Annotated in this window: 39 protein-coding genes; 15 read left to right on the top strand and 24 right to left on the bottom strand. The window is 55.6% G+C overall.

The window, feature by feature from the left end:
• Both Q669_RS05520 and Q669_RS05515 read left to right on the top strand, forming a co-directional pair.
• A partial coding sequence (locus Q669_RS05520; RefSeq protein WP_022991529.1) for a pyruvate kinase occupies positions 1-1,621 on the top strand: 1,621 nt, incomplete at its 5' end.
• A 3-nt stretch (positions 1,622-1,624) separates the two neighbouring features.
• Complete coding sequence (locus tag Q669_RS05515; protein WP_022991528.1) at positions 1,625-2,950, top strand: acetyl-CoA hydrolase/transferase family protein; 1,326 nt, start codon at positions 1,625-1,627, stop codon at positions 2,948-2,950.
• Between the two features lie 47 nt (positions 2,951-2,997).
• Here the strand turns inward: Q669_RS05515 and Q669_RS05510 are convergent, their stop codons facing one another.
• Together Q669_RS05510 and Q669_RS05505 are read right to left on the bottom strand one after the other, a co-directional pair.
• Entirely contained in the window at positions 2,998-3,879 is an 882-nt protein-coding gene (locus tag Q669_RS05510) for a phosphate/phosphite/phosphonate ABC transporter substrate-binding protein (protein WP_022991527.1), read from the bottom strand.
• Positions 3,876-6,200: a putative bifunctional diguanylate cyclase/phosphodiesterase gene (locus tag Q669_RS05505; RefSeq protein WP_036148874.1), complete on the bottom strand. Its 2,325-nt coding sequence runs from the start codon at positions 6,198-6,200 to the stop codon at positions 3,876-3,878. Before Q669_RS05505 ends, Q669_RS05510 begins: the two co-directional genes overlap by 4 nt.
• Before the next feature lie 235 nt (positions 6,201-6,435).
• Here Q669_RS05505 and Q669_RS05500 point away from each other — a divergent pair, with 235 nt between their 5' ends.
• Positions 6,436-8,016, top strand: coding sequence for a hypothetical protein (locus Q669_RS05500; protein WP_022991525.1), 1,581 nt, complete (start codon positions 6,436-6,438; stop codon positions 8,014-8,016).
• 381 nt (positions 8,017-8,397) lie between these two features.
• On the opposite strand, the gene Q669_RS20000 is transcribed toward Q669_RS05500, so the two are convergent.
• From Q669_RS20000 to Q669_RS05475, 6 genes are all read right to left on the bottom strand, one after another.
• Positions 8,398-8,523, bottom strand: a complete 126-nt coding sequence (locus Q669_RS20000; protein WP_022991524.1) for a hypothetical protein — start codon at positions 8,521-8,523, stop codon at positions 8,398-8,400.
• 37 nt (positions 8,524-8,560) lie between these two features.
• Positions 8,561-8,761 (bottom strand): hypothetical protein, encoded by a 201-nt coding sequence (locus Q669_RS05495; protein ID WP_011786676.1) that lies wholly within the window; start codon positions 8,759-8,761, stop codon positions 8,561-8,563.
• An 81-nt stretch (positions 8,762-8,842) separates the two neighbouring features.
• Positions 8,843-9,085 (bottom strand): hypothetical protein, encoded by a 243-nt coding sequence (locus tag Q669_RS05490; RefSeq protein ID WP_011786677.1) that lies wholly within the window; start codon positions 9,083-9,085, stop codon positions 8,843-8,845.
• Between the two features lie 508 nt (positions 9,086-9,593).
• Positions 9,594-9,908 (bottom strand): hypothetical protein, encoded by a 315-nt coding sequence (locus Q669_RS05485; protein WP_141067130.1) that lies wholly within the window; start codon positions 9,906-9,908, stop codon positions 9,594-9,596.
• A gap of 321 nt (positions 9,909-10,229) precedes the next feature.
• Entirely contained in the window at positions 10,230-10,487 is a 258-nt protein-coding gene (locus tag Q669_RS05480) for a hypothetical protein (protein ID WP_022991522.1), read from the bottom strand.
• A gap of 136 nt (positions 10,488-10,623) precedes the next feature.
• Complete coding sequence (locus tag Q669_RS05475) at positions 10,624-11,406, bottom strand: transporter substrate-binding domain-containing protein (protein WP_081698940.1); 783 nt, start codon at positions 11,404-11,406, stop codon at positions 10,624-10,626.
• Positions 11,407-12,227: 821 nt separating this feature from the next.
• On the opposite strand from Q669_RS05475, the gene Q669_RS05465 reads away from it, so the two are divergent.
• Positions 12,228-13,124, top strand: coding sequence for a hypothetical protein (locus Q669_RS05465; protein WP_022991518.1), 897 nt, complete (start codon positions 12,228-12,230; stop codon positions 13,122-13,124).
• Between the two features lie 189 nt (positions 13,125-13,313).
• On the opposite strand, the gene Q669_RS05460 is transcribed toward Q669_RS05465, so the two are convergent.
• The gene (locus tag Q669_RS05460; protein ID WP_022991517.1) at positions 13,314-13,892 is read right to left on the bottom strand and encodes a sterol desaturase family protein; all 579 of its coding nucleotides are present in this window, start codon (positions 13,890-13,892) and stop codon (positions 13,314-13,316) included.
• Between the two features lie 321 nt (positions 13,893-14,213).
• Here Q669_RS05460 and Q669_RS05455 point away from each other — a divergent pair, with 321 nt between their 5' ends.
• Positions 14,214-15,770 (top strand): BCCT family transporter, encoded by a 1,557-nt coding sequence (locus tag Q669_RS05455; RefSeq protein ID WP_022991516.1) that lies wholly within the window; start codon positions 14,214-14,216, stop codon positions 15,768-15,770.
• Here Q669_RS05455 and arfB read toward each other — a convergent pair.
• On the bottom strand, positions 15,767-16,180 hold the full coding sequence (gene arfB / locus Q669_RS05450; RefSeq protein ID WP_022991515.1) for an alternative ribosome rescue aminoacyl-tRNA hydrolase ArfB: 414 nt from the start codon (positions 16,178-16,180) through the stop codon (positions 15,767-15,769). The genes Q669_RS05455 and arfB overlap by 4 nt on opposite strands.
• Positions 16,181-16,277: 97 nt before the next feature.
• On the opposite strand from arfB, the gene Q669_RS05445 reads away from it, so the two are divergent.
• The 3 genes from Q669_RS05445 (at position 16,278) to Q669_RS05435 (ending at position 20,241) form a co-directional block, all read left to right on the top strand.
• The gene (locus tag Q669_RS05445) at positions 16,278-16,955 is read left to right on the top strand and encodes an NAD(P)H-binding protein (RefSeq protein ID WP_022991514.1); all 678 of its coding nucleotides are present in this window, start codon (positions 16,278-16,280) and stop codon (positions 16,953-16,955) included.
• Between the two features lie 63 nt (positions 16,956-17,018).
• Entirely contained in the window at positions 17,019-17,873 is an 855-nt protein-coding gene (locus tag Q669_RS05440; RefSeq protein ID WP_022991513.1) for a hypothetical protein, read from the top strand.
• A gap of 226 nt (positions 17,874-18,099) precedes the next feature.
• Entirely contained in the window at positions 18,100-20,241 is a 2,142-nt protein-coding gene (locus Q669_RS05435; protein ID WP_022991512.1) for a methyl-accepting chemotaxis protein, read from the top strand.
• A 58-nt stretch (positions 20,242-20,299) separates the two neighbouring features.
• On the opposite strand, the gene Q669_RS05430 is transcribed toward Q669_RS05435, so the two are convergent.
• Both Q669_RS05430 and Q669_RS05425 read right to left on the bottom strand, forming a co-directional pair.
• Positions 20,300-21,043 carry a substrate-binding periplasmic protein gene (locus tag Q669_RS05430; protein ID WP_022991511.1) on the bottom strand — a complete coding sequence of 248 codons (744 nt, stop codon included), beginning with the start codon at positions 21,041-21,043 and terminating at the stop codon, positions 20,300-20,302.
• A gap of 140 nt (positions 21,044-21,183) precedes the next feature.
• Positions 21,184-22,122 (bottom strand): sensor domain-containing diguanylate cyclase, encoded by a 939-nt coding sequence (locus Q669_RS05425; protein WP_022991510.1) that lies wholly within the window; start codon positions 22,120-22,122, stop codon positions 21,184-21,186.
• A 131-nt stretch (positions 22,123-22,253) separates the two neighbouring features.
• On the opposite strand from Q669_RS05425, the gene Q669_RS05420 reads away from it, so the two are divergent.
• Complete coding sequence (locus Q669_RS05420; protein ID WP_022991509.1) at positions 22,254-24,833, top strand: DUF2339 domain-containing protein; 2,580 nt, start codon at positions 22,254-22,256, stop codon at positions 24,831-24,833.
• 96 nt (positions 24,834-24,929) lie between these two features.
• The gene (locus tag Q669_RS05415; RefSeq protein WP_022991508.1) at positions 24,930-25,628 is read left to right on the top strand and encodes a crotonase/enoyl-CoA hydratase family protein; all 699 of its coding nucleotides are present in this window, start codon (positions 24,930-24,932) and stop codon (positions 25,626-25,628) included.
• Between the two features lie 38 nt (positions 25,629-25,666).
• Here Q669_RS05415 and Q669_RS05410 read toward each other — a convergent pair whose 3' ends face one another.
• Positions 25,667-27,532, bottom strand: coding sequence for an alkaline phosphatase D family protein (locus Q669_RS05410; protein WP_022991507.1), 1,866 nt, complete (start codon positions 27,530-27,532; stop codon positions 25,667-25,669).
• A gap of 203 nt (positions 27,533-27,735) precedes the next feature.
• Between Q669_RS05410 and Q669_RS05405 the strand changes: the two genes are divergently transcribed.
• Positions 27,736-28,233, top strand: coding sequence for an acyl-CoA thioesterase (locus Q669_RS05405; RefSeq protein ID WP_022991506.1), 498 nt, complete (start codon positions 27,736-27,738; stop codon positions 28,231-28,233).
• 73 nt (positions 28,234-28,306) lie between these two features.
• Positions 28,307-28,873, top strand: coding sequence for an elongation factor P-like protein YeiP (gene yeiP, locus Q669_RS05400; protein ID WP_011786351.1), 567 nt, complete (start codon positions 28,307-28,309; stop codon positions 28,871-28,873).
• A 15-nt stretch (positions 28,874-28,888) separates the two neighbouring features.
• Here the strand turns inward: yeiP and Q669_RS05395 are convergent, their stop codons facing one another.
• The 5 genes from Q669_RS05395 to Q669_RS05375 form a co-directional block, all read right to left on the bottom strand.
• Entirely contained in the window at positions 28,889-29,581 is a 693-nt protein-coding gene (locus Q669_RS05395) for a pseudouridine synthase (RefSeq protein ID WP_022991505.1), read from the bottom strand.
• Positions 29,582-29,639: 58 nt separating this feature from the next.
• Positions 29,640-31,553 carry a hypothetical protein gene (locus Q669_RS05390; RefSeq protein ID WP_022991504.1) on the bottom strand — a complete coding sequence of 638 codons (1,914 nt, stop codon included), beginning with the start codon at positions 31,551-31,553 and terminating at the stop codon, positions 29,640-29,642.
• A 135-nt stretch (positions 31,554-31,688) separates the two neighbouring features.
• Entirely contained in the window at positions 31,689-32,450 is a 762-nt protein-coding gene (locus Q669_RS05385; RefSeq protein ID WP_022991503.1) for a spermidine synthase, read from the bottom strand.
• A complete protein-coding gene (locus Q669_RS05380) occupies positions 32,450-33,163 on the bottom strand; it encodes a lytic transglycosylase domain-containing protein (RefSeq protein ID WP_022991502.1) in 714 nt (237 codons plus the stop codon). Before Q669_RS05380 ends, Q669_RS05385 begins: the two co-directional genes overlap by 1 nt.
• Before the next feature lie 129 nt (positions 33,164-33,292).
• Positions 33,293-34,648 (bottom strand): dicarboxylate/amino acid:cation symporter, encoded by a 1,356-nt coding sequence (locus tag Q669_RS05375; RefSeq protein ID WP_022991501.1) that lies wholly within the window; start codon positions 34,646-34,648, stop codon positions 33,293-33,295.
• Between the two features lie 181 nt (positions 34,649-34,829).
• Here Q669_RS05375 and Q669_RS05370 point away from each other — a divergent pair, with 181 nt between their 5' ends.
• Together Q669_RS05370 and Q669_RS05365 are read left to right on the top strand one after the other, a co-directional pair.
• Positions 34,830-35,069 (top strand): TIGR02647 family protein, encoded by a 240-nt coding sequence (locus tag Q669_RS05370; protein WP_011786345.1) that lies wholly within the window; start codon positions 34,830-34,832, stop codon positions 35,067-35,069.
• A gap of 95 nt (positions 35,070-35,164) precedes the next feature.
• Positions 35,165-36,061: a DMT family transporter gene (locus Q669_RS05365; protein ID WP_022991500.1), complete on the top strand. Its 897-nt coding sequence runs from the start codon at positions 35,165-35,167 to the stop codon at positions 36,059-36,061.
• Between the two features lie 2 nt (positions 36,062-36,063).
• Here Q669_RS05365 and Q669_RS19235 read toward each other — a convergent pair whose 3' ends face one another.
• The 4 genes from Q669_RS19235 to Q669_RS05345 all read right to left on the bottom strand — a co-directional run bounded on the left by Q669_RS19235 (position 36,064) and on the right by Q669_RS05345 (position 39,311).
• Entirely contained in the window at positions 36,064-36,240 is a 177-nt protein-coding gene (locus Q669_RS19235) for a DUF1328 domain-containing protein (RefSeq protein ID WP_022991499.1), read from the bottom strand.
• Between the two features lie 129 nt (positions 36,241-36,369).
• Positions 36,370-36,825, bottom strand: a complete 456-nt coding sequence (locus tag Q669_RS05355; RefSeq protein WP_022991498.1) for a hypothetical protein — start codon at positions 36,823-36,825, stop codon at positions 36,370-36,372.
• On the bottom strand, positions 36,825-38,483 hold the full coding sequence (locus tag Q669_RS05350; protein WP_022991497.1) for a L,D-transpeptidase family protein: 1,659 nt from the start codon (positions 38,481-38,483) through the stop codon (positions 36,825-36,827). The genes Q669_RS05355 and Q669_RS05350 overlap by 1 nt, the downstream gene beginning before the upstream one ends.
• Positions 38,484-38,645: 162 nt before the next feature.
• Positions 38,646-39,311, bottom strand: coding sequence for a hypothetical protein (locus tag Q669_RS05345; protein ID WP_022991496.1), 666 nt, complete (start codon positions 39,309-39,311; stop codon positions 38,646-38,648).
• 226 nt (positions 39,312-39,537) lie between these two features.
• Between Q669_RS05345 and Q669_RS05340 the strand changes: the two genes are divergently transcribed.
• A complete protein-coding gene (locus Q669_RS05340; RefSeq protein ID WP_022991495.1) occupies positions 39,538-39,717 on the top strand; it encodes a hypothetical protein in 180 nt (59 codons plus the stop codon).
• Between the two features lie 12 nt (positions 39,718-39,729).
• Here Q669_RS05340 and Q669_RS05335 read toward each other — a convergent pair whose 3' ends face one another.
• Both Q669_RS05335 and Q669_RS05330 read right to left on the bottom strand, forming a co-directional pair.
• Positions 39,730-40,530, bottom strand: a complete 801-nt coding sequence (locus tag Q669_RS05335; protein ID WP_022991494.1) for a DUF1338 domain-containing protein — start codon at positions 40,528-40,530, stop codon at positions 39,730-39,732.
• Entirely contained in the window at positions 40,520-41,620 is a 1,101-nt protein-coding gene (locus tag Q669_RS05330) for an arginine N-succinyltransferase (protein WP_011786332.1), read from the bottom strand. Before Q669_RS05330 ends, Q669_RS05335 begins: the two co-directional genes overlap by 11 nt.
• Between the last annotated feature and the right edge of the window lie 48 nt (positions 41,621-41,668).

Genomic DNA, 41,668 nt, shown 5'->3' with positions numbered 1-41,668 from the left:
TCTGCCGCGCAGACTCCTAGACATCATCATCCGCACACTTTCCTTACTACTCGGACAGCCACTAAAAGCAGATTGCGGCGAAACCTCCACGATCACGATTCAGGATGGTCCCCTGTTACTGCTGCAGCATTCGAAAGAACTACTTGGGGCCACGCCCGAAGCTAGAAATGTACGGATCATGGTCACCATGCCAACGGAATCGGCACAAGATCCCTCAATCATTCGCGATTTGCTGAAAGCCGGGATGAATTGCATGCGCATAAATTGCGCCCATGATGACCCAGAAACCTGGCTGGAGATGATCAATAATCTGCAAACTGCAAAAGAGGAGTTCGGACAGAGTTGTCAGGTTTTTATGGATTTGGGTGGGCCGAAGATACGCACGGGTGAGATCGAACCCGGACCGCACGTTGTGCATGTACACCCCAAACGTAATGAATACGGAATCACCGTTTTCCCCGCGCGCATACTGCTGGTACCGGAGGGAAGTTCAGCACCGGAAATTAGCGATAACCAGACTGTTTTCGGTGTTCCCAAGAGTTTTCTACAGAAGCTCAAGAGATTTGATGAGATCCGGCTCCTTGATGCACGCCACAAGTCCCGAAAATGGACCGTTGTTGAAGTTAGCGACTTTGGATGCCAGGTTGAGAGCATCAAAACATGTTACGTAGTGCCCGGAACGCCCCTTCAGCTGAAAGAAAAACAACGCCCAAAAATCACAGCCAAGATTACCAGTGTCCCCAAGCAACCCGGGGTTATAGTCCTCCGCCAAGGCGATTGTCTTGTAGTTACGGCCGACTCGACTGCCGGACATTCCAAGCATTTAGACACCCAGGGAAATCTTGTTACTCCCGCTACGATAAGCTGCACGATGCCCGAGGTCGTTTCTCAAGTTCATCCGGGCGAGAGCGTCTGGTTTGACGACGGGAAAATTGGTGGTGTCATTGAAAAAGTAGAGACAGACCGATTCTGGGTAAAAATCCAACACGCTCTTCCAGAAGGCAGCAAACTTAGAGCCGGTAAAGGCATGAACCTTCCGGATAGCCAGCTTAACGTCAGCTCTCTGACGCCGACCGACATCAGCCACCTGACATTCATCGCGAAGCATGCAGATGCCGTCCAGATGTCATTTGTAAACTCCGCACATGACGTCACATTGCTTGACGAAGCACTGTCCCGGGTAAAGGGGGATCACTTAGGCATCGTCCTCAAGATCGAAACCCGAAGAGGATTTGAGAATTTGCCCTCTATGCTGCTGACCGCTATGCGCCGACCCAAGGTGGGCGTCATGATTGCAAGGGGCGATCTTGCTGTTGAGTGTGGATATGAGCGACTGGCAGAAGTCCAGGAAGAGATATTATCAGTGTGTGAAGCCGCCCATGTACCCGTTATCTGGGCGACTCAAGTACTAGAAAACCTGGCTCAGAAAGGCATGCCCTCTCGCGCAGAGATTTCAGATGCAGTCATGGCGCACCGTGCAGAGTGCGTCATGCTGAACAAAGGGCCGCACGTTATCGAAGCGCTTGGTGTGCTCGACAACATTCTCAAGCGCATGGAACAGCATCAAACCAAAAAACGGGCACTACTCAGGGCACTGAGATTGGCCCAGAACGGACGGTAACAAGTGGATACCGATGAAGGATTGCTAGCCAGCTATCTAAAACGGAAGTTGTCTGCCCATGAAGCGGTCGAGACCATCTCAGCCTGCAGAAACCTGATTCTCGGAATGAGCGCCGCGCAACCGCCGGCATTGATGGCAGCCACTGCAGATGCCCTCAGAGATCGATTGATTGGTCCGTTAAACGTCTATTATCTGCATGGTACGGAACATCTTCAGCAAACTCTTTTAGCTCCAGATCTCATTGATCTCGTAACACCCCGTCCACTCTTTCTAAGCCATTCAGACCGGGCTGCCATTGCACAATCCAACTCTACAAATTGGATTGAATTCGTACCCGCAATGCTTCACCAGGCCGGCCGCCTGCTGACAGAGCACATAGATCCGGAATGTTTTTTTGTGACCGTATCGCCGATGGATCGCCATGGATATTTCAGCCTCGGCACCAACGCTGATTACGGAGCGTCTGTGATCCGAAAAGCAAGGAAAGTCATTGTCGAGGTCAACCGGTATATGCCTCGAACCTTTGGTGAATGTTCCGTCCATATTTCAGAAATAGACCACATCGTTGAGCACGATCAACCGCTGGTAGAGGCAATCCCCAAGGCGCCCACAGAGGTCGATAGAAAGATTGCGCAACAGATCATCGAACGGATTGACGATGGGGACACCTTACAGATCGGAGTGGGCGGAGTACCAAATGCCGTGCTCTCGGGGTTGAAGCAGCACAAAGATCTGGGGCTACACAGCGAACTGTTCTCCCCGGCAATGGTTCCCCTGATTCAGGCCGGGATCTTGAATGGTCGACGCAAGACATGGATGCAACACAAGCACATTTTCACCTTCGCTCTCGGAGACCGTGCGCTCTACGAGTTCCTTGACGATAACCCTGCTATCGTTGGATACCCCGCTTCCTGGGTAAACAATCCAGACATCATTCGGCTTAACGACAACATGGTGTCTGTAAATTCAGCACTCGAAATAGATCTGACTGGCCAGATCAATTCTGAACAAATTGGCGATCGCCCCTTTTCAGGCACCGGTGGCCAACTCGATTTTGTTCGTGGTGCTTACGCTGCAAGAAACGGCCGCTCTTTCATTGCATTAAGGTCAACCGCTCAATCGGGCTCTGTCAGCCGTATCGTCCCGCGTCTACTCAGCGGTGCCGTCACAGACCCCCGGAATGATGTGCAATTCGTAGTGACGGAATATGGCTGTGTTAACCTCAAAGGCCTTTCTATTCCTCAAAGAGCCAAGGCTCTCATACAACTTGCATGCCCCGAATTTCGCGAGCAACTTGAGCGAGAGGCAACATCACTTGGATGGATATAGGCACTATAGATCGGACCACTGAAATCAGAGCGCTGGATAATACCAAGCTAGTTGTTTAGAACGGCCTCAATCGCCCGGTAATCATCGTAGGTCACGAGGTTTATTCCCACCGCTCGCTGAGTATTCAGGTATTCCGAGAGCATTGGCGAAGGCATTGTCAGTAGATTAATTACCCGGCTCCGAACGTCCTCGCAAATTCCACTGCGGAATACAAAAGGGTCATAGTGTAACGGTACCGAACGCCAAAGAACCGTTAGGGTGTCGTCCGCAATCATGCCGCGCCTGAGCGCTTCATCTGCTCTTGAGCTGGAGACAAAGGCAGCCTCCGCCTTGTTGTCCAGCAACGCCATCAATGCCTTGTCATGGCTACCCGCGTATATGTTGGCTCCAAAGAAATCGGAGAATGGCTCGCCGATCGTGGTTGCAAACTCGTTTTTGGGAATGAGAGCCCCTGATGTACTGGAAGGATCTGTCAGCAGTATCCTGGCATTTCTCAGGCCCTCAATGCTGTTTATCCCCGCTGCCGTTGGAACTACCAGTAACGAATAATAGAAACTCCCCTCGGGTGTAAAGAGCCCGGCCTCGGTGGTTAAAGAAGCGAAGGCATCCAGCCCCGGGTCTGTTCGATGGGCGATAACATAGGATGCCGGCCCCATAACGGCCAGGTCGACACCGCCCGAGAGTACACCGTCCATCACGCTCTCGTAAGAGGTGGCTCTAACCAGTTCTACCGGCATCCCAAGCCCCTGCTCTAGCAGCGTAATCAACGGCTGATATTCAGAGGTCTGCTGGTCGATATCTTTTTTTGGGATCATCGTGAAGGTCAATCTGTTCATGTTGCAGTTTTTGACCTCTCGGACGGCTCCCGAACTATAAAACGATGCAAAGGCGAGCGATGCGAACGCGAGAATTAACGTCAGCAACCTCATGCTCTGGCTTCCTCTTCTGCGAAGGTTCTCAGGAACTCAGGAATCTTCTCCGCTGGCATGGGGCGCCCCAGGTGATAGCCCTGTGCAATGTCACAGCCGGCGACTTTCAGGTGAACCAGCTGCTCACGGGTTTCCACGCCCTCGGCCACCACTTTGAGCGCCATGCGCTTGGCCAGAATAATGGTAGAGGACACGATCGGACTGTCATCGTGGCTGTTTGAGATGCGGTTAATCAGGCTTCGGTCAATCTTGAGCTTGTCTACCGGTACCGCCTCCAGGTGGGCAAACCCCGCGTAACCGGTACCAAAATCGTCAAGACTGAGGCGGATACCTGCCGCCTTGAGGCAATGCAGGCTCTCAACTGCCCGGCCTTCCAGCATAGCAGTTTCCGTGATTTCCAGTTCCAGCAAGTCGGTGGTCAAACCGTAGTCCGCCAACGTCGCCAGAACGTCTTTGCAGAAACCCGGCTGAGCAAGCTGTATCGGAGAAACATTGACTGCGACTGGCTTCGAAATCCCATGTTTCTGTTGCCAGTCGGATATCTGGGCACAGGCCAGTCGAACCACTTCCATGCCCAGGGACACGACAAAGCCGGTTTTCTCGGCCACCGGAATAAATCGGTCTGGATACAGCAGGCCGAAGCCCGGATGTTGCCATCGCACCAGAGCCTCGTAGCCAATAATTTCCATAGCCTCCAGGCAAACCTGGGGTTGGTAATGCAGAACAAACTCCCGGTTTTTGAGGGCCTCTACAAAGGCTTGTTCCAGGTGAAATTCTTCCACATCACTCACATTCAGTGACTGGTCGAAAAACCGGTACTGGCCACGGCCAGCTTTCTTGGCCGAATACATCGCGGCATCAGCACATTTGGTCAGTTCATCAATACTCTGGCCGTCCCGAGGGCTGATGGCGATACCAATGCTAGGACTGGTATTCAGCTCTGTTCCTTCCAACATGTAGGGGGCGGACAAATGCGCGGTTAAAGCTGCGGCCCACTGCTCGATGTCGGCCTCACTGCGATCACCCACCAACAGCACCACAAATTCATCACCGCCGAAACGAGCGGCAATATCACCTTTACCCAGCATGCGTTGAATGCGACCGGCTACGGCCTGCAGTAGCAGGTCACCGATGTGGTGGCCAAGAGAATCATTAATGGATTTAAAGCGATCCAGATCGACAAACAGCATGGTTGACAGCTTCCGCTGTCGACGCTGTTCCAGTACCAGCGAATCTGCCACATCGAGAAACTGGCGACGGTTGAACAGACCACTGAGATGATCAATCGAAGCGGCACGGCTACTGCGGGCATGTTCGGTTTCAAGGCGCTCAATCAATTGCTGGTTGTTCCGCTCGGATAACCGCAATGCCTCCAACACTCTTTGCTGTCCGGTCAGGCTCCGGATCAGCCAGAACACGATACCGAAAACCAGTAAGGTCATTACGCTGTTGGCAATCAGTTGCTTATTCTGGCCAGGCGTCAGCGGTGCAAAGATCTCGTAGTAAGGCTGGGCCACACTGACTGTAAAACCATTCGCTGGACGGGTCACGAAAACATATTGGTATTGCTCGCCCGCCAACTCCATCGTGGCTTCGCCGGTCACAACACGGCCTTCAGCCGCAATCTGCACTTTTGGCACCTGAGGCCCTCCAACCACAATGCCGCTTTCATTGGCCCGCATCCACTCATCCCCCCTGGAATCCAGAATCTGAATAAAGCCCGAGCCCAGCTCAACATTCTGTAGAAGCCCAGCCAGGTAGGCGATGTCCAGCTCAATCAAGATCAATCTTGAGGAGCGGGACAAATCTGCCAGTCTGAGTGGAACCAGGAATGGCAATCGCCAGGCAGGCTCTTGTGGCACGTAAGCCGGATCCGCAACTCGTTCGGGAAGCACAGGCACAAATCCAGCTCCGGCAAAGTGGTCTTCAGTTCCAGACAACCAATTACCAAGGTTTGAGCGTGCCGAACCCAGATGGCTGGTGTAAATCAGTTCTCCCGACAGATTGTAAACACTGAGCCGGTTGAACACGGGATCTTCTGCCAGAAGCGTCAAGAGCCTGGTCTCTGCTTCTTGATGCGCGATGACATCGTCATTCACCAGGCTACCCATGGCCTTGGCTCGATCAGTCATCTGCTTGAGGCTCTCCGACACAATCAATGCCAGATTGCGGTTCTCGGAGAGTCTTGCATTGAGGGTTTCCGCCCTCGTTGCAGATGCCTGCCAAAGGAATAACACCCATAGGAACAAAACGATAACAACCCCGAGTGCCAGCATGGTTAGCTGAACGCTATTCAGGGGAGTATCAGATTTCGCTGTCATCAAGCTAGAACCTGGAGAAAAGGGATAGGTAAACGTCAGCCTCTCCAGTGGCCGGATAAATCCTGTGAGTCGGGTGAGGCATTTCGCCAGCAAACCCCAGATCCCTCGAAGCCTAGACGTCAATTATGGCAATTACATGACAGGCCGAAATTGTTAACGGATTCACGCTTTTGACACAGAAACTTCATTTCTCAATGCTAAGTGTATGGCTCCCATCCATAACGGAGCAGCAGTAATGTCCGGCCAATCATCCCTTCTGGTAGAAAATCTCTGGCGCCTTAAACGCCGCATCGACAAAGGCCAATGCCCCGGTGTCGACTTTATTCATCTGAACGTCCTGCTTAGAGAGCCTGCTTATCGGGCGGATGTTCTCAGGCGCGTGGAAACAAACGGCTCACCCGAACTCCAGGCGCTTGCCCGGGAAATTATGGCAAACGATCCCGGTGAGCCGCTGATGGCGAAGTCTCCAACAGAAACATTGACGAAAAAGCAGACTAAAAAGGAGAAACAACGTGGTTGGCTGACTCGCAATGGTATCGTCGTGATTCCGATATCTGCGGCCTTCGTCGCAGCAATTGCCGGTTTCACTGCGTTTGAGAACCGTGCGATCCGGGTCACTGACGATATTGTCTCAGACACAGTCTGGCAAAGTGGCCGCCGTTACATTCTGGATGATGTTATCTACGTGGATAGCGCCAGGCTCACCATTGAACCGGGCGTAACCATCGAAGGTGAACGCGGTTCTGCTCTGATCGTCACCAAAGACAGCCGACTCTTCGCCCGGGGAACCCGGGAACAGCCCGTCGTGTTCACCAGCCACCAACCCGAGGGCCAGAGAACCCGAGGTGACTGGGGCGGTCTGGTTCTGCTCGGCAAAGCGCCGGTTAATCAGCCTGCCGCGGCAATAGAGGGTGTTCCCGAGACTGATCTCCGTGGCCAGTTTGGAGGTACCGACCACCGCCACAGTTGCGGCGTACTGCAATACACCCGCATCGAATTTGCTGGTTTTGAGGTCTACAAAGACAACGAACTGAATGGTCTTACGCTGGGTGGTTGCGGCTCGGACACCATCGTCGAAAACGTGCAGGTACATCGCGCGCTGGACGATGGCATTGAAATGTACGGTGGTACCGTAGATCTGAAAAACATTCTGATAACCGGCGCCGCTGATGACAGCATCGATTGGGACTGGGGTTGGACAGGTAACGTCCAGTTCGCGGTCATCCAGCAATACGGGGATGTGGGCGACAATGGCTTTGAGGGTGACAGCAATGGGTCTGATCACAACGCCACGCCCCGGTCAGAGCCCACCTTCTACAATGTCACGATGTACGGCGCCGGCCGCTCGGCAAAACAGCACCGTGCCATGGTTCTGCGAGAAGGTTCCGGTGGCCATTTCCACAACATGATCATCGACAGCTTTGCCATCGAGGCACTTGATACCAGGGATGAGGTCCGGTCTTTGGTGGCCATGGACAAGCTGACATTCAGCCACAACCTTATCTCAAACAACGGCCGCCTCGGCAATCTGGCAACCGAACCAGAGGCTGACGATGATGATTTTGGCTTCCAGGAGGACGTGTGGATTCAGGACCCGGCCAACCGCAATCATCAGCTGGCGGAAAGTGGCTTGCAGCCAACCGTGACAAGCACGACTTCACCGAATTTCCGCTCCAGAGGCCTTATTCGAAATATGGAAGCAACACGACCACCCAAGTCGGAGTTTTTCGACGAATCTGCTGACTACCTGGGCGCTATTAATCCTCGCTCCAGTGACACCTGGCTGGATGGCTGGACCGCGTTTCCGGAGTCATAAAGCATAGTCGTCCGTGCGTCTATGGTTAGCCAAGGTATAGCCTGCCCTAAAATCGTCAGAAATGTGGACGAGATAGTAGCAGGGCGAGCGTGGGCTGAGCGGTACAAGGACTCCCGGTTCTGCCTCTGCAATGGTTGTCACAAAAATATCATCAAATAAGCTTACCGTGGCAACCGGCGAGTCTGTTCAAGTCTGGAGCCGCAAAACGCGCAGCGAACTCGGCGGACGGGCACATCCAGCCAGACACGATATTGGAATAGGTCTAGTTCGCAAACCAGCGATGAACCATAAAAAAGCCCTACACGGAGGCAGGGCTTCTTTACGTATAGCTAGCAACAAAGTATCCGGACTCTTACCGGATACGGCGCGCTATATGGCAGTTTATGCCGCTTTCTTGAGCTTCTTTTTCAAGCTCTTCAGCTTGCCTTCCTGCTTGGCGATCTTCGCCTTACGGGCTTTGATTTCTTTTTTCAGGCTGGTTACTTTCTTCGTAGTTTTCTTGGCCATGATTCACTCCTGGTGTGTGATTGCTCGATTACCGCCCTCAGTCGTCCTTATGGGTTCGCACGAAGTTGCGTATGAACTTTCGTACCTCTCTGGCGGCACTGGTATCCAGCTCTTCACACAATGAAATGAATTCATCGCGCTCTGCACTGTTGATCCGAATCAGTAGCTGAGAGTCTTTTTTCCCTGCCTTTTTCTTGCGTGGCTTCAACTGCTTTTCGGAAATACTATCGGCTGCCATGGGTCATCCACTCACTGAGAACACTTTTAGTATATACATTGTATATAGAAAAGATAGACTCAGGCGCCCAAGGTGTCGCAGTCAGATGTCGTGTTGCTTTCGAAAGCTGTTGATCTCTTCCACGACTTTGCGGGCGACTGTGTAGTGATCCAGGCGATCAAAAAGCCTTCTAAGAATTTCCTTTTCTTTGTCGTCGACTACGCCGTCTTCCAAAGCTAATCGCTCGATCATGGCGAGCTCTTTTTCGTCTATGGTGTCGTCGTTGGCGAAGACCACCAGGAAGGAATACCCCACCAGTTCTTTTGCCCGTGATTTCTCTGTCATAACGGCACCCTATCTGATGCATCATAAATGCCCAGCAGGCAACGCCAAGAGCATTTCCAGGTATCGCCTGGCTGCATATTCGCTTTCCGATTGATACAGCGGTTCCTCACCAGGTATGCGCACCTCGTATCGAAACGGCCGGCAAAAGCCGCTCGGCTCTTTAAAGCTTAGCTCAAGAAGTTCAACCGGTAGTTCTTCACAGGACCAGCAACAACGAATTTCAACGGCTTGGATAGCCTTACTCATACCAGACACATATGCCCCCAGGTGGATCAGTTGCACTACAAAAGCAACAGAGGGCTCATCCTGAGCAATACACGCGGATTGCGTTCCGCCTCATCTAGGCGGTGACGGAATTAAAGCAAGGTGATGTTGCGGTGGCGTGACGGGGATAAAAAAACCGAGCCCTGGGACAGGGACTCGGCAAACAATCATGATCCTAATCCTGATTGGCCGACAATCGTAACCTTCAGCTGTTTCAATTTCATTTCAGGAGAACAGGGTTCATTCACCAATCCTGTTTCTGCTTTAGGAGCTCATTGTTATAGGGACCAATGGTTTCGAGCAAAACGGATGATCTTGAGAACTGGCCTCGACCCCAGGCAATGTCATTTTGCCATTCGTCCTTCAACGCCGATTCAATCGTCCACTGCTTCAGGGATGAATAAACAAGCCGCGCCTGTGCCGTAACACGGCTTTCTGTCAGGTTCTGGAATGGGAAGAATTCAAACTTGTCGCACTGGACCAGAAGGGTCGTCTCAAGAGTACCCGCTGCCAAAAACGACGCATCATAGAGTAGCTGGAAAATGATGGACTCTTTCACTGTGCCCAATGGAGAGCAGGAAAAGGCGTTGAGACGGACGGACAGGGAACACTGGCTATCTTCCAGTTCAATGTGCGGCCTCATCCATGGGCCTACGAACGTAGATCTGTGAAACGCCAATAGGGCTCGGTAGTGGTCCTCTCTGGGGTTCATTTCATTAACCTCAGATCGGGACTGTCAACGTCCTTTTGAACAGACCTTAGGGGAGAAAAAACGCCGGGGTTGAATCCCCGGCAATGCGAGAGCACCTGGTACTTATCGTACTTCAGGAACCATCACTATAGGGTTCTAACGTTACAAACGAATTTCAGGCTTCGTTCCCTAAGAGAACTTGCGCCTTTCCTTCATGACCTTCCAGTCAATGACGTTTCCCTCAGAGTCGAAATGGACATAGCCGGCATAACCATCCGATTCTTCCCAGGTTTTGATAAAGCCAACAACCTCGCCGTTCTCTGTGCAAATTTCGTAGGATGTTTTGCTAGGGTCTATCTGGCGCGATTCATCGACTTCAGGCTCGACCTCCCGGAGTGTCTGGTCTTTTTTGAGAGACAAGGTGGTTTCAATCCAATCGGAACTCATGGGGCACCTCTTTACTGGGTAAGGGACAGCACTTATCTGGCTGTTTATTCTATGCTCAATTTAATCGGCTATTTTGATGTGTCTCAAGTTGATTTTGGTCTTAAAAATTGATCTGAAATAGCCTGCATTCGGTTGCCTAGTAGCCCAGATATCCGTAGCCGACCGTATCCCGATATTTTTCAATGTGTCGTACGTTGATTGCTCGGACAACGCCTTCTGCTTCAAGCTCACTGAAGCACGCATTGAATGCATCACGGTGTTCTTTTTTACGAAACGAGGCTCTATAGGGCGTCGGGGCAAAAATCGGAATGAACATCACTTTCTGGTGCAAATCAGCCTTATCCGCATAGGTTCCATCTGCGCGCAAACGGTGGTTAATCTCCGCAAAGATAAGACCATCCGCAAGCACCACATCCACGCGATTCAGAAAGAGCATTCGCGAGTGGATGCGCTGGTCTGCAAACTCGGAATATGAGGCAAAAGACTCAATGTGAGACTCAATATCCAGCAATTGGGACGCACCGGCAAAGGAAACAACACGCAGCCCTTTTAAATAGCGAAGATGGTAAGGCTTGATGTTCGTGGACTCCAAAACAGCGGCGCCATTCTGGTAATACACGTAGGGAGTGCTTTCAAAACCTGGCGTGTCCATATCGGGAGGCACGGTCATTACCGCATCGCCCAGCCCCTCATGAGTGAAATTCCGGAGGTGCCGTTTGAAGGGGTAGAAATGAAAGTGAACATCTATTTCACATCGATCCATGACTGCAGCGAATATCTCAATATCGCGCCCAGCCGGCCCCTGTTCTGATGTTGCCGGGAGGTAGGGAGCCAGTACGAGAAGTGGCTCTGGCTCTGATACTGCATTGGCCTGAGTGGCCAAAGTGCCAATAGCGAACGCCAGGAGTAACCATTTCATTTAGATGCCACGTGATTATCGAGAAACTACAACTACTTCCCTGCACCTAAACTCAAGGTTACCGCTAATTCCATTTCCAGAATCACGATATTACTACATTAGTATTTCAGCTCTGTGACAGTGGCACGCTCGCCATGTTTACCACACTGATAATACCTGGCTGAGTACGGTTCTTATCGGTTCGTTCCGCAAATCGCCGGTCCCAACGTGTCCACAAAGTGTCAGCCGTGTTTAGCGTAGAGGCGCAGGAGGAAAGCCCTGAATGGAATGTTCGCTTTTTGTTTAGGTTCGGACAATTTATGGTTGTACTACCAAAAAAGACGACGAAATAGACGGTTCAACGGTTGTTCGACAAAGGTGGGTAACCTCACTCCGAGAGGGTTGCTTTCCGCGAGGTTCGGGTTCGCTTTAATGCGGGTCCCCATGATGTAGTCGAACCAGGGACGGGTGACACACCAGTTGGCGTCCTGATTGGTGTTCATATGGTGATTGTAATGCCAGGGAATGGCCTTCTTTCCCACTCGGGTTCCTCATAGACTTCGTCGCGGTCATCCTTGGTGCGCACGATCTTGTGATGCTGCCAGTGGCTTTTCATGGACTTTGCCTGCCATTCTCGGGGCATTGTTGGCTTTGATTGGAAACGATGTGCTGTTTCGGTCTGCGGGACGGTGATCCAGTTTTTGGCGCTATGGGCAATATCCTACAAGGAAGCAGGACAATATTGGGCATTGATAAACGGCAGGTTTTGTTAACGTCCGCCCCCTTGGACGGGCCATCTACATGGTCGACATTCCTGGAAAACACATTAAGGACTTCCTGCTGTGAGCACCCCAACCGATACTTCTTATGACACCCCTGTTATCCCGAGAAAAGTTCCGGCCGGCCCACCACTGAACTGGATTTCGGCGGCGGTGCGACTGCTGCGCAGTAACTGGGGCGTGATTCTGCCCGCCTATCTGCTGGTGTTTCTTGTTCCGGCGCTGATTCAATATGGTGCGATGGAGATGATTTCCGGTGGCAGTGTCTTTGGCACCGTGGTGCTGGTGATTGTCAGCATTCTCGTAACGCTGCTACTCAACGCCGGTATGGTGGCTCTGTTCCACAGCGCAGCCGAGGGGAGTCCCCGGTTTACCCAGGTGTTTTCCGGCTTCAGCGGGCACACGATACTTCATACTTTCCTGATGGTAGTGATGATGATTGTCGTCGGCATTGTACTGTCCGTTATTGGCTACGTGATCGCAAGTATTGCCGATTTTTCGTTCTCATCTGTTAGCCGCTATGGCATGGGCGGTTTCATGGATGGTGGCTTCGGGCCCTCAGCAGGTATTGCTGCGATTCTGCTCATGTTCATTGCAGTGCTTTGCGCGCTGGTTCTGTTCGGTGCGTTGTTCTTCTATGCAATCCCGTTGATTGTGGTTGCCAGACAGGGGGCTTTAGAGGCTGTTCGTAACAGCCTGCGCGCGTGCTTCAAGAACTTGTTTGTACTGCTTTTCTTTGCTGTAAACGCGATGGTTGTTACTCAACTGGTACTGTTCCCCACGTTCGCAATTGGTGCTTCAACCGCATCGGTTATTGGCATGACGGTGGTTACAATTGTCGTGTCGTTTGTCTGGGGTGCAGTTATTGCGGGCGCGTATTATCTTTCGTTCCGGGATGTTCTTTTGGGCAAAGGTGATACCGAATCAGACAACGATATCGAAGCCACTGTTCCCGCCTGAAGCGACTAAAAACAAGCTATTGGTGGGTGTGCCAACACCCACCCAACCTGGCGAAGCGCGCATCTGTTCAGATTGATCATTTTACCTGCGCTTTCCGCCAGGGCCTGCCACTGCACGCTTTGCACTGCCTATCCTGTCGTTGCCAACAACGTTATCCACAGATTCTGTGGGCAAAACCAATCAGCCCTGTTAATTCATCTGTAGCTGTGGAAAACACTTGTTCAAAAACCGGTTCAGGGGGGCCTCGATGATCGAGGGCAGGTTGATACCCAAAGGGTTGGACTCGGCAAGCTCCGGATTTGCTTTGATACGAGTTCCCATGATGTAGTCGAACCAGGGACGGGTGACACACCAGTTGGCGTCCTGATTGGTGTTCATATGGTGATCGTAATGCCAGGGAATGGCCTTCTTTCCCCACTCGGGTTCCAGGTGAGAGCGCCGGTGCACATAGAAGTACCGGCCAGCCGCGTAGTAGGTGCCCAGTGTAAAAAACGGGGCTACCGGTAGCGCCAGAGAGGTAACCGCAGTGAGCGCAAGCAGGGAGGTGACTTCGTTCCGGGTGCGCCAGTTGGACAACCCTTCTTCATAGCCTTCGTCGCGGTAATCCGTGGTGCGCACGATCTTGTGATGCTGCCAGTGGCTTTTCATAGACTTCGGTACCGGGCTGTATCTGGGTTTTCCCGGCCGTGGTGTCCCGTGGAGGATGTATTTATGGGCATACCATTCAACACCGTTGGCAAAAATCAGGGCGACCGGAAAGCCAATCATGAATCACCTCTTTCAGAGAGTGGCTGAGTTTTCATCGTGCCATAGCCGCCTCGAATTTCTGTGCTCATTTGCGTCAGCTTGTCAGGCCCCGTTGGCGGAATCGGACAACCTGATCAAATTGCCTCCAACATTGGGCGCCCCAGGGATGACGAGGGTCGGGCGAACCTATCCTGAGACTTCGCACAGAGTTATCCACAGATTCTGTGGGCAAACCGCTGAGTGATCCGCAGCCGTGCAGGTTCGTAATTCCCCGTAGTTGGGTGCAATCGCTTGAGAGTTCCGGTAGTGTCGCGCCCTTTTTGCCGCAAGGACCCATTCCCAATGACCGCCGAGACTATCCCTAAACCCAAGGCAAGCGAGAGCGTCTGGAGCGACAGTGATCCCGTTGTGCTGGTTCTGACCATTGGCTTTATTCTGCTGTTTGTTGGTGCTTCTGTTGTCGATGCCGATTACGTGGCTGACCTGATTGGTCACGGTTTTTCGTGGACCGCAAAATATCTTGGTTCTTTTTTCCAGCTGCTCCTGCTGCTCACGTTTTTTGTGGCGGTTGCCACGGGCGTAAGCGGGGCCGGTCGGGCCAGGATTGGAGGGCTGGATGAGCCGGAGATTGGCCGGTTCCGCTGGCTATCGATGATCATGTGTACGTTGCTGGCCGGTGGTGGAGTCTTCTTCGCAGCAGGTGAGCCGGTCTATCATTTTGTGGTCACCCCGCCGGCGTTCGACACCGAGGCCGCGTCCCCTGCCGCCGTTGCACCTGCGCTTGCCCAGTCATTTATGCACTGGGGGTTTCTAGCCTGGGCTGTGCTTGGCTCACTAACGGCCATCGTGCTCTCGCGCGCGCACTACTCACAAGGGCAGCCACTGCAGCCACGGACGCTGCTTTATCCCGTGCTAGGCGAGCGTGTTGTCAGCGGGCGCCTGGGTGGAGTGGTGGATGCCGCCTGCGTGATCGCAGTGGTTGCCGGCACCGTGGGCCCGATCGGCTTTCTGGCGACACAAATGAGCTTTGGATTGCATGAGCTGTTCGGTGTCTCCGATGGCTACGGTACTCAGCTCATGGTTCTGGCTGTGCTGGCAGGGGTATACATGACATCCGCAATGACCGGGCTGCATCGGGGTATCCAGCTGCTCAGTCGTTTCAACGTCATCCTGGCGCTGGTTATTGCCGGCGTTATTTTTGTGTTTGGCCCCACGCTATTCCTTACGGATGTCTACCTGCAATCCATGGGCGAATATCTGGGCTCGTTTTTTTCCATGGCGACCATGACAGCACAGACGGCGCCCGCTTGGTGGATGAAGTGGTGGACGGTGTTTTTCTTTGCCTGGTTTATTGGCTATACCCCCTTGATGGCAGTGTTTGTATCGAGAATCTCACGGGGTAGAACCATCCGTGAAACCATCATGGCAGTCGCCATACTGGCACCCATCGCCACGACCATCTGGTTCACGTTGCTGGGTGGCTCTGGCATATACCATCAGCTGTCCGGCACGTTTGATTTGACCGACGCTTTGAACAATTTCCGGTTTGACGTCGCCACATTGACGGTTGCGCAGGCACTGCCGGGAGGCACCTGGATGGCGGCCGCAATCCTGTTGCTGACCACCATCTTTGTGGCGACAACCGGAGATTCGATGAGCTACTCCATTGCGATGGTGGGGGCCGGCCATGACGAGCCGCAACCCTGGATTCGCGTTTTCTGGGGTGGCGCCATGGCACTGATGGCCGCGATTCTTCTCTATATGGGGGCCGGTCAGATTGGGGTGTTGCAACAGTTCATTGTGATCACAGCCATTCCGGTGTCGTTGATTATTCTCCCTTCTCTGTGGACCGGTCCCCGGGCCGCAGCAGCCCTGGCGAAAGAGCAGGGGCTGGCTTAGGTTTTTACTTTTCCCCTCAGGGATTTGATCTCTCCACGGCGGGTTTTGTTATCCACACGCCGCCGTTGGGAGGATTTCGTCGGCCGCGTTGGCCGGCGGGCTTTTTGCGGCTTCACTGCCTCCTGAATGAGAGTCTTGAGTCGGTTCAGCGCGTCCTCTTTGTTCTGCTCAAACGTGCGGAAAGACTGCCCCTTGATCACAATCACGCCGTCTTTACTGATGCGCTGGTCGGACAATGCCATCAAACGTTCTTTGTAAAACGGCGGCAGGGTGGAATGCAGGACGTCGAACCGGAGGTGAACGGCAGAGGCAACCTTGTTCACATTCTGGCCGCCTGCCCCCTGGGATCGTATCTGCGTAATCTGGATTTCCCAGTCTGCCAGTTCGACGGCATTGGATAATTTCAGCATAGTGGCACGTGTTGAGAGCTCGGATTCGGATGTTTACGAGTATCATCCTACGCAATCCGGCAACCAATCAGAAGCGATGAACACAGGGAGACACCGAATGAAAGTTATGGTTTTAGGCGCTACCGGCCTGACCGGAGGCATGGTGGTGGAGAAACTCCTCGAGCAGGCGGAGATATCGACTGTGATCGCTCCGGTTCGCCGGCCGATGGTCGTGGAAAATCCGAAACTGGAGCAGCGCTTCATGGATTTTGATGCAATGGAGGCTGCGCCTGACGCTTTCCAGGTGGATGTCCTGATCTGTTGCCTTGGAACGACCCTTAAAAAGGCAGGCTCCAGAGAAGCCTTTCGCAAGGTCGATCATGACTATGCATTGAAGGCAGCTCAGATGGCCCGTAACGCCGGTGCACGGGCATTGATTCTGATGTCGGCCGTCGGAGCATCTTCGCAATCCCCGGTTTTCTACAATCGAGTCAAAGGAGAGCTTGAGGACAATGTCCGGGCGCTGAAATTTCCTTATCTTGCGATCTACCACCCGAGCCTGTTGCTGGGGCAGCGCAAGGAGGCTCGAACGGCCGAGGCTCTTGGTGTGGCCGTCATGCCGGTTGCGAATCGGGCGTTGATCGGGCCACTGAGAAAATATCGGGCGATTGACGCGGAAGCCGTAGCGTCGGCCATGGTCAACGAGCTTGAGACCATTGGCGGAATCACTTCGGGCGGTGCAGTGGTGAGAGTGTGGGAGTACGACGATATCTTAACGATGGGCAATCGTCGCTAATGCTGTCCTTCACCTGATGTAAAATCCGGGTCACTGTTCCCGGGTGATCGATGAGGTTGATTAATGAAATATGTACTTGTTCCTTTTATGGTGTTTTCCGTACTCATGGCGACAGGTTGCAGTCGCCCGGAATCGCCCCAGGAAGTATCCGAAGCATTTTGGCAAGCTGTACTTGAAGAGGATGCTGAAGCGGCCGCAGATTATTCAACCCTGGTCGATGAAGCGGGGTTCGATGGTTTTGAACAGCAATGGCAGAACGTGAGCATTGAGTGGGGGCGTGTGGTCATTGATGACAATCTGGCTCGGGTAACCACCACCCTGAGTGGTCTGGAGGGCCGGAACGAAGCCACGGAGTCCTTAACCTATCTGGTACGTAAAGGTGACGACTGGCTGGTGGATTATTATCGCACCGGCGATGCCCTGAAACAGGGCCCGGTATGGGGAAGTCTTGTTGGGCAGCTGGAAAGACTGGGTGAAGATCTCAAGAGTCGCTGGGCAAATCAATCCGATGAGATGGCGGTAGAGCTTGAGAGGCTGGGGCGGGAGTTGCAGCAACAGGCCCAGAGTATGAATGAAGATATGTCGGCGTTGGCTGAAGAGTACGGTGACCAGCTGAGCCAGCATCTGGAAGAGCTGTCTGAATCCCTGCGGGAAGCGCTTGAATCTACTCCATCTGCAACGCCGCAGGACAAACGTACCTTGAACGAAACGGTAATCAGGCTTGAAGACCAGCGGGAGCAGTTGTCTGAAGCCAACTTGAAAACGCTTGCGGAGAGCACCGCGACCGCCGCCGAAGCCCAGCTGCAATTGAGCGAATTGAGCGAGGAGTTTGCGGCCTACAAGGCGGAATGGCGGCAACGTGTTGTCGACATGCAAGCAGAAATGGCTGAGTTTCTGGAGAATCTGAAGACCCGCTGAGCTCAGGGGGGGGGGCTCCTTGCCCTTCCATGGTGCGTATTTTTGCTGGCGCACCCCGATGGTGCGCCCTCTCATCCTTTGAATCCGGCAATTGCTACCTCCCTTCAGGTTTTGACCAGTCCGCCGGTTCAGGCCCGCTCTTTGCTTAGCTTCCTTCTGAAAGCAGGTATGTTTGCACCACATCGTTGTAGTGCAGGCATGCAGTACCGATTGAGGAAGGCGCGCTATGACTTTACGCAGTGATTCCATGAACCTTTCATCCGATGAGCGGGGCTGGTTGCCCTGGTTTGGGGCCACAGGTAAGTTGCGGATGGGATGGTCCTGTTTTTTGAACCGCCAGCAATATGCAACGAATGAAGAGATATTCGAGAGCATCGCGAAAACCCGTCGCGAAGCGCTGATTAACTGGGCAAATGGCAAGTGGGCCTTCCTTGAGGGGCTTGCGGCACGGCTTGAGGGTAGCGAAGAGGATAGCATTTCAGAGGTGCTGGATTCGGCCGTTACGCGCCTCCGGGAAATCTCCGAGCTTTTCGTTGTGAGAGAAGATGGCTCTGTTGTCGCCTCGACGGTGACCGGCAGAACCGGAGCCGCAGGTCTCATGCCCGCGGCCGTGCAACGAGGGGTGAGAGAGCGGTTTCTCCACGGGCCCTACAGTGATCCGGTCACCTTGCAGCTTGGTGCCACAACCTCCAGGTTTCATGACGATGTCACGCTGATGTTCTACCAGCCGGTCGCTCTCGCTGGCAATCAGGCAGCGGCAGTCTGTGCCCGGGTTCCGAACGATGTCATGAGTGACCTGATTCAGCGCGAAGCCGGGCACATTTTTGAAGAGTCCGGCGACAACTACATTTTCATGATCGACAGTCAGTTTGATCCGTCGATCAGACCGGGAGTTGCCTTGTCGCGCTCGCGGTTTGAAGACGCCACCTTCAGTCACGGTGACAACCTCAAAGACGGAATCCGTACGGGCTTCGGTACAGTACGGATTCGGGAACACACCGAGTTCGAAATACGTTTCACCGACCCGGCTACGGGGCAGTTGCACCCAGGGGTACGCGAAACCATGGCCCGCGGTGAAAACCTCTACGTTAAGTACCCCGGCTATTCCGACTATCGCCACATACCGGTGATTGGCAAAGGCGTGACCTTCCAGTTACCCGGGTCTCCTGATCGTTGGGGCATGATGTGTGAAGGCGACCTGGAGGAGGTGTATCGGAAACGTTCGGTCAGCTATCGACTGACGGCGCGGCTCGGGGTCCTTATGGCGCTTATCTGGGCAGCAAACGTAGCGGTTTCGGCAAGCGGTGCTCCCCTGTGGCTGGAAGCCTCCGTGAACGCGATGGTTGCGCTCCTGGGGCTTGTCATCTTCCGGGCAAGTTCCGCCAAACCATTGGCAGATAGCCTGTCATCACTTGCGGATGTCATACGAAACATTGCCGAAGGAGGCGGGAATCTGCGCCAGCGTCTCGATGTCGGCAAGACCAAGCGGGATGAGAGCGGGGATCTCGCGCGCTGGATGAACAGCTTTCTGGATACCCTCGACGGCATGGTGGGGCAGGTCATCAGTCTTGCGGGTGAATCCCGCTCCGCCAGTGAACACCTTGTGGGTCAGAACCGCCAGGCGGATGAAAAGATTCAGCAGGTGGTACACGACATAGAGCAGATGCTGAAGGGCGCAGATCTGCAGCAGAACGAAATCGAAAATGCCTCGACCACAGCGCAGGAAATGCGGGTAAGCATGGAAGATGTGGTGGCTCGCGCTAAAGATCAGTTTGCCCGTGTCAGCCGTGAAACCGAGAGCATTCGCGACGTTATCGTGCGTTCGGCCGAGGGTATCCGCGCCGCGAGTGAACGCACGGATGAGATCGGCAAGGCGGCTGAAATGATCAACGACATTGCTGCCCAGACCAATCTGCTAGCGCTCAATGCGGCCATAGAAGCGGCTCGGGCCGGTGAGGCAGGGCGGGGATTTGCAGTCGTCGCCGATGAGGTACGGCAACTGGCCAGTCGGACAGCCCAGGCCACGACGGAAATTGATGAGCGTCTGTATCGGGTGCGGGAAGAAACTCAGCGCGCCGTAACCACGATGGAAGACGGCATGGCAGAAATGGAGACCCGTCTGGCTCAGGCCCGGGCAGCGTCGGATGACAATGCCGAGCTGCATCACATGGTCGACAAGCTCTTCCGGGCGATCTCGGGCATTGCGGAAACCAACGCGGTCCAGAGTGCCCAGACCAGTGGCGTTGCTGACAGCGTAAGCTTCATGACGACGGTGATCGCGGGGTTGACGGCCAGTTCTGAGATGACGCACGTGTCGGCAAACAAGCTGAAAAACCTGACCGGTCAGTTTCAGGTGAGCAATGCGTAAGCTGCTGGCCCCGCGTTAGCCTGAGAGCTGGCGGGGCCGGCAAAAAGCCACTTGGCGATCAGAGCCCGTAAGAACGCGAAATGGTGTCTATCTCACCGCTTTCCTGCATGGCCTGGTAAGCCGTATTCAGGGCTTTGATCAGGTCGGGATCAGAGTCCTTGTTAATGGCCAGATACATCGGGGTTTCGCGGAAAACAAGAACTGCCTCAAGGCCGGTCACGTCGGAGGCATCGGCGGCCAGGTAGGGGCCTGCCAGGCCATCGGCCACCCATAGATCGATCTGATCCTGTTCCAGCCGCTTGGCATTCAGTCCATTGTTGGTGATGGCGGAAACATCGAATCCTTTGTCTTCCAGGTATCCCGTCATCACATCGCCCTTGTAGCCACCGATACGGTAGTCACGGGCATCCTCAATATCGTCCAGTTTGATGCTGGAGCCGGGCTTGGCGAACAGGGTCCACTTGATGCTGGAGAGTGGTCCCACCCATTCAAAGAAAGGCTCCCGCTCGTCTGTCTTGGATACGCAGTAGATACCGTGGTCTTCGTGCCGTTGGGCGCGGTTCATGCCATAGCTGAGGTCACGCAGTTTGATGCTGTAGTCGACCTTGGCATTCTCAAGAACAGCTTTGAGCACATCGGTGCAGAGGCCGGTGATTTCGGATTCTGAATGGGCAAAGGGCTGACCGTTGGTGGTCATGTTATAAGGAGGATACTGTTCGGTGTAAACGCGCAATTGCTCGGAAGCAGTGGCACAGCCTGCCAGAACCAGCATGGCGGCGAGAAGTCCGAGTTTCCCTTTCATGAGGATGCTCCGTTTTCGGTTGAGAATTTGGGAGCTCACTATGATATTCAACAGGTGTTCAATGAGGCAGCTCGGATTCCTCTGCTTTACATTTGTGTCTTTCAGTGGTTGCGGTTAGTTAACGTTGTGTCCTGAGTGATTCAGGCCGCAACAATACGGTTTCTCCCTGCGTCTTTTGCTTCGTAGAGCCGTCCATCCACAGTGGCCAGAAATTCGGTTAGTGAATCATTCTGCGACGGAATAATGGTACCGATACCCATGCTGAGTGTTACCAACTGGCTCGCCGAATTATCTGCATGGGGAATCTGTTCACGAAGCAGCTCACTGATGCATCGCTCCGCCACTCTCACGGCGGCATCGGCATCGCTTTCCGGCAGAACAATGACGAACTCTTCGCCACCGAATCGTCCCACAAAGTCTTTGGGGCGTTTAATGGTTTTTGCTAGCACGGAGCTAACCCGTCGCAGGCATTCGTCGCCCTGAATGTGGCCATATAAATCGTTGTATTGTTTGAAATGGTCGATATCGAGAAGAATCAGTGATAACGGCTGACGGTTGCGCTGTGCGCTGAGCCAGGTGTCTTCAATAACGGTGTCGAACATCCGTCGATTGGACAAACCGGTCAGGCCATCCTTGAATGAGTACTCTTCGAGTTTCTTCTGAAGGGCTATCAGCTTCTCCTCGGTTTTCTTGCGTTCGCTGATGTCGAACATGAAGCCGATCAGGGCTTCTACTTCGCCACTGTCATCGCGAACAACATGCACGACGTCACGTATCCAGACATAGTGACCGTCCCGATGCAGAGCGCGGTAGTCTGCTTCATGATCGACGCCGCACTCCGATTGTTTGACGCAGAAATTGACGACCCACTCCTGATCCTCCGGATGCATACGGGTGGCCCAGTCTTCGACACTTTTCCAGCTATCCTGGGGCCAGCCCAGCAATGCATCTATCTGCGGGCCGATGTATTCGAACGCCATGGTCTGCCAGTTGATTTTCCATGGAATCGCCTTTGTGGATTCCAGCAGAGCCTTGTAGACAGAGCTGTCCGGCGTCATTTCGATGGATTGTTCTGGCATGTCTGGTTCCCCCGGAGATGTGCGCGGGCTACGGTCTGATATGTCGAGTATGTCATGACTTTGCGGCTAGAATACTGCTTTTATGTCACTAACAGTGATCTTTCGCAACTGACAAGACAAGGAAACGTCCATTGGAAGCATTACTCTTTCTCGTTATCGGAGCTGGCGTGCTGCTGGTGCCTTTGGGCTCACTTCTGGGCTTTCTGGCGTTCCGGCAAAGAGACCGTCACGCCTCCCGGGTCGAGGATCTGGCTCGGGAAGTCGCCGACCTCCGGGCAGAGGTTTCCAGGCTTCGCGATACCGGGGTTTCTCTGCCGGATCCGGTGACGCCGGCCACCCCGGATGTGCCGGCGGATGTCGGGTACGTGCGGGAGCCAGCAAGTTCGGTGGCAGAAACGACAGACGCAGAGACATCTCGGGAGCCGGCCGCGGAAGACACAGCAATTGCCGTTCCCATGAATCGGTCGGATGCTCTGGTATCCCGTGGCGTGGCGGCATTCAAAGCCAACTGGATGGTCTGGATTGGCGCGCTGAGTGTCAGTCTTGCCGGGATCTTTATGGTGAGCCATTCGATTTCCGCCGGACTTATCGGACCAGTGCATCAGTTGCTGATGGCGTTGTTGACCGGGTTGGGGCTGCATGCAGGCGCGGAATATTTTCGTCGGCGTCACATGGGGTCGGATCAGGTCTTTGCAGCACTGGCCGGCGGTGGCAGTGTCACACTCTATGCAGCCTTGTTGGCGGGCGTTCATCATTATGGATTGATCGGGCCCGTACCGGCGCTTTTCGCGCTGGCACTGGTTTCCGTCGCGACCATGTTTCTGGCGCTTGTGCATGGCCCATTGCTGGCCATTATGGGGCTATCGGGTGCTTATCTGGTGCCGCTGCTGGTCGGGGGTGAGGGCGGAAGTGCCGTCTTTGTGCTGAGTTACAGCGTTGTGATCACCGTCAGTTCCCTGCTGTTGATGCAGTATGTCTACCGTCCCTGGCTTTGGTTTGGCACCCTGGCCGGCGCCGGACTCTGGTGGCTTCTGGTTGCCGTTAGTGGACGCCACGGCCTGGCGGTGTCCTGTTATCTTCCCGTGCTTTTCCTGTTGTTTTCGGTCTTACCCGGAGATGGCCTGCTTCCCCTGCAGCGTCGAAGAGACGCCTTGCTGGCAACATTGTTGGCCTGGGGAGCGTCTATTACCTGGCAATCGACGGATGATCCCGCTTTTCTGGCGTGGCTATGGATGCTACCGGTCGCCGTATTGTTGCCCCAAAGCCGGCAGCGACTGTGGTTTTTGCCCTGGGCCGCGGTGTTGGCCACGTTTGCCGGCTGGCTTGTGTATTCTGCCGATCTGAGTCAGGACGTTCTGTTCAGGCCGTTGGCACAGAGTTTCCATCAGCCCTTCATCACCTATCTGATTCTTGCCTCTGTGCTGGTGGTATTGAGCGTCCTCTGGCAGTGGCGTACGCAGCTGGAGCTGAGGCGGTGGGCGTCGCTGGCGATGCTGGCGCCCGTTATCTGGCTGTTACTGGGTTGGTTGCTTGTTCAGGGCGGGCAGGCTGCAGGCAACTGGGCGTTGGTCGCGCTCCTGGCGGCGGCGGTCTATGGTGTCGTTGCCTGGCGCTTGGAGCACTCGCCAGGTTATCGCGTTGGCCTGGTCTGGGCGATACTGGCTGCCCACGCGTGCTATTCCATGGCGGTTGCCATGTGGTTGCAGGAAGCGTCAATGACATTGGCACTGGCCACTCAGTTCGTCAGCCTGGTCTGGCTTGGACGCCGATACCAGGCGCCCGAGCTGTTCCTGATTCTCAAGGTTTTACTGGCCATTGTGGTGGCGAGACTGACCTTCAATCCATGGTTGCAGAGCTACGATGCGGGTGGGCATTGGTCCCTTTGGACATACGGAGGGGCCACGCTGTTTGCTGGCGCTGCTACCTGGCTGGCCAGAAAGGAGGTGATTCGGCCCTGGCTGGAAGCTGTCACCTTGCATCTGCTGGTTCTGTTCCTGGGCGTGGAGCTTCGTTACTGGCTATACAATGGTGATATTTTTGCGCGGGAATATGGCGTCACCGAGGCGTCAATCAATACCGTGCTCTGGGGCGCTTTGAGCATCGTCTACGTTTTCCGGTCCAGGGTCGCGGGAACGCTGGGGTGGCTTTACCGGTTGCTGGCGAGGGCACTGACGGTGATCGCTGTTCTGAGTTATCTCGTTGTTGCCGTGGTGCACAACCCCTGGTGGACCGACGGCACTATTGGCAGTACTCCGGTATTCAATCTGCTGTTGCTGGCGTATGGCGCGCCGGTCCTTCTGGCTCTGGCCAGCGCTCGATACTCCGATCTTGTGCCCGTTCGCTGGTCTCTTTGTACGGCTGCAGTGGCTTTCGGGGTGTTCACTTTGCTCGAAATCCGGCATCTGTGGCAGGGCAGTGCGATGACTCTGTCCAGTGGAATGGGGGAGGGCGAGCTCTATACCTACTCGGTGATTGGTATGCTCTACTCGATTGCCGCGATCCTTTGGTCCACACGTAACCAGAGCGAACTGCTGCACAAGGCAGGAATGATTCTGCTTGGTCTGGTCATCGGCAAGATCTTTCTGGTGGATATGGCCGGGCTGCAGGGACTGTGGCGGGTTGCTGCCTTTATGGGGCTGGGGCTGGCGCTGCTTGGCCTGGCGTGGATGTACCGGCGAACCTCCGGCTCCGGGAAGGCGTCAGAATCCTGAGACCGTTGATCGGGATTTTGGCGTTGCCCATGACCGGTGTTCGCTATACAGTTAACAAACACTCACTTAATTCTGGCAGTAGATGAGGAAATCCAGGTGACAGAACTCGTAACTTACGAACTGAACGACGGCATTGCCACCATTACCGTGAACAATGGCAAGGCTAATGCTCTGAGCCATGAGGTATTTGACGCGCTGAATGCCGCGCTGGATCAGGCAGAGCAGGATAAGGCCATTGTCATTCTCACGGGGCAGCCGGGGATGTTTTCCGGCGGCTATGATCTCAAGGAAATGCAGAAAGGCCCGAAAGAGGCCATGGCGCTGGTTAAGGTGGGCTCTACGTTTACCCGTCGTCTGGCTGCATTTCCGCTGCCGGTTATTGCCGCGTGCAGTGGCCACGCCATCGCCAAGGGCGCGTTCGTTCTGCTTTCAGTGGATTATCGAATCGGGGTAGAGGGTGGCTTCAAGCTGGGCCTGAATGAAGTGGCCATTGGTATGACCATGCACCATGCGGGCATTGAGATTGCGCGCCATCGTATGCCGGCCCCTTACTTCTACCGCTCGGTGGTAAACGCTGAGATCTTTAACCCGGAAACGGCTATCGCGGCCGGCTTCCTGGATGAAATTGTGGCGCCGGAACAGTTGGCGGAGCGCGCCAAAGCGGTGGCAACGCAAATGAAGCAACTGAACATGCGCGCCCACAAGCAAACCAAGCTCAAAACCAAGGCCGCTTATCTGGAGAAGCTGGACTGGTGCATTGAGCAGGATGCAGCCCACTTCGACGTACTGGGCTGATCCCTGACGGGGCCACCTGTCTGGTGGCTCCTGTCGCTTCAGTTGGTTTCCCGGTAGTTCACCAGATCGTAACGCTTCTGGTAACTGCCGTTTTCTCCCGCACACAGCAATCCCGCCTGGACCGGGCAGCCCTGATCGTCAAGCATCAAGGTGCCGATATTGCGGTCACTGGTCAGGAAGAAGTCTCTGTCTTCCGGCAGCAGGTAACGTTCCTGGTTTTTGCCCAGTAACTCGCCGATCCTGTTGATGGCCCTCAAGCCGATATTCTCACCCATGGGTACGTTGTTGCAGGCGCTGCTGCAGATCTGCCAGAGCACGGGCCCCTGGCTGGTTTGACGTCTTCGGGCAAAGGCGTAGTGTACGTCGCCAGAGAAAACCACCACATGCTCAACACCGGGTAACTGACAGCAGGATGATTTCAGAGCCTCGAGCGATGCCGTGTCAGCACTCCAGGGTTCCCGATCCAGAGTGCGTTTGAACATGGGAAAATTCAGCTGCAGGTATTCGATATGACTGAATCCGTAGGTGGGGGTCGGTGAGACCACAATCAGCGTGCGACATTGATGAAACCCGGAGAGTCGCTGGCCCAGTTGCTGGATCTGCTGATCAGACATCAGGCCAAGCGAGTGTTTGCCTCGCTTGCTGAATTCCCGGTGCGTGCGGGTATCCAGCACCGCCACCGGCGGTGTCTGTTCCAGTTCGTAGCCCCAGTACCGCTCAAGCAACCAGTCCCATTCTTTGTGGTCGGCTGGCGTATTCTGTTCGAGAAGTGTTTTGAGTTTTGCCACTTCGGACTTCACCAGAGAGGGCTGATTGCCCCAGTGCTGGCAGAGGAAGTAAGTCTGCAGAGCGTTGATCAGCACATACCGGCCAATGGGCGTGGTGCTCAGTTGCCGGGCGTTCTGTTTCGAGATGTTCCAGTCGTCGGTTACTTCATGGTCATCAAAGATCATGTAGGTCACCGTGTTGGCGAGCAGTTGGCGGACCTCCGAACGGGCCAGATGTGCAAAGCCAGACAGATTACGGTGGTCTTCTGCGTGTTGTCGCTCCGTGTAGACATATTGCACCGGCGGGTTCCGGCCATCCCGGGTATTGGCGGGCTGTTTGGCAAGCCGTGGCTTGAGTTCGTCGTGGCCCGCGAAGTCGAGGCCAAACTGGTGTCCGGCGCCTGAGAAGGCAAACAGGTACATGCTCAGATATTCGGCACGGGTCAGCAGGTGAGAGCTTTTGGCGCTGGAGCTGAATCCGTAGGGGCTTCGGGTTACCCAGTGCCGGTCATCCAGTTTCGACAGCCGGTGCAGGTCTTTGCCCGCCGGCAGGTTTTTCAGATCGTCGGCCAGTCCAAGGTGTTTCTGCAGCTTGCCCAGATAATCCAGCAGCAAGGGTGACACATCGTCGGCGTAGATCTGGTCGCCGGTCAGAAACAGCTGGCTTGGCCGGCTCTCCTCGCGCAGATTCTCCGCCAGCAAACGGGCGCCCCGGGCGAGTTGGTCCGGCTTTTTGTCTTGCCCCGGGGAGTGAGGACGCCGGCAGGAGGCCTGAATGAAATGCCGATGCTCCCGGGGCAGGTAAACACTGGGCAGCTTGTCCGTGCCAGGGCAAAGTGTCGCCAGCAGCTGGCTGTCTCCAAAGGGCTCGCCATCCAGTACTATTTCGTAGAAGAGCTCATTGGTTTGGTGATAAGGCTCGGCGTTGTCGAGGGGAAGGTCCGTCGACAGCATGCAGATATAGCAGTTATCGCCTGCTGGTATGAACTCGGCGTCGCAGTCTCTGGTAACTGGTGATGCTCTGGCATCATCCAGATAGGTATTCAGTTGAATGCTCTCGGGACGCTGGTCTAATACCAGCCATAGGTTGAGCATGGTGCGATTGGAGTGGCGTACGATAGGGCCGCAGACGATCATTGGAAACTCCTTTCCGGTATGTGAATCCTTTCGGGGGTAATGCCCGCTTTGTTGTTGTCATTAAAACGTGCAGTATATCTGATCAAATTAACCGCAGGGATCGCAAACGCAGTGTTTATGCTGCCTGTGATCGCATGTCCTTGCCTTGCTAACAAAGTTATCCACAGAAAGTGTGGGTAAACACACACAGGAATGACCGTTTCATGACCGATAAACCTGCAAAAGCTGTTTCTGCTTCAGCTATTGAAAAGCATGTGTATAAAGTGTTTCCGAACGATATGAACTCCCACAATACGGTGTTCGGGGGCATGATCATGGCGAAGTGTGACCGCTTGGCACTGGTGGTCGCGGAGCGGCACTCGGCCCATGTCTGTGTGACGGCGGCGGTGGATTCCATTCATTTTCGCGCTCCCGCCAAAGGCAATGACACCTTGTTGTTCAATCTGTCACTGAACCGTAGTTGGGGCTCCTCGATGGAGATCGGTGCGAAGGTGGAGGCCGAGAACAGCTATACCGGCGAGACTCGCCATATTCTGTCTGCCTTCTTTACCTTTGTGGCACTCGATGAACAGGGCAAGCCGGTGGATGTGCCCCAGGTAATCCCGGAAACCGAGGACCAGAAGCGCCGTTATGCCAAGGCACAGATACGCCGTGAAGGGCGTTTGCGCACCCGGGATGAATTGTCAAAGGCGAGTGGCTGAGGGCTATCGCATATTACCGCCAGTCGTGGTATACCAGCGCCCGTGATGACTAACTATTCTGGAACCGGATGTCATGCCTAAAGCAAGTGAAATCAAAAAGAATCAGGCGGTTGAATACGAAGGCCGCGTCTATTTCGTGAAGGATATCGAGCGCTCCGTGCCCCAGGGCCGTGCCGGAGGCAGCCTTTACCGGATGCGCATGTACGATGTGGTCACCAACCAGAAACTGGATGAGACCTTCAAGGACTCGGACATGCTCAATCTGGCGGATCTGGTGCGCCGGGAAGCGACCTTCTCCTACGCTGATGGTGATGAGTATGTGTTCATGGATACAGAAGATTTTACTCAGTACATGCTCAACCGCAGTGCCATTGAGGATGAGTTGCTGTTCATCACTGAGGACACCCAAGGGGTAATGGTGATTCTGGTCAGCGAAAATCCGGTGGCCATTGACCTGCCGCCGACGGTGGAACTGACCATTGAGGAAACCGACCCGTCCATCAAGGGTGGCTCGGCAACCGCCAGAACCAAACCCGCCCGCCTGACCACAGGCCTGGTGGTACAGGTTCCTGAGCACATTTCCACGGGTGACCGAATTCGCGTGAACGTGGAAGAGCGCAAATTCCTCAGCCGCGCCTGATGATATGGCAAGAGGTCAGCCGATTGAGCTGACCTCTTGTGCGCTGAGATGGCGGTAGCTGCCTGGCTCTAGCCCATCCACAGTCAGCCCGCCCATGCTTTCCCTGTGCAATGAGATCACCCGGTTGCCCACGGCGTGAAACATGCGTTTCACCTGATGATAGCGGCCCTCGTAGATCGTCAGCCGTACTTCCCGCTCCCCCAATGGCTCCAGCGACGCGGGCGAGGTTCTGAGTTGTTCGTACTCGAACCAGATGCCTTCCCTGAACCGATTCTCTGTCTCCGGTGAGATGGCGTAAGCCGTGGTTACCCGGTACACCTTGGGGATTTTGACCGCCGGTTCGGTCAGCCGTCGGCTCCAGACTCCGTCACTGCTGAGGATCAATAGTCCGGTGCTTGCCCTGTCCAGTCGCCCTGCAATGTGCACATGCGGCCGAAGCGATGGGTCAATCAGTTCCATAACGGTGGGGTGCTGGTCATCGCGGGTGGCGCTCAGATAGCCCGATGGTTTGTTCAGCATCAGGTAATACGCAGGGGCCGCGCTCTGGATGATTCGCTGGTCAACGCACACTTCACGAAACCGCTGGATGTCCAGGTCCGGATCATGGCAGTGCTCGCCATCGACCTGAACACGGCCGGCGGCGAGCAGGGCCTTGGCCTGTCGGCGGCTAATACCGTTCTGATTGGTGAGTATCCGTAAGAGTTTCATGTTGTGCCCGACAAAAAAGGAGCTCCGAAGAGCTCCTGGTGTGCTGTCCGATTTGCCATCAGTTATCGGCTGTGTCGCCCTCCCAGCGGGCAATCTTCTCACGGTCCTGATCGGACACCACGTCTGATTCCAGTGATGCCCGCTGCTCTGGTGCAACCAGGCCCTGGGCAGCCATATCCCCGGTTCTGCGCGCTTCCTGCTCCTGGCGGATATAGTCGAGCCGCTGTTCGCGGTCGGCCTGCTTTTCGTTCTTTATTTCGTCGTTGCGGCGACGGAACTGGTCTTCCAGGTCGCCAACCACGCTGTTGATGAATCCATCGCATGGCGACAGGGACAGCAGATACCTCGGCTGCTCCAGGTTTTGCTGGCCAGAGACTGCAAACGTTGAGCTGACCGCTTCAGTTGCCAGAGCGAAGTAGGTGGCGTCGAAACTGAATACATCCTGTTCACTGGACGCACTGTGACGGTCGGCGCCGCGGTAATGAGTTGCCCGCATCACCGTGCCTTCACAGTGCATATCGAACAGGTTGGACTTAAAGAAGATCTCGGCCCAGAACAGATGGCAGATTCTGGACAGTGTCCGGCCGAAGCCGAGCAATAGCAAGCTGGCAAGCAGGATGGCGGCCGTGGCGCCCGCGGGGACGAACAGCAGGTTCAATGCCTGGTCGACATCGAGCCGGGTAGCGCGAAGCTGATCCAGAGCGTAAACATGGTCCATCACGCGATCGGCACCCAGCCAGAGCAGCAGGGCACCCGCCAACAGGAGTATCTGGCCAGCGATGGTTCCGCTTGCCCGGGCCCAGCGCAGGGATTTTGGCTCTTCGCGGTCTTCGACAACAGGCTGTATTTCGACCAGAAGGTCGCCGTTGAACTGCTCATTCTCCCGGTTGGCATCACCGGTGTCGTTGCTGTCCAGATATACCCGGTTCGGCAGCTCCTGCTGACGTTTTTGCATCAACACCAGGTCGCGCAGCGTCGTGAAGATCTGGCGTGGGTGCAGATCGAATCGCCAGCTATTGTTGAGTTCAGAGCTGCTGGTTGCGATGGGCACCATGCCAATGCGTGCTTTGATCAAAACCACCGCAATGGCCGCTGTCGTCAGAGCACAGACGATAGTCAGGGTCAGCAGGGACCCGGTACGGAAAACCGGTTCAAGCAGGGGCATCAGGCCGGCCAAATCCTGGCGGGCACTGACGTGCAGACTGTCCCAGAAGCCAAGCCAGCCCTGGGCAGTCAGGATGGGCACTGCGATGGCACCAATGATCACCAGCGCCAGTCCCTTGCTGGTGGTCTGGCTCAGGCTGGTCATGTTACTGCGGGACAGCGGGTTGCCGAGTTTGACCCACAACAGCCCCAGGTACACCAGCAATGACGCTTGCAGGATCAGTGAGATAACCGTGCTGCCAACATCCGCACCTTCGGTGCCTGAGAACACCATGGTGACCACCAGGCTGGCCACCAGAAAGGCGGCGATGGCCACGAAACTCTTGGTCAGTTTCATGGCCAGATTCTGAGCGACGTTGCGAATTGGCCAGGGCGTGACAATCAGGTTGGGAAAGACCGAGTGAACCGCCCGGGCGAACCAGCCGGTGGGCTCGATAAAGGTCGGGTTGCTCTTGCTCATGAGCATGTTGTGGAGCATTTTAGAGTTATACAGGGTCGGCTCGCGTTCGTTCACGGCTTCACGGGCAACGTTTTTGGCCAGTGAGGCCGGCGCGGCGCGGCCCACGAAGAAACGCATGACCTGGAACAGGCCTCCGCCCAGCGCCTTCAACCCGCCCGTTACAAACAGGCCGCCGATCAACAGGTTAACCCAGGCCCTGGGTTTGTCGGTACCAAGCAGGGGTTGAATCTGAAACAGGAGATAGACGCCAATCGCCAGCAGAATTGCACCACGAATGGACCGGACCAGCCCTTCGAACCGGAATGGATTCCGGATGTTGAGTTTTTGAGCTCCGTACTCAAATGCCATGCTTTGTTCCTTTACATGAGTAAGAGAGGGTGTAGAGAGGCGCAGAGTTTAGCCTGAAAACTATGAACAATTACCGGCAATTACATAAAAAAATGTAAAACGGAGTAAGATTTTTCGTGGTCGGCAGGGCGGATTTTATAAGACCCGGATTTTTTTCATCAGCGCGGGCCATCCAACCGGCAGTTGTTCTTCCAATGCCTTGAGGACTGAGTCGGGTATCTGCCAGGGATCAAACACCCGCTTGCAGCCATAGATAACCCAGTTGTTGGTTTTGCTTTTGAAGGTGAGCAGACACGGGAACTGGCGTTTCAGCTCGCGCAGCAGGTTACCGTCCGGCTCCGGCATGCGGTGATAGTTCAGAACGAGCCAGCCGTCAGGTTTGAGTGCCCGGGCACAGGCCTTGATGAACCGGCGTTGCGCTTGAAGGGGCGACATCCGGTCTGCGCTGTACAGATCCGTGACAATCATGGCGGTGCTGGCCCCCGGAAGCGTTTCCAGTGTATGCCAGGCATCGGCGACGGTGACATGAAGGCGCTCATGTTGCGGGAACGAGAACCAGTCCCGTGCGGTCTCGAACACCTTTTGACGCAACTCCACCACATGAACCTGACTGTCGGGTAACAGGCGGTGTATGCCGTGGGCGACGACGCCTGCACCCAAACCAAGCACAGTGATGTGGTCGGGCCTGGCGAAGGCAATGGGCAGCAGCATGGCACGGCTGTATTCGTGGACGGGAACATGGGGTGCCCGACGCAGAATTTTGCTTTGCTCAAACACGGAATCAAAACTGAGAATCCGGTGTTTGCGATCATCAATCACCAGAATATTGCCGTAGCGGTCGTTGGCGACATGCACGATATCGCCCTTGATATCGGGCCGTTTGATGATGGTGCCCATCAGTTGGCGGCGTAGCGCTGGTGCAGGATACCTACACGTTCCACGTAGGCTTTGGTTTCCGCGTAAGGCGGAATGCCCCTGTAGCGGCCAACGGCGCCGGGGCCGGCGTTATAGGCGGCGGTCGCCAGGCGAGTGTCGCCATTAAAGCGTTTGAGCATTTTGGCCAGATAGTCGACACCGCCGCGGATGTTTTCGCTGGCCTCCAGTGGGTCTTTTACGCCCAGTTCCTGTGCCGTCCCCGGCATCAGCTGCATCAGTCCCTGGGCACCGACCGGTGAAATGGCCTTGGGGTTGAAGGCAGACTCGGCATGTATAACGGCTCGCACCAGGGCCGGGTCAACATTGAATTCAGCTGCCGCGGTCTGGATTTCACTGCGATAGGGGCTCAGGAACAATGGCGTTTTGTGCCAGTCGACGCTGGATTCCGGGTCACAGGCGTAGCAGTGGAAGCGGATAACATCGAAGTCGGCGTTGCCCGGGCGCTGGCTGCTGTAGGCCACGACACCGTGTTCGTCGGTGTAACGATACACGGTTTCACTCTTGGTGGAGGCTCGTGGCTGGCTTTTGCTTTTCACATTGGTGAATTCCACCCGTCCGTCCGGATGCACGATGCGTTTGATGCTGTCGGCATGGGCCGTAGCTGTCGCGAGAAGGAGTCCGGTGACAAGGGCAATGGTGACTCTGGTTGTCAGGGATGTACCGCTGAAATTCATCAAGAACCCGAAGCTTTGTTTCTGAATGACACACTACGTCTATTATCGCGGTAGATGGCCGTTCAAGTGTAGGAGTTTCGTGCCTTCATGATACCGATTGTTCATGGGGTCACAAATTGGCCGTTGTCTTCAGGCATCGCCGGCAATCGGTCCGGCTGGCGGCGGAAGTCGCTTGCCCGACCAGTTCTCCAGCAGCCGGCAGGCAACCAGGTCGCCGGTCACATTGATGGCGGTTCGGCACATATCCAGGATTCGGTCCACGCCCATGATCAAGGCAATGCCTGCGGCTGGTACACCCACCGATTGCAGTACCATTGCCAGAATGACAATGCCGACCCCCGGGGTAGCCGGCGACCCTATGGAGGCACCTACTGCCATGGCGACCACCAGGGCCATACTGCCAACACTGAGGTCGATGCCGTAGACCTGGGCCAGGAAAACGGTCGCGACGGCCTGATAAAGCGCAGTGCCATTCATGTTGATGGTGGCGCCCAGGGGGATTACAAACTGGGAAACCGACGGGCGCACCCCCAGTTTGTCCTCTGCGGTGCGGATAGACAGGGGCATGACAGCGGCGGAGCTGGAGGTCGAAAATGCCAGCAGCAAGACATCACGGGTATCCCTCAGGAACTGCAGTGGCCGTACACCTGCCAGCAGTTTGAGAATGACCAGATAAAACCCCATCAGGACGGTGAGGCCGAACAGCACCGTTGCCACATACGAGGCCATGCCAATCATGGCACGAAAACCCAGGGTAGTCGTCAGTTGTGCCATCAGGCCAAACACGGCATAGGGGGCGAGGCGCATGGCCCAGCGAACCACGGTCATGCAGATTTGCTGCAGTGAATCGAGCAGGTCGAGCATCGGCTTGGCTTTGTCGCCCGACATACTGACCAGCGCAACGCCGATGATGATGGAGAAAATCACCACCTGCAGCATCTGCCCTTCCACCATGGCGTCCAGGGGGTTGCCGGGCAGAAGTCCAATCAGTGTCTGGGGGATGGCGTCCAGGCCGGGGATGTCGGCGGCCACCGGCGCGGCATCGGCTGGCGGTGTGGTCAGGCCGGTCATCAGATCTCCCGGGTTAACCAGGCCGCCCACCCAGAGGCCGATGGTGGCCGCAATGGCGGTTGTAATGACAAAAAACAGGGTAACCCGGGTACCCATTTTCCGGAGTTGTTCCAGGTTGTCGCTGGCGGCCAGTCCTCGCACCACCGAGGCAATCACCAGTGGTATGACGATCATCTGTATAGTGGCGAGGAAGAGTTGCCCCGGAAACGCCAGCCAGTTACCGATCAAGGTGCCCGTGTCCGGTTCGACCAGGCCGACCGAAGGACCAAGCAGGGTGCCCACCACCAGACCAAGCCCCATGCCAATGAGCACTTTAAGCCAAAGCCTGCCTTTGACCAGTGTGGCCAGGTAGACGCTCAGATGGCGCAGCGAACGAGGTGCATTGTCGGTGGTCTGAGCTGGTGTGTTATCCATGATCAACGTGTCCGTGTTGCCGTTTTTCTGTGCCGGTGACAGGCAGGGATCGGGCCTTTGAAGACAATAACTTTAGGATAGTCAGGCAAACTATGCATCTGGATCAATTTCTTTGTGATTCTGCTTCGGTCCACGACTGTTTGGGCTAAACTGCAGAGAACGCTGACGATAAGGAGCTTTTATGCCGTTCTCTCCGAACCACCTTGCTGAGCTGAACCTGTTACTGCAGTTTCCGTCCGCCTCTACCCAGGAGGGCATCAAGGTGCACGCTCACAGTGCGGCGCCGGAAACGCTGCGCGCGGCGGAATCCTTGTTTGCCAAAGGGCTGATAAGCCAGAAGGATGGTGGTTACCTGACCCCGCTTGGTTGCGAAGCGGTGGAGTTTACCCAGAAGCTTCAGACAATGCTCACCGCCCCATAGGGTGACTGTGTCTCTGTAATGGCAAGGCTGTACCTGTTCCCGGCCTGATTGGCCGGGTATAGTCGAGGCTCTTTTTCCAGCCTCTGCCGGGACTTATGCCACCGATCTATTACTCCTTTTTTGTGCCCGCCCTGTTTGTCTGGTTGTGGAGCACCGGGTTCATTGGCGCCAAGTATGGTCTGCCTTATGCGGAACCCTTTACCCTGCTGCTGATCCGTATGCTGCTGACGCTGGTGCCGTTGGCTATTCTCGCCGTGGCCATGAAATCCCGTTGGCCGGGCTGGCGTGGGGCCGGACATCTGGCGATTACCGGGTTGTTGGTGCAGGGAACCTATCTGGGCGGGGTGTTCTATGCCATCGATCAGGGCATGCCTTCAGGCCTGGTCTCACTGATTGTTGGTCTTCAACCGCTGGTAACAGCGTTGGCAGCCGTTCTGATTCTGCGGGAGTCGGTTGCTGGCAGGCAGTGGCTGGGGCTGGTCATGGGGCTGGCCGGGGTGGCGTTGGTGTTGGCGGAAAAGCTGGGCAGCGGTGCCAATGGCGGTAGTTTTTCACCGGTCACCATACTCTGGGCAGGCTTGTCGTTAATCGGCATTTCCTTGGGTACGGTCTATCAGAAGCGCTTCGGAACCGGAGTGGATCTGATATCGGGCACCATGATTCAGTATACGGCGGCTGCGGCGTTCTTCGCCATTGGTGCCTTCACCCTGGAGACCCGGCATATCGAATGGACACTGCAATTCAGTCTGGCCCTGGGATGGCTGGTGTTCGGGCTGTCGGTGAGTGCCATTCTGATTCTGATGTGGCTTATTCGTCGTGGTGCGGCTTCGCAGGTGGCCAGTCTGTTTTATCTGGTGCCACCGGTAACGGCACTGGAAGCCTTTATTCTGTTCAATGAGCGGTTGGGTCCGTTGGCCATTGCCGGGGGCGTGGTAGCGGTAGCCGGGGTGGCCCTCGTGGTTACCGGAGGGCCACGACCGTTAAATCGCTGATGCTATACTTTTGGCCCCTTACCGCGCAGGGCGTTAACGACCAGCGACACTACCAGAAGCACCAGAAAGACGAAAAACAGTATCTTCGCGAAGCTGGCTGCTGTGCCCGCAATACCGCCAAAACCCAGAATTCCTGCGATCACTGCAATAACGAGACAAACAATAGCCCAATAGAGCATTTCCTGTCCTCCATTCAAGGGTTACGCTTTAACCGTGGCACAGGGCTTCCCGGTACGCAATTTTCAGCGGGCTTTGTGGAGGGATGGTAACGGCCCCGTCATTTGGCCATCGCCGCAATAGAGTTCTTGTCAGTCCGTTTTTCGGGTCGGAAACACCGACGTGGAGAGTGTTGGCTGGCAGCCAACCACCCCTCTTGCTTGCTCATGGGCGTGCAGGTACCAACGCTTGCCGCCATCCGGGAACGTAGTGCTATCCACCTGAAACTCAGCGGTGCCCACGGTTGCAGGAATGGGCGTGCCATCGGCATGGCGGTAGACACAGCTGGTGCCGATGGTCATTGGCCGGGCAACGGGCAGCTCGATAAAGCCGTCGCTGCGCACGGTCGGCGCTTCTCCATTGATGTCGGTAATCTTCAGGCAGGGGCCAAAATGAATACGATCCTGGTCGCCGACGGGTTCCTCCAGGCAGTGTGTGGCCTTGAGAAAAACAACATTACGGTTGGCTCCTTCCTTTGCATCTGGAAGGTTCTGGCAAGCGGACAGTGCGATGGCCAAGATCGCCAGCATTGTAAGCTTCAGTCTCATCAGAGGCTCCTTGGTGTCAGTGACGCTTCACCCTCAGAATCTGCACGCAGTGCCTGCAGCAAACGTCGGTCACGATCATACACATCGTTCCGGAACTGGAGAACGCCGGCCGGATCAATCCAGGTGGTCCAGTATTGCAGGTACACAGGCACCGGTTCCGATAGCACTACGGTTGCCGGTTCGGCGGTTGCCAGGGTCTGCTCAATTCGCCTCTTGTTCCATCCGTTGGTGCTGGCCAGCAATCGTTCGGCCAGCTCAAAGGGGCGTTCCAGACGGATGCAGCCGGAGCTCAGGGTTCGCTCCAGACGAGTGAACAGCGATTGCGCCGGTGTATCGTGGAGGTAGATATCGTACCGGTTCGGGAACATGAATTTGACCTGGCCCAGCGCATTCTGGGGGCCGGGTTGCTGAATCAGTTGGTAGGGAAAGTTGTTCTTCGAGAGTTCCGTCCAGTCGATTTCTGCTGGATCGACTTCGCTCTGGTTTGCGCCCCAGCCCCTGAAAACCTTGAAGCCCAGGCGCTCCAGATACTCCGGATCTGACCGTATGATCGGTAGCTGGTCTTCGATCATCAGCTTCCGGGGTACCGTCCAGGTCGGATTGAACACCAGGTAGCGAATGCGATCGCTGAATACTGGCGTCTGCCGGTATGGCCTGCCAACAATTACCCGTTGGCGGTGGACCTGCTCGCCGTTCTCTACGAGCACCAGCTCAAAACCGGCGATGTTGACGACGACATAGGTTTCTCCCAGGGATTCCGGTAACCACCGCCAGCGTTCCAGGTTGGCGTCGAGGCGGTATATCCGTTCCAGGGGCAACAGGTTCAGCGCTGTCAGGGTGTCTGGGCCGACGATTCCGTCTGGTTCCAGGCCCTGTCGGGCCTGGAATAACGGGATCGCAGTGGCGAGGGCGTCGTCGTATTGTTCGTGGTTCGAGGCTTCAGGTGGGTCGCCGGAGAGGTCCCCCAACAGTTCCAGGCGGCGACGAATGTCAGGTATCCGGCTATCGGTATCGCCTGGTCGGATGCTTGGCCCTGAAGCGATAGCTGGCCACTCTGCGCTGATCAGTTCATTCAGCGCTTTGCGTCGTTGTACCAGTTGATGGTAGGCCGCAGAGCGGGGTTTGAGATCCTGCAGAGTGGTGTAGACGGTGCCGCTGGCCAGGGCTTCGGCCAAGACCGACTGCATCTCCCTTTGCTGGCGGTTGGCGGTCCATTCCGCATGGATGGTTGTGGGGTTGACCTTGCCGTGGTGCAGGTGGGACGCCAGTAGCAGGAAGGCATCCGAGAGCACAAGGTCAAGGTCGGTCTGTAATTCCTCGGCGCCGTCATTCAGGTCTTTCAGGGCGAGTGCTGCAAGGGTGTCGTAGTGGTAGTCGCGGGGGTTGAGACCGTCACCGGCCACTGCCCGGATGGCTTCGAGTAATTCCCTGCGATTGCTCGGGTCCTCCCAGGCCAGCGTGTACCCTCTGGCTTCGTAGAATCGCGTCAGTGCTTCCTTGGCATATAGCCGGGATTCCAGCACCAATACCGGGTAACCAGCCTGCAGGGCTTCAATGCGGTTGATCAGTCCATCATTGCCCTGGGCCCTGGCCGGAACCGCAAACACCAGAGCCAGGAGAAGCCAGTACAGGGTGAGTGGGTAACGAGCTTCCTGCATTCTGCGCCTCCATTGCGGTGTACGATCAAAGGCTGTCCCTGTGGTGTCCGTAATGCCTGGGCAGTCTATCTGACGGCAGTATAGCCTGATCGTTCAATCCCGGTAGGGGCAAATCGCGGTTGGCTTCTGCCGCCCGACGCTGCGGGCGGCAATGGCTGGGGCTTAGCCGGCGCGCCCAAACATACGTTCAAGGAAACCCAGTTCCCTGACATCGGGCACAGGCAGTTCATCCACCTGCTCCATGGCCTGGCGCCAGAAAACCTCAGGGGTGTCCAGGTGCTCTACGGTCTTGCGCTCTTCCGGGCTGTAATGATTGTGTTCCCCGGTCATGCCGGCCTCGGTCAGGGACTCTGTCCAGAGGTAGATCGCTGAGCGGATGGTGCGCAGTAGGCGGCAGTACACTTCACGGCTGAGATTGATCGCCAGTTCCGCCTTGAGGTTGATTTGCTTTTGCACATGGGCCATGTCGTCTTTGTCCAGCAACGCCCGGTGACCATTGCCTTTCTTGCAGTTCAGGCACACCTGCTCCAGGGACTTGATGCCCTCCGGAAGGTCCAGGTGACCGTATTCCGCGGTCTGGCGCTCATCTACCGGCGCTGGAATCCAGCCGTACTGGGGTGATTTTGCAACAATGTGACCGGGCAGGTCGCGTCGGTAGGGCGGGGCCTTGTCCTTGTCGGTGTAGCCATCAAATTCTTCCCGCAACCAGGCCGCCATTTTCCGGTGGCGTAGCATGGTGGCGAGAGTAATGGCCGAGGGTACGATGTCCGTTAGCAGGTCGCTGGCGTCCTGGGTACGTTCCTGAAGATGATCCACGGATGTTGACATGGTCTGCGCTCCATTCGGGCCGGTTTATGGGCCCTGATCTTTTTGTTGTTGTCTGGTTCTCCTGTGTCGGTATCGGGAGTAACCTATGGTTAAAAAGTAGTCAGTCCCGGGTGTTCGCACTGTTGTAAAAAAGTTATGCCTTTGTAACGACAGGTAAGCATGAGGAGGGACGCCTTATGAACAAAGACGGACAGGATCTGAGTGATATCCGACGGGCCATGGTCCGGTGCCAGCGGCCCTCAAGCAGCAACTGGCTGTCGGCGGGCGGCTGGTGATTCCGGTGGGCACAGAGGGCGGCCTTCAGCAACTGCTCTGCATCACCCGGCTGTCGGATTCCGAGTATGAGCAGGCGAGCTACGGCGATGTACGGTTTGTCCCGCTGCTGGGTGAGGAAGGCTGGCCTTAAGCCTTCCCTGGTTTAACTATGGGTGCTCTCGAAAATCCGATCGGCGGAGGCGGCAACAAAACCGCTATAGAGTTTGCCGTTGGCCATTGGGTAGCGCTTGGCAAATTCGTAAAAGCAGCTCGGAATGACTGCGTCCTGGTCGGTAAAGTGCGCGGTAACACGGTCGGCCATAGTGGACGACTGTTCCAGGCAGTCCTGCGGTGAACCTTTCACTTCTCCACCACTGGCATTCACGGAAAAACCCTGTTCTTTCAGCAGCGTGTTGATGTCTGGTACCGAGTGAATCGTGTCCAGGTGGTTTATGCTCACGGTAAAGTGGTTGGCGCGATAGCCCCAGGCTGCCAGCCAGCCGGCGTATTCACTTTCCTCAAGCAACTGTCGATAGGTTGAGTAATCCAGATGCCAGTGTCGACCTGAGTAGAGAAAGTCATCAGCCTGCACTCTTTTCGGGTCGATCTGGTCTACCAGACCCTGCACCACCGCTTGCAGCTGGTCTGAGCATTGTTCGACCAGCAGTTCGGAGATAAACACTTTTGGCACCTCCGGGTCCGGGTGCTCGTAATGCCGGGCATAGAGCTTCTTGGCTTCAAAATGGTATTCGCCACCGGGTTGGTAACCTAAAGCCAGGAAATGCGCAGCCAGGGCGTCCAGACCCACCGGCGCCAGGTTGAAGGTTCTCAGGGCGATGTGATCATTGACGATGGCGGTGTTCTCGCGCTCGGCCAGCAGGCCATGAATGCGGTCTGCCGAAGGTGTTACGGCCCGGTAGTCTTCCCAGAGCGCGCGAAACAGGGTGTCGACGTCAGAGTGCATAGTGAACCTCCGCAGAATCTGTGACATGGATTGAGGCCGCCGGAATGGCTTGCTGGCCCAGGGGCAGGGTTCGTACCGATGCGCCCACACTGAGGCCCAGCGCATCGGCCTGCTTGGTTGAAAGCTCGATCCGTCCGCTGGCCAGGGCGTGAATGTCTGTATTCACAACCATCGCTCGAAAGTCCTCGAGCCCGGTATTGGTCACAAGCACCGGGCGGCCTGTGTCTGGAAGGTGTTGGTTTCCGGTTGTGCTGATCTCTGCCGACATCAGTGCAGCTCCCCGGACACTACGGATGTTATCTGTCCGGCATTCAACGGTGGGGCCGGCGTCGAACAGATCCACCATTCCCCGATGGCGGAACCCCTCTGCCTTGAGCATGGCCAGCGCGGGCCTGGTGTCCGGATGCACCTGACCGATGACAGCCCGGGCCGGGTTGCTCATCAAATGAGTGTAGAGCGGTAATGAGGGCATCAGGTCCTCGACGAAGTCCAGTGAACCGGCACCCGCCAGTTGCGTGACCTGGCTGAAATCCAGATCAATAAAGTGATCCCGCAGCCAGTCCCAGAAGGGCGACTGGCCGTGTTCATCGGCCACACCCCGCATCTGGGCAATGGCCAGGTTCGGAAAGCGGTCCAGATGTTGGGCGATGAAGGCGAAGCGGACTTTGGAGAGTAATTTGCCGGCATTGGCGCGGCGAAAAGCCGGGCGCAGATACAGTGAACAGAACTCCGTACAGTTCCGATAGTGCACGCAGCGGGTGAGCGCGCCCACGGAGCGCCGGAGCCCCAACTCTCTGGAGTGATGAGTGAGGGTGCTGTGGCGAAAATGGTAAAGCGGTTGCGACCGGCCGGTTCCAGAGGTAATGCCGGTTGTACCCATGATCTGCCCGGAAGTCTCCTCTTCAAGCACAAACAGGTAGCGTTGTTCGCTGTGGTCGACGGCCTGTGAGCGGAAGCTGCGAATTGAGCCCTCAATTTTTCGGGATAGCCGGTCTTTGTCCGGCATCAGGGAAGTAAATCCCGGGCCGGACTCGCAGGCTATCTCGTACAGATCGTTCAGGTCGTCATGACGAACCGGGCGAATAATCATGGCGGCACCTCAAAATTGTTTTTTATCAGTATGAGTGCGTAAGTCGCC

Origin of the sequence: Marinobacter sp. C1S70 (assembly GCF_000475355.1) — a bacterium.
GTDB classification, from domain to species: Bacteria; Pseudomonadota; Gammaproteobacteria; order Pseudomonadales; family Oleiphilaceae; genus Marinobacter; species Marinobacter nauticus.
Note: the sequence above shows the minus strand (reverse complement) of the source record. Positions and strands in the feature narration are given on the sequence as shown.

Bases quoted from the DNA above. Each gene is read 5' to 3' on its own strand.
- Q669_RS05510 (WP_022991527.1), bottom strand. From the start codon at position 3,879: ATGAGGTTGCTGACGTTAATTCTCGCGTTCGCATCGCTCGCCTTTGCA.
- Q669_RS05505 (WP_036148874.1), bottom strand. From the start codon at position 6,200: ATGACAGCGAAATCTGATACTCCCCTGAATAGCGTTCAGCTAACCATG.
- Q669_RS05500 (WP_022991525.1), top strand. From the start codon at position 6,436: ATGTCCGGCCAATCATCCCTTCTGGTAGAAAATCTCTGGCGCCTTAAA.
- Q669_RS20000 (WP_022991524.1), bottom strand. From the start codon at position 8,523: ATGGCCAAGAAAACTACGAAGAAAGTAACCAGCCTGAAAAAAGAAATC.
- Q669_RS05495 (WP_011786676.1), bottom strand. From the start codon at position 8,761: ATGGCAGCCGATAGTATTTCCGAAAAGCAGTTGAAGCCACGCAAGAAA.
- Q669_RS05490 (WP_011786677.1), bottom strand. From the start codon at position 9,085: ATGACAGAGAAATCACGGGCAAAAGAACTGGTGGGGTATTCCTTCCTG.
- Q669_RS05480 (WP_022991522.1), bottom strand. From the start codon at position 10,487: ATGAGTTCCGATTGGATTGAAACCACCTTGTCTCTCAAAAAAGACCAG.
- Q669_RS05475 (WP_081698940.1), bottom strand. From the start codon at position 11,406: ATGAAATGGTTACTCCTGGCGTTCGCTATTGGCACTTTGGCCACTCAG.
- Q669_RS05460 (WP_022991517.1), bottom strand. From the start codon at position 13,892: ATGATTGGCTTTCCGGTCGCCCTGATTTTTGCCAACGGTGTTGAATGG.
- Q669_RS05455 (WP_022991516.1), top strand. From the start codon at position 14,214: ATGACCGCCGAGACTATCCCTAAACCCAAGGCAAGCGAGAGCGTCTGG.
- arfB (WP_022991515.1), bottom strand. From the start codon at position 16,180: ATGCTGAAATTATCCAATGCCGTCGAACTGGCAGACTGGGAAATCCAG.
- Q669_RS05445 (WP_022991514.1), top strand. From the start codon at position 16,278: ATGAAAGTTATGGTTTTAGGCGCTACCGGCCTGACCGGAGGCATGGTG.
- Q669_RS05440 (WP_022991513.1), top strand. From the start codon at position 17,019: ATGAAATATGTACTTGTTCCTTTTATGGTGTTTTCCGTACTCATGGCG.
- Q669_RS05435 (WP_022991512.1), top strand. From the start codon at position 18,100: ATGACTTTACGCAGTGATTCCATGAACCTTTCATCCGATGAGCGGGGC.
- Q669_RS05430 (WP_022991511.1), bottom strand. From the start codon at position 21,043: ATGAAAGGGAAACTCGGACTTCTCGCCGCCATGCTGGTTCTGGCAGGC.
- Q669_RS05425 (WP_022991510.1), bottom strand. From the start codon at position 22,122: ATGCCAGAACAATCCATCGAAATGACGCCGGACAGCTCTGTCTACAAG.
- Q669_RS05410 (WP_022991507.1), bottom strand. From the start codon at position 27,532: ATGATCGTCTGCGGCCCTATCGTACGCCACTCCAATCGCACCATGCTC.
- Q669_RS05405 (WP_022991506.1), top strand. From the start codon at position 27,736: ATGACCGATAAACCTGCAAAAGCTGTTTCTGCTTCAGCTATTGAAAAG.
- yeiP (WP_011786351.1), top strand. From the start codon at position 28,307: ATGCCTAAAGCAAGTGAAATCAAAAAGAATCAGGCGGTTGAATACGAA.
- Q669_RS05395 (WP_022991505.1), bottom strand. From the start codon at position 29,581: ATGAAACTCTTACGGATACTCACCAATCAGAACGGTATTAGCCGCCGA.
- Q669_RS05390 (WP_022991504.1), bottom strand. From the start codon at position 31,553: ATGGCATTTGAGTACGGAGCTCAAAAACTCAACATCCGGAATCCATTC.
- Q669_RS05385 (WP_022991503.1), bottom strand. From the start codon at position 32,450: ATGGGCACCATCATCAAACGGCCCGATATCAAGGGCGATATCGTGCAT.
- Q669_RS05380 (WP_022991502.1), bottom strand. From the start codon at position 33,163: ATGAATTTCAGCGGTACATCCCTGACAACCAGAGTCACCATTGCCCTT.
- Q669_RS05375 (WP_022991501.1), bottom strand. From the start codon at position 34,648: ATGGATAACACACCAGCTCAGACCACCGACAATGCACCTCGTTCGCTG.
- Q669_RS05370 (WP_011786345.1), top strand. From the start codon at position 34,830: ATGCCGTTCTCTCCGAACCACCTTGCTGAGCTGAACCTGTTACTGCAG.
- Q669_RS05365 (WP_022991500.1), top strand. From the start codon at position 35,165: ATGCCACCGATCTATTACTCCTTTTTTGTGCCCGCCCTGTTTGTCTGG.
- Q669_RS19235 (WP_022991499.1), bottom strand. From the start codon at position 36,240: ATGCTCTATTGGGCTATTGTTTGTCTCGTTATTGCAGTGATCGCAGGA.
- Q669_RS05355 (WP_022991498.1), bottom strand. From the start codon at position 36,825: ATGAGACTGAAGCTTACAATGCTGGCGATCTTGGCCATCGCACTGTCC.
- Q669_RS05350 (WP_022991497.1), bottom strand. From the start codon at position 38,483: ATGCAGGAAGCTCGTTACCCACTCACCCTGTACTGGCTTCTCCTGGCT.
- Q669_RS05345 (WP_022991496.1), bottom strand. From the start codon at position 39,311: ATGTCAACATCCGTGGATCATCTTCAGGAACGTACCCAGGACGCCAGC.
- Q669_RS05335 (WP_022991494.1), bottom strand. From the start codon at position 40,530: ATGCACTCTGACGTCGACACCCTGTTTCGCGCGCTCTGGGAAGACTAC.
- Q669_RS05330 (WP_011786332.1), bottom strand. From the start codon at position 41,620: ATGATTATTCGCCCGGTTCGTCATGACGACCTGAACGATCTGTACGAG.